This is a genomic window from Nonomuraea sp. NPDC049480 (genome assembly GCF_044465905.1).
Lineage (GTDB): Bacteria > Actinomycetota > Actinomycetes > Streptosporangiales > Streptosporangiaceae > Nonomuraea.
On sequence record NZ_JBITMD010000033.1, the window covers coordinates 1 to 55,349 of the forward strand.

Below are 55,349 nucleotides of genomic sequence, written 5' to 3' on the forward strand. Positions count from 1 at the left end.
ATCCCCCGGGCACTACTCCCTGACGCCAAATACGCCACCAACTGACCGAACGCCCGAATTGACAGCCGACCCCGCCACTTAACTACGTGGCCTTGTCGCACGGTCCGGTGGTGTTGAAGTACTTGGTCTTGGGCACCGTCACAGTGTGCCATCGAGTGGTGACAGATTCGATTGGTTCGACTCGGACCGCCAGGGTTTCACGCCGCCGGACAAGACCATCCGCATGGTGGTGCCCGCCGCCGCCGCGCCGCGCCCGAGGAGGCCGCCGACCTGCTGCGCGACTCCATGCGCTGCTTCGCCGACCGGGTGTGGAACTCACTCCGGACACCGATCGTTGAGGTCGGCGGCACACAACCGATCTTCGACAGTTCGACAGGAGAACAGACCTGTGGTCTTCAAACGGATGCTGGGTGCTTTCGGTGTCGGCGCACCCTCGGTGGACACCGTCCTGTCCACGCCGCGCACCCGGCCGGGCGGCACGCTGGAGGGCGAGGTACGGCTCAAGGGCGGCGACTTCGACGCCGAGATCGAGCACATCACCCTCGGCCTGGTGGCCCGGGTGGAGATCGAGCACGGCGACATGGAGAGCGCCGGGATGAGCGAGTTCTCCCGCGCCCAGGTCTCCGGGCCGTTCACGCTGCGCAAGGGCGAGGACCGCGTCGTCACGTTCACGATCCCGGTGCCGTGGGAGGCGCCGATCAGCGAGATCGGCGGGCAGCCGCTGACCGGCATGAAGGTGGGCGTGCGCACCGAGCTGGCCATCGCCAAGGCCGTCGACAAGGGCGACCTCGACATGATCGCCGTCGAGCCGCTGCCGTCGCAGTTGCGGATCCTGGAGGCGTTCCTGGACCTCGGCTTCGGGTTCAAGTCCGCCGACCTCGAGGTCGGGCGGTTGTACGGGGTGGACCAGGAGCTGCCGTTCTACCAGGAGATCGAGTTCCACCCGCCGGCTCAGCAGCGCGGGGTCGTGGGCGAGGTCGAGGTCACGTTCGTCGCCACCCCGTCCGGGCTGACGGTGGTCCTGGAGGCCGACAAGCGCGCCGGCCGCTACTCCGGGGACGCGATCGGTCATTTCGCGGTCAGCCACGACGACGCCCTGCGGACCGACTGGGCCGGCGAGATCGGCCGCTGGCTGTCCGGCCTGTCCCAGTACGACCTGTCCCGCTACGGCCACGGCGGCCACCACGACTACCAGGGCCACGGCGGGGGGCTGGGCGCGGTGGCCGCAGCCGGCGCCGCTGGCGTGGTGGGCGGTCTCGTGGCGGGTGAGATCGTCGAGGAGGTCGTGGAGGAGGCCTTCGAGGGCGACGAAGGCGGCGGCTGGTAACCCGGTCGGCGCGCGGCCACGGGTCCGTCCCGTGGCCGCCTTTTCACGGTTCAGCCGCGGAGTTCGACGTACATGCCCGCCGTCAGCGACACATCGGAGGCCGCCGGCTCGACCTGGACGGCGAGCTCGATCCAGTCGATGCTGCGGTGTCGGCCACGCGGAGTCGCCGCAGGCAGCACGGCCAAGGTGGCTGGTTCTTCGGGTCCGCCGGTGAGCAGCAGGTCGTGGATGGTTTGCGCCACGTGGCGCCGTCACCGTGGGCGGGCACCAGCAGTTCGGCCAACGCCCAGGTACGACCGGGCCATCCCGTGCTCATGGCCCAGGCCCACAAGCTGTCTCCCGCGGCGGGCTTCCACCAGGGCGAGACCCTGCTGCCGGCATTGGACGGCAAAACGCGCCACGAACAAATCGGCGTGTTCCGTTCCCCACTCATACGGCGGTTCGCCATACACTGCACGGTCAACTGGCCCGGGCATGCGGGGCCGCCTGCTCACGGACAATGCTGTTCCTGTTACGAAGCGCTCACGCCACCTCCACGTCCGACATCAGCAAGCTCGGGTGGTCCGCTCGATCTGCGCGAGTAGCAACTGTGCACGGCGTTCAGCCATTTCGCGTCGATCTCGCGCCCGGTGATCCGGCCTGCCAGCCGTAGCGCGGATGTGACGCTTACCTCGATGGTCACGGGATTCTCGATACCGTCGTCATCTGGGTTGTCCAACTGGAAGAACAGTCCTTCCATGAGTGGGTCGAGGGCGTGCGGGTCTGTGCCTCCTCGCTCGGCAGGCCAGTCGATGAGGAAGCAGGTGACGACGACCCCGTCGATCGCCCAGTCGAGGCGGTAGTTGTCGTAGCCGCATTTGACGCTGAGCGCTCGCGTGCCGCGCGACACTTCCTGGAGGAAGGACAGCGGTGAAGGGTAAAGGCCGAACAGTAAGGCCTGTGCCCAGCCGTTGGCCGTGCCGGCCCACATGCCGGGACCCGGCTCGGCCTCGGGTCGCGCCAGGTTGTCGATGTCGCACCGGAACGCGCTGGCCGGGTCACCGCCCAGACGGCGGCACAACTCGTTGGCACCCATTCCCTCCGCCCACACCAAGTGGAAGCCCGAGTATTCCTCGCTGTCGAGATCGAAGGAGACCAGCAGGTCGTACAGATCGGTCGGATGGGGCACGGGATCCTTTCCACAAGACGGCGGAACAGGTGCCCGACCATGCGGTCCGGCACCTGTTCCGTGGGTGGCTACTTGACGCTGACCCAGAACTTGCTGCTATTCACCACTCGATAACGAGCATAGAAGAGCCAGAGATCCCGTCCGGCCACCTGGTTATGTGCCGTCTTGACGGCACGCGCCGAGGCGTTCTCGAAGCGTAGCCGCTTGCCATTGACCAGCAGCCCGTCGCCGGCGCCCTCCTTCGTGGAAGCGAACGGGAACTCATCGCACTCCTGATCTCGCCGAGGCCAACCCGGATAGTGGGCCAGGCAGGCTTTCATGGCCCACTACCGATTTCGCCTCGCATCTTCTTCCCGTCCGCGTGCTGTCGCAACAGACGGTGGGTACGAGAGGATCGCGTCTGCTCGGAACCCGCTCAATTTCTGGCTTGACCCACAGAGGCACCTTGGCATTGCTTTCGAATATCCAGGCATGATAATCGGCAAAGCACGCCACGAACACATCGGCATGCTCCCCTCCCCACTCATACGGCGGTTCGCCATACACTGCACGGTCAACTGGCCTGGGCATGCAGGGCCGCCTGCTCACGGAACATACTGTTCCTGTTACGAAACGCTCACGCCACCTCCACGTCCGGCATCAGCACGCTTTCGCGGTCAGCTCTGCTTGAGTGAGTAATTGCTGTGCACGGCGTTCAGCCATTTCGCATCGATCTCACGCCCGGTGATCCGGCCTGCCAACCGTAGGGCGGAAGTGACGCTGACCTCGATAGTCACGGGGTTCTCGATACCGTCGTCATCTGGGTTGTCCAACTGGAAGGCAAGTCCCTCCATGAGCGCGTCGAGTGCGTGCGGATCGACTCCTCCTCGCTCGCTCGGCCAGGCGATGGCGAGGATCGTGACGATGGTGCCGTCCACCGCCCAGTGGAGAAGGTGATTCTCGTAACCGCATTTGATGCTGAGTGCTCGTGTGCCGCGCGACACTTCCTGGAGGAAGGACTTCGGCGAGGTGTACAGGTTGAACACTAGGGCCTGTGCCCAGCCGTTGGCCGTGCCAGCCCACATGCCGGGACCCGGCTCGGCCTCGGGTCGCGCCAGGTTGTCGATGTCGCACCGGAACGCGCTGGCCGGGTCGCCGCCCAAACGGCGGCACAACTCGTTGGCACCCATTCCCTCCGCCCACACCAAGTGGAAGCCCGAGTATTCCTCGCTGTCGAGATCGAAGGAGACCAGCAGGTCGTACAGATCGGTCGGATGAGGCACGGGATCCTTTCCACAAGACGGCGGAACAGGTGCCCGACCATGCGGTCCGGCACCTGTTCCGTGGGTGGCTACTTGCACGGTGCCTCATTTCTGCCACATCCGCGCGCCGAAGCTGCTCTGGAACTGACAACGCCACCTTGCTTGGCTTCTCTTGCGGGGCTGTCAGCCAGAGAGGAGGCATGCCATATGAGTAACGGTGGCGGAGCACCGAAGCCGACAATCTTCCGCCATGAGGGGCACGAAGCTGTGCCCGCGTACCGGTCGCGCAGCCAGGCGGCGGGGCGCAGCGGGCAGCGAGACGCGATGCTCCAGAAGACCTTGGCTGCGAGAGACTCCTTCGCGAGTTGTATCCCACTCCCCGCCATGGTTTCATCCGTTGCCACGGCGCGGCTGCATACAAGACTGCTTCTGCAAAAATGGCGGCTTATGGCTGTGATGAACGATGCCGAACTAGTGGTGAGCGAGCTGGTCACCAACGCGATAAAGGCGACCAATATTATTCCGCAGCAGGCTCGCTATCCCGAAATTCATGACCGCATGGAGGTGGTCTGCCTCTGCCTGTATTCGCTGGCGAGTGAGCTGCTCATTGAAGTATGGGACACGAGGAACGCCCGGCCGACACGATATGAGAGCACGCTCGACGATGAAGGTGGACGCGGATTGTTCCTGGTCGAGCACCTCAGCATTCAGTGGGGGACGCGGTATCCGCTGACCGGCGGAAAGACCGTATGGTCGAGACTGGCGGTTGGGGGCTCGGATGAGGCCTTCTGATCTGACGGACCAATGGCCATGCCCCGGGCTCGCTCCACACCCGCCACGCCGGGCTGACGCCCAAACGTCTCCCCTCAAGTGGACCGCGGACAACCCGTCTCATAGCCGAACTCTCGAATACACCTGCTCATGCCGCACAATCTTTTACGAGTTGCTGGCGTCGGGCGGCAACTATCGGATCCGCCGCACGGACCAAGCCATGTTTCCACAGAAGGCATACGCCGGTCCGTGGCGCCGCCAGGTGGCAGAACACATGTGGAAGAAGATCCTCACCGGCGAGGCCCATTTATGTTACGCATGCCGACGAACGGTGGCGCCGGCGCGACCCCGCTGACGGGTCAGCGGCCCAGCCTGGCGGCCTCGGGCAGGGCGCCGTTCCAGGCGGGGCCGTGGACGTACGCCAGGTCTGCCTCCATGCGTGCCGCCGCCTCCCGGAGCGCGGGCAGAACGTCGCGGACCAGGTCGGCGGGGGTGGCGCGGCTGACGTGTGTGGCGACGTTGACGGCGGCGACCACCCGGCCGGCGCGGTCCCGGATGGGGACCGCGAGCGATCGCACCCCCTCCTCCAGTTCCTGGTCGACTAGGGCGTAGCCGTCCGCGGCGGCCTGCCGGACCGCGGCCTTCAGGTCGGCGGTGCTGGTGATGGTGTGGCGGGACAGCGGCCTCGGGGTGATGCCGTCCAGCCGCTCCTCCGGCAGGGAGGCGAGCAGCACCCGGCCCATCGAGGTCGCGTACGCGGGGAAGCGGGTGCCGACGGTGATGTCCACGCTCATGATGCGCTCGGTCGGGACGCGGGCAAGGTAGACGATGTCGTCGCCGGACAGCACGGCGACCGAGGCCGACTCGTGGACGCGGGCCACCAGGTCCGCCAGGTGCGGCTGCACGACGGCGCGGAAGGCACGTCCGGACAGGTGGGCGTACCCGAGCTCCAGGACCTTGGGCAGCAGGACGAAGCGGAGTGTGCCGTCGGCGGCCACGTAGCCGAGCCGTTCCAGGGTCTGAATGGCGCGGCGCACGGTCGCCCGTGGCTGCCCGGTGGCCCTGGCGGCGTCGGCCATGGTGGCGCCGCCAGGGGTGCCGAGCGCGACCATCACGGCCAGGCCGCGGGCCAGGGACTGCAGGTAGCCCGCGCCCAGCTCCTTCTTGGCGGCCCGTGAGAGGTCCTCGGCGGCGGCGGCCTGGCGCGACTCGGGAGCGGCGTCGCGGCGGGCCACGGCGGCGTCGTGGCCGGGCCCGGAGGCACGGCGGGCCAGCGCCGACTCCATTTCCGCGACGGTCTCGAGCAGCCGGGGCAGGGCGTGCTCGCGCAGGCCGGCGGCGGTGTGCCTGCTGGTGTGGCTGACCACGCTGACCGCGCACACGGGCTCGCCGTCCCGGTCCCGTACGGGCACCGCGACCGCCACCAGCCCAGGCTCGATGAGCTGGTCATCCTCGGCCCACGTCGCCGGCGGGCCGAGCAGGGCGAGACCGGCCGCGCACCGGTCGGCGGGCAGCAGGTCGCCGACCCGGAAGGCCACGGACATGGTGCGCCGCCGGGTGAACTGGCCGATGAAGCGCACCGCGTCGCCGTCCCGCACCGCCAGCGACACCGACTCGTCCAGGTCCTCGGCCAGCCGCCCGGCCTGCGGGGACAGCACATCACGCAGGCCGCCGCAGGCGAGGTACGCCTCCCCCAGCTCCATCAGCCGCGGCGCGAGCCGTACGTTCCGGTCGTCCAGCCCGACGTAGCCGAGGTGCGCGAACGTGGCCAGCACGCGGTCCACCGTGGACCTGGCCAGGCCGGTCGCGCGGACCAGGTCGCCGGCGGCCATGCGCCGGCGCGGGTCGGCGGCCAGGACGCGCAGCACGCTCAGGCCGCGCTCCAGGGTTCCGGCCGATTCCATCGCCCCACCTCGAGATCCTTTGACAGGAACGCCCTCATTACAGATACTCGACCACACAATAGTGGACAAAAGTTCACTATGCGAACACTACCTCCGGTGAATGGAGCGTCGTGCGGAGAGACAAGGTGGTCGCGACCGCCGAGGAAGCGCTGGCGGGCGTGCGGGACGGCGCGTCGTTCGCGGTCGGCGGCTTCGGCCTCAGCGGCATCCCCAACGTGCTGATCCAGACCCTCTACAACACCGGGGTGACCGGTATCTCGGTCGTGTCGAACAACTGCGGCGTCGACGGCGGCGGACTCGGCGTGCTGCTCGCGGCCGGGCGCATCGCCCACGTGACGGCGTCGTACATCGGCGAGAACAAGGAGTTCGCCCGTCAATATCTCGGCGGCGAGCTGGAGGTGGAGCTGACCCCGCAGGGCAGCCTGGCCGAGCGGCTGCGCGCGGGCGGCAGCGGCATCCCCGCCTTCTACACCCCGGCCGGGGTCGGCACCCCGGTGGCCGACGGCGGCCTGCCGCTGCGCCACAACCCCGACGGCTCGGTCGCGGTCATCTCGCCGCCGAAGGAGGTGCGCGAGTTCGACGGCCGGCAGTACGTCCTGGAGTACGGCATCACGACGGACTTCGCGCTGGTACGGGCGGCGAAGGGCGACCGGCACGGCAACCTGGTCTTCAACAAGGCCTCCCGGAACTTCAACCCCCTCGCCGCGATGGCCGGCCGGATCACGATCGCCGAGGTCGAGGAGCTGACGGAGCTGGACCCCGACGAGGTCCACCTGCCCGGCGTCTTCGTCCAGCGGATCCTGCCGCTGACCCCCGAGCAGGCCTCGGACAAGGGCATAGAGAAGAGGACGGTCCGCCCATGAGCTGGACGCGTGACGAGATGGTGGCCCGGGCTGCGGCCGAGCTGCGCGACGGCGACTACGTCAACCTGGGCATCGGACTGCCCACCCGCATCCCGTCCTTCCTGGCGGACGACGTGGACGTGATCCTGCACTCGGAGAACGGCATCCTCGGCGTCGGCCCCTACCCTGCCGAGGACGAGGTCGACCCCGACCTGATCAACGCGGGCAAGGAGACGGTGACCGTGCGGGACGGGGCGGCGTTCTTCGACTCGTCGCTGTCGTTCGGCATGATCCGCGGCGGGCACATCGACGTGGCGGTGCTGGGCGCGATGCAGGTGTCGGCCGGCGGCGACCTGGCTAACTGGATGGTTCCGGGGAAGCTGGTCAAGGGCATGGGCGGGGCGATGGACCTCGTCCACGGCGCCCGGAAGGTCATCGTGATCATGGACCACACCGCCAAGGACGGGTCACCGAAGATCGTCAAGGAGTGCGCGCTGCCGCTCACCGGGAAGGCGTGCGTGCACCGGATCATCACCGACCTGGGCGTGCTCGACGTCACCGAGGACGGGCTGCGCCTGGTGGAGACCGCGCCGGGAGTGAGCGTGGCGGAGCTGCGCGAGCGTACGGAAGCCGAGGTGCTGGCATGAACACCGTGTACGTCGTGGACGCCGTCCGCACGCCTTTCGGCAGGCACGGCGGGGCCCTGGCCCGCGTCCGCCCCGACGACCTGGCCGCGCACGTCGTCGCGGCGATCGCCGAGCGCAACGACGTCGAGGCCCCCGACGAGGTCGTCTTCGGCAACGCCAACGGCGCCGGCGAGGAGAACCGCAACGTCGCCCGCATGGCCGCGCTGCTGGCCGGCCTGCCGGTGACCACGCCGGGCGCGACCGTGAACCGGCTGTGCGGCTCCGGCATGGAGGCCGTCATCCAGGCGTACCGGATGATCGCGCTGGGCGACGCGTCCACCGTGATCGCCGGCGGCGTGGAGTCGATGACCCGCGCCCCGTGGGTGCTGCCCAAGCCGGACCGGGCCTTCCCCGCGGGCGGGCAGGAGCTGGTCTCCACGACGCTCGGCTGGCGGCTGGTCAACCCGAAGATGCCGGCCGAGCACACCGTGCCGCTCGGCGAGGGCGCCGAGCTGATCGCCGACAAGCACGGCATCACGCGGGAGGAGCAGGACGCGTACGCGCTGGCCAGCCACCAGAAGGCGGCCAAGGCGTCCTTCGGCCGCGAGATCGTCCCCGTCGGGGATCTGACCAGGGACGAGGGCATCCGCGAGGACACCTCGCCGGAGGCGCTGGCCCGGCTCAAGCCCGTCTTCCGCAAGGGCGGCACGGTCACCGCGGGCAACTCCTCGCCGCTCAACGACGGCGCGGCGGCGCTGCTGCTCACCGACGAGGCCGGGCTGCGCGGCCGTGAGCCCCTGGCCCGGATCGTCGCCGGGGCCGCCAGTGCCCTCGAGCCCCGCTACTTCGGCCTCGGCCCGGTCGAGGCCGCCAACCGGGCTCTCGCCAAGGCCGGGAAGACGTTCGGCGACCTGGCCACCGTCGAGCTGAACGAGGCCTTCGCCGCCCAGGTCCTCGGCTGCCTGGCCGAGTTGCCCGATCTCGACCCCGCCCTCGTCAACCCGAACGGCGGCGCGATCGCGCTCGGCCACCCCCTCGGCGCCTCCGGCGCCCGCATCACCGGGACCGTGGCCCACCGCCTGGCGGCGGCCGGCTCCGGCACCGGCCTGGCTTGTCTCTGCATCGGCGTCGGCCAGGGCCTGGCCGTCGTACTGGAAAGGTAGCCGCTATGACCCCACCCCTCACCCAATCCGACATCGACCGCGAGATCGCCGAGCTGCACAAGGCCCACGACGGAGAGGAGGCGAACCACCCGCCGCGCGACTTCGCCCCCTACCGCAGCAGCGTGCTGCGCCACCCCAAGCAGCCGCTGATCGCGGTGAAGGACCCGGAGGCGGCCGAACTGGCCGGTCCCGTCTTCGGCGTCACCGACGTCACCGCGCACGACGCGGACCTGACCAAGCAGCACCTCGGCGATCCGCTGGGCGAGCGGATCACCGTGCAGGGGCGGGTGCTCGACCGCGCCGGGAAGCCGGTGCGCGGCCAGCTGGTGGAGGTCTGGCAGGCCAACGCCTCCGGCCGCTACCTGCACCAGCGCGACGACCATCCGGCGCCGCTCGACCCCAATTTCACCGGCGTGGGCCGCTGCCTGACCGACGACGAGGGCCGCTACGCGTTCACCACGATCAAGCCGGGCGCGTACCCGTGGCGCAACCACGTCAACGCCTGGCGGCCGGCGCACATCCACTTCTCGGTGTTCGGCACGGCGTTCACGCAGCGGCTGGTCACGCAGATGTACTTCCCGAACGACCCGCTGTTCGCGTACGACCCTGTGCTGCGGTCGGTGACCGACGAGCAGGCCAGGCAGCGGCTGGTGGCCGCGTACGAGCACGACCTGTCCGTGCCCGAGTGGTCTCTGGGCTACCGGTGGGACATCGTGCTCGACGGTCCGGCGGCGACCTGGATGGAGGAGGGCCGATGAAGCCGACGCCTTCGCAGACCGTGGGCCCGTTCTACGGCTACGCGCTGCCGTTCCCCGGCGGCGGCGACCTCGCTCCCGGCGGGATCACCGTCCAGGGGTACGTGTACGACGGGGCGGGCGACCCGGTGCCGGACGCGCTGCTGGAGTTCTGGCAGGCCGGCCCGTCCGGGGACCTGTCGGGCGCGCCGGGGACGCTGCGGCGGGACCCGGTGACCGGGGCCGTCATCGGGCGGCACGGGCTCGACTTCACCGGGTTCGGGCGGGTGCCGACCGACGCGGACGGCCGGTACGCGTTGCGCACGCTCATGCCGGGGAACGGGTACATCAGCGTGTGCGTGTTCGCCCGCGGCCTGCTCCACCACCTGTACACCCGCGTCTACTTCGGCCAGGACCCCTTCCTCGACGGGCTGCCGCCGCATCGCAGGGACACGCTGGTGGCGGTGCGGGAGCGCGAGGACTTCTACCGGTTCGACATCCATCTGCAGGGCGAGAAGGAGACGGTCTTTCTTGACTTCGGGTGATCCGTCCGGCGCGGACCTCGGGCTGCTGTCCCCCATGCGGGGCGCGGCGGAGGAGACCGGGGACGTCGCCGTCCTGCGGGCCATGCTGGACGCCGAGGTGGCGCTGACGCGGGCGCAGGCGGCGCTCGGGCTGGCGCCGCGGGAGGCGGCCGGTGCCGTGGCCGCCGCCGCGCGGGTGGAGGCGTTCGATCCGGCGGGGCTGGCCCGGCGGGCGCGTTCCGGGGGGAACCCGGTGATTCCGCTGGTGCAGGACCTCCGCAAGGCCGCGGAGCCGTATGGCGCATACGTCCATCGGGGGGCGACCAGCCAGGACATCATGGACACGGCGCTCATGCTGGTCTCGTACCGTGCTCTGGGACCGGTCCTGGAGGACGTCGAGCGGGTCGTGGCCGACCTCGCCCGGCTGGCGGCCGAGCACCGGGACACCCCGATGGCCGCGCGGACGCTCACCCAGCAGGCGGTGCCGACGACTTTCGGGCTCAAGGCGGCCGGGTGGCGCAAGCTGGCCGCCGACGCCCTGGCCCGGCTGCGCGATGCGCGGGTGGCGCTCCCGGCGCAGCTCGGCGGCGCCGCCGGCACGCTGGCGGCCTTCCGTCCCGAGCCCCTGGGCACCGGCCCAGGGCAGGCCGTGGATGCCGCTCCATCGGCGGGCGGCGGCGTCAACGCGCACGAAGGCGACCGTGCCCAGGGCCGGGGCGGGGGCGCCGGGTGGCCGGATGAGGAGCTGGGGTTGCGGCTCCTCGGGCGGTTCGCGGCCGAGGCCGGGCTGGCCGAGCCGGTCCTGCCGTGGCATGTCCTGCGGACGCCCGTCGCCGACCTGGGCGGGGCGCTGGCGTTCGCGGCCGGCGCGCTGGGCAAGATGGCCGCCGACGTGCTGGTGCTGTCGCGTACCGAGATCGGCGAGCTGTCCGAGGGCGTGGGCGGCGGCTCGTCGTCCATGCCGCACAAGCACAACCCGGTCAGGTCCGCGATGATCGCCGCCGCGGCCCGCCAGGTCCCCGCGCTGGCCGCCATCCTGTACGGCTCCCTCGCCGCCGAGGACGAGCGCCCCTCCGGCGCCTGGCACGCCGAGTGGCAGCCGCTGCGCGAGGCGCTCCGACTGGTGGCCGGGGCCGCCCGCGACGCCGCCGAGCTGGTCGCGGACCTGCGGGTGCATCCGGAGCGCATGCGCGCCAACCTGACCCTGTCCGGATCGACCGGCTCCGCCGGCGCCCTCGTCGACCGGGCTCTGGAAGAGGAGTGACGATGTTGCAGCACCGGCTGGACGGCCCGGAGAGCGGGGAACCGCTGATCCTCGGGCCGTCGCTCGGCACCTCCCTGCGGTTGTGGGAGTCGCAGCTGGCCGCGCTCGCGCGGACCTTCCGGGTGCTCAGATTCGACCTGCCCGGCCACGGCGGGTCGCCCCCGCCCGGCCACGGCGCGGCACTCACCGTCGACGACCTGGCGCGGATGGTGCTGGAGGTGGCGGACGCGCAGGGCTTCGACACCTTCCACTACGCGGGCGTCTCCATCGGCGGCGCGATCGGCGCGACGCTGGCGGTCCGCCACCCCGGGCGGCTGCGGTCGCTGGCGATGATCTGCTCCTCGGCCAGGTTCGGCGAGCCGCAGGCGTGGCGGGACCGGGCCCGGCTGGTCCGCGACGAGGGCACGGGACCGCTGCTGGAAGCCACGGCCAAACGCTGGTTCGCCGGCCCGGCCGACCAGGCGTTGCTGGACGACCTGGCCGCAGCCGACCCCGAGGCGTACGCGGCCTGCTGCGACGCCCTGTCGGCCTACGACCTGCGCGCCGCGCTGGCCGAAGTCAAAGCCCCCACCCTGGTCGTGGCCGGGCGGGACGACCCGGCGACGCCGCCCGTGCACGCCAGGCAGCTGGCCGACGGCATCCCCGGCGCCACACTCGTGGAGCTGGCCGGCGCCGCCCATCTGGCCAACGCCGACCAGCCCGAACGCGTCACTGCCGCGCTCCTCGCCCACCTGCCCGCCACACCCGGCATGCGGGTGCGGCGCGAGGTGCTCGGTGACGCGCACGTGGACCGGGCGATCGCCCGCACCACCCCGTTCACCAGGGACTTCCAGGACTTCATCACCCGCTACGCGTGGGGCGAGATCTGGACCCGGCCGGGCCTGGACCGGCGTGCCCGCAGCTGCGTCACCCTGACCGCGCTCGTGGCGCACGGCCACCTGGACGAGCTGGCCATGCACGTACGCGCCGCGCTCCGCAACGGCCTGACCCCGGACGAGATCGGCGAGGTGCTCCTGCAGACGGCCGTCTACTGCGGCGTGCCCGCGGCCAACGCCGCCTTCGCCGTCGCCCAGCGCGTCCTGGAGGAGTGACCCTTCAAGGAATCATGACCGGCGGATCCGCCGCAGCGCGAGCCCGCCCGCGGACAGGAGCGCGAGCGCGAGGACGAGCCAGCCGGGGCTCACGGCGGAAAGCCGATCGGTGATCCAGCCCTGCACGACGGTCGCGGTGTCCACGACCGGGTCGCCGGCGGGCTGTCCGGACAGGACGCGTAGCTCGTACCAGCCGTAGTACGTGACGTACAGGCCCGCCAGGACCAGCAGCGCCCCGCCGGTCCTGGACACGTACGGCAGCAGCCGCCGCAGCCTGGCCACCGCGGCGGCGTGGGCGAGCGCCACGGCCAGCGACAGCGCGGCCACGACCAGGCCCATGCCGGCCGCGTACGCCACGAACGCGGCCAGCCCGCCGAGCAGCCCGCCGCCCGACAGCGAGGCCGAGGTGACCGCGAGGAACGGCCCGGCGGTGCAGGAAAGGGAGGCCACCGCGTACGACAGCCCGTAGCCGTACAGGGACAGGGGCGAGCTCGTGGGGCGGCCGGTGGCGAGCCCGGGCAGGCGCAGCAGCAGCTCGCGGCCGGACAGCAGCCAGACGCCGAGCCCGGTCAGCGCCACCCCGATGACGATCGTCACCCAGGGCAGATAACGGCCCGCCGACACCGCCAGCGCGGTGACGGCCAGCCCGAACAGGCCGAAGACCGTGACGAACCCGGCCGTCATGGCGCCCGACAGGACCAGCGCCCGCGCGAGAGGCCCGCGGCGGCCCGCGTCGTCGGTGATCAGCAGCGTGAGGTAGGCGGGCAGCATGGCGAAGCCGCACGGGTTGAACGCGGCCACCGTCCCGGCGGTGAGCGCCAGGGCGAGGGGCAGGTCGGAAGGGCTCACGCGGGCGCTCGCCCGCCGCCGGGCGCGGGCACCGCCGCGCTACCCATCGCGCAGCGCGCGGACGAGGTCGTCCAGCTGCTTCTCGCCGAGCGGTCCCGACGCCTTCGCGGTGGTGCCGTCGGGCTTCATGAACACGAACGTGGACTGGGCGCTGACGCCCAGTTTCGTCCACACGGCGCCCTTCTCGTCCGACAGCTGGGTGAAGCCGTCCGTGCCCGTGCGCTGGACGAACTCCTTCATCGCCGCCTCGGTGTCCAGCCCGGCCACGCCGACGAAGGCGACGTCGCCGTACTCGGCGGCCGCGGCCTTGACGTGCGGCGCCTCGGACATGCACTTGGGGCACCACGGCGCCCAGAACCAGAAGACCACGGGCCGCCCGGCCAGGCTCTCGCCCTGGAACGTCTTGCCTTCGAGTGTCTTGGCGGAGAACTTCAACGCCTCGGGGACCGCCGCCTTCTCGGGGGCGGGCTCGCCGGATGCCGGAGGCGCGGTGGTGGCCGGCGCGGTCGTCGCGGGCGGGGCCGCCGAGGTCGCCTGGGCCTCGGTCGTCGCGCCGCCGGCCGGGGCGGTCCCCTGCCCGCCGCAGGCGGTGGCCAGCAGGGCCGCCGTCACCAGCGCGGCCGCCATTCGTACTGTCAGCATGCGTCCAAGCGTAGGAGGGCCCGGCGGGACGAATCCTTACGAGCCGGTGACGCAGGTGCGTCCTTTTGCGTGGTGGGCACGGCGCCGCCGCTGCTTCCATCGTGCGGTACGCGGTCGTCAAAGACACGGGGGTACTCCCATGGCCGACATCCTGCCGCTCGACGAGACCTGGTTACGGGGCGCCCCCGGCGACTGGCCGGAGCTCAGGGACCGGGTCACATTTCCCTCCCGCGCCCAGGTGCTGGAGCTGTCCGTCCAGCTGTCCCGGTCCGTGCCGGGCCACATCGTGGAGTTCGGCGTCTGGAAGGGCCACTCCACCAGAGTGATCAGGGACGAGTTGTGGAGGTCCCGGCTGTGGGACCGCCGGCAGCGAGGGAAGCGGATCTACGCCTGCGACTCGTTCCGCGGGCTGCCCGAGGGCTACGAGAACCTGGCGGCGGGCACGTTCGCGACGCCGGTGCCGCGGCTGAAGGGGGTGCGGATCGTCGAGGGGTTCTTCGAGGACTCGCTGACGCCGGAGCTCGCCTCCGAGGTGGGGCGGGTGAGCCTGGTCCACTTCGACGCCGACCTGGAGTCGGCCACGGAGTGCGCGCTGGAGTGGGTGACGCCGCTGCTCTCCGACGGGTGCCTGCTGCTGTTCGACGAGTTCTGCGGCGAGGATCCCGCCGAGTACCGCGCGTTCACGAAGTGGAGCGAGTGGTCCGGGACCCGGGCGGCGCTGGTCGCACTCTTCGGCCGGGAGCCGAGCGGCAAGGGAGGCATGACGGACCGGCGGGCGCTGTTCCAGGTGATCGGCGAGCGGCCGGTCAGGAAGGCTCCGCCGTTGCCGCCGGTCCGGCTGCGGAGGAGGCTGGCGTCGCGCTGGTGAGCCAGTCCGCGTACCGGGTGGCGAGCAGCCCGGGCAGGCCACCGGTGTGCACGAAGACGACCCGGGTGCCCTGCGGCAGCTCGCGGACCGCGGCGAACAGGCCGGCCATCGCCTTGGCCGTGTAGACGGGGTCGAGCAGCAGCGCGTCCGCCCGGGCCGCGGCCCGCAGCGCGGCCAGCGCCGCGTCCGTCGGAACGCCGTACCCCTCACCGGCCTGCGCCGGGTCCAGCCGGCACCGTCCGGTGGGCGCGGGCAGTCCGGCGTGGTCCGCGGCCCCGGCGGCGAGCTCCTCGATCGCCGCGGCCAGTCCGGGGCGGGCGCCGACGTCGATCCCGAGGACCTTGCCGTGGTCGCCGAAGCCGGCGGCGAGCCCGGCTTGCGTGCCGCCCGAGCCGGCGGCCACCACGACGAGCCCCGGGTCCAGCCGCTCGGCCAGCTCGCGGGCCACCGGCGCGTAGGCTGCGGCCCCGAGCGCGGTGGACCCGCCGATCGGGATCGCGTACGGCCTGCGCCCCTGCCCGGCCAGTTCCCGGGCGCGTGCCTCGATGGCGGCCTCGAGCTCGGCGTACGGCAGCGGCCCGCCGTCCAGCACGCGGATGCGGGCCCCCAGCACCCGGTCGAGCAGCAGGTTGCCGCTCTCGTCCCCGGGCGTGAGCACGAGGTCGCAGCCGAGGCCGGCGATGTTGGCGGCGGCCGCCGTCATCCTGGCGTGGTTGCTCTGCGCTCCCCCGCCGGTCACGAGGTGATCGCACCCCCGGGCGACCGCGTCGGCGACGATCGCGGCGAGTTTGCGGGCCTTGTTGCCGCCCCCGGCCAGTCCCGTCAGGTCCTCCCGCTTGACCCACAGCTCGCCGGGGTCCATGCCGAGGCGCCTGGCCAGGTTCGGCAGCGGGTGCAGCGGGGTGTCGGGGACGGGAAGGATCACCGGCCCATCGTGTCCGCCGCGCGCGAGGGCGGGCAAGACCCTGGAACGTCCGAGAAATAGGTCCTTGCCGAAAAGAAGAGCGCGTTTACGCTTTCGTCATCGTTCGTTCATGCTGATCCTGTCCTGAGGGCAAACGCCATGACCGACCTTGACCGACCTTGACCGACCTTGACCGACCTTGACCGACGATCGTTCCTCGGCCGCGGCCTCACCACCGCCGGCGTGCTGGCGAGCGGCCTGGCCATCGAGACCCTGGCCACCCATGAGCGACGGCGTCGCGACCCCGATCGCCCACGACGGCATGGCCGCCTTCCCCGGCACCCGCCGCCACACCGTCCGCCTGATCCGCAACCACGAGGTCCGCACCACCCCCGGCTCGCCGGTCGGCCGGGTGCACGTCGAGGGCTCGGAGCGCTACGACGAGCTCGGCGTGGCAGGCACCACGACGCTGGAGGTGGACCTGCGCGACGGCAGGGTGGTGCGGCACTTCGTCAGTCTCAACGGCACGATCGTCAACTGCGCGGGCGGCCGGATGTTGCATCAGCGCGGCTGGCTGACGTGCGAGGCGACGACCGCGGGCCCGGGCCAGGGCTGGACGCGCAAGCACGGCTACGTCTTCGAGGTGCCGCTGAACGGCCCAGAGCCGGGACGGCCCGCCCCCTCTCAGCCCCTGACGGCGATGGGCCGCTTCTCCCACGAGGCGGTCGCGGTCGACCCGCGCACCGGGTACGTCTACGAGACCGAGGACGAGTCCGGCCGGCCCGACGGCTTCTACCGCTTCCGCCCCCGCGACCCGCGCGACCTGGCCGCGGGCGGCGTCCTGGAGATGCTCAAGATCAGGGGGATCGACGGCTACGACTGCCGCGAGGGTCAGACCATGGGCGCCCGGCTGCCGGTCGAGTGGGTCACCATCGACGACCCCGACCCCGATCTGGAGGGCGGCGACCCGGCCAACGCCGACGGCTACCTGGAGGGCTACGGCCAGGTCTGGCAGTACGTCCCCGGCCGCCGCGACGGAGGAACGCTGGTGCTGGTGTACGAGTCGCCTGGACGCAGGGAGCTCGACTCGCCGGACAACCTGACCTTCACGCCGCGCGGCGGCATCGTGCTGTGCGAGGACGACGCGGGCTCCGCCGACGCCGACCCGCATCCGCCGGCTCCCGGACTGGTCAACGTGAACCGGCTGATCGGGCTGGACCCGCCGGGCCGCACGTACGCCATCCGCGGCCCTTGGCACCGCGGCCCTCTGCAGGCCGGTCACGGTATGGTCATTGCTTGCACAATGTGATCGAACTGCCATAAGCCTGCGTGTATTCTGCCCATATGGGGGGTTTCGAGCGGCTTTGTTGTTCACGCTACGTGATCGGCGAAATGGGCTGAGGCGGTGCGGGAGGAGACCGCCTCGAGCCCGGGCGCGGCGGCGACCGGATCGTCGCCCCTGGACGAACTGCTGGCCGAGGCCGTCGCCAGCGCGGGGGCGCACATAGGCGTCGTCTACCTTCTGTCCGAGGACGGCGAGATGCTGCTGATGGACGCCGAGCTCGGCCTGCCGGCGCCGATCGCGAAGGCGTGGGCCAGGGTGAGGAAGAACGATCCCGTGCCGGTCGCGGCTGCGGTGCGTGAGCGGCGCATGATCTGGCTGTCCGGCCGGGAGCACATGGCCCGCAAGTTCCCCGCGGCGGCTCTCTCATTGCCGTACCACTTCGCGGTGGCGATCTGCCCCATCCGCACCGGCGACACGATCTGGGGCGGCTTCCTGCTGATGTGGCCGTCCGGCCGCAGGCCCATGCTCTCCCCGGCCCACCGCAAGATCATGGACGCGACCTGCGCGGAGCTGGGGGAGCTGCTCCGTCATGCGGCCGAGGAGGGCCGCCCGATCGTTCCCGGGCCGCGGCCGCGCGTCCTGGATCCCCGGCCCTCGCGCGGCGCCGACGCGGACCCGCAGCGGGTCGCGCTGGAGTCCCTCAACCGGCTGCCCGACGGGTTCTGCTCGCTGGACGTCGAGGGCCGCGTCATCCTGCTCACCGCGCCGGCCGCGGACCTGCTCACCAGTTGCTCCTCCGAGCTGCTGGGCAAGCGCCTGTGGGAGGCGGTGCCGTGGCTGGACGACCCGGCGTACGAAGACCGCTACCGGGCCGCGGTCGTCGGCCGGCAGGTCACCTCGTTCACCGCCCGCGACCCGGCGGGACGGCCGCTGACCTTCCGGTTCTACCCCGGCATGACCGGCATCACCGTCCGCATCACGCCTGCCTCGGCGGCCACCGACCGCACCCCCGGAGTCCCGGAGACCGGGGCCGACCGGCCCACCAGGGTGATCGCGCTGCACGAGATGCTGCACCTGGCGACCACCCTGGCCCGGGCGGTGACCGCGCAGGAGGTGATCGACCTCGTCGCGGACCACGTCATGCCCGTCTACGACGTCCAGGCCCTGGCCATCCTCACCTCCGAGGGCGGCAGGCTGCGGGTGGCCGCCTCGCGCGGGTACAGCCGGCAGGCGGTCGGCGAGTTCGACGGGCGTCCGGCGATCCCCCCGGCGCCCGAGCGGCACCCGTTCGACGCCGGCAAGCCGGCCTTCTTCTCCACCTGGGACGAGCTCCGCCAGACCTACCCGGACGCCGTCGCCTCCGACGACATGCGGGCCTGGGCCTTCCTGCCGCTGGTCACCTCGGGGCGGCCCATCGGCACGTGCGTCCTGGCCTACGACCGTCCGCACCACTTCAGCACCGACGAGCGCGCCACGCTCACCGCGCTCGCCGGGCTGATCGCGCAGGCGTTCGAGCGGGCCCGGCTCTACGACGTCAAGCACCAGCTCGCCCAGTACCTGCAGTCGAGCCTGCTGCCGCACACGCTGCCCGAGATGCCGGGCCTGGACCGGGCCGCTCGATACGTGCCCGCCACCCCCGGCATGGACATCGGCGGCGACTTCTACGACCTGATCCGCCTGAGCGACACGATGGCCGCCGCGGTCATCGGCGACGTGCAGGGCCACGACGTCACCGCCGCGGCCCTCATGGGGCAGGTGCGCACCGCCGTCCACGCCCACGCCACGGCCGGCGCCAGCCCGGGCGAGGTGCTCACGCACACCAACCGGCTGCTCATGGAGCTGTCGCCGGACCGGTTCACCAGTTGCCTGTACGTCAGCCTCGACCTGGAGAAGCACAGCGCCTGCCTGGCCAGCGCCGGCCACCTGCCGCCGCTGCTGGGCCGGCCGGGCGTGCCGACCCGGGTCATCGACACCTCGCCGGGCCTGCTGCTCGGCATCGACCCGGAGGCCGAGTACGCCACCCTGGACCTGCCCCTGCCGCCCGGATCCGTGCTGACCCTCTACACCGACGGCCTGATCGAGCAGCACGGGCTCGACCTGGGCGACGCCATCGCGGACCTGGCCGGCCGCTTCGTCCTGTCCCCCGGCCTGCCCCTGCACGACCTGGCGGACTCCCTCATCGAGCCGGCGGCGCTCGACCAGCGCGCGGACGACATCGCGGTGCTGCTCCTGCGCGACGCGACCCGGTAGGTCACCCCGAGTACGTGAGGCGGAGCACCGCCTTGCGCTTCGACAGGGAGTCGACGCTGAAGACGATGCCGTTGAGCGCGGTGGACCCGCCCTCGCTGAAGCCCCCTCCCAGGACCAAGCCCGGCCCCTTGGCCTTCACGGTCACTTCGTTCGCGTTGAAACGCACCCACACCTTGGTCACGCCGAAACCGGGGTCGATCCGGAACGACACACGCTTGGTGATGGTGACCTTGCAATTACCGTCGTAGCAGGCACGCAGGTTGGGCTTGGCCGAGGTGGCGGCGGCCGCCGCGGTCGCCGTGGCGACCGGTGCCGCCCCGCCGACGACGAGGGACGCGGCGAGGGCGAGGGCGGTGGTGATCCTGGGGGGCATGATCCTCCTCATGCGGTAACGGAGCCGTCATCTGAGGAGTATGCAGGCGTTCGCCGGGACCGGTCCCGAGCCCGTTCGCCACGCTGGGCGCGCCTCAGCTCACCGCCTGCTTCACGAGCGCACTGATCCGCTCCTCCACCTCGGCCGTCACCTCGGTCAGAGCGAAAGCGGCCGCCCACATCGTGCCCTCGTCCAGCTTCGCCTGGTCGCTGAACCCGAGCGTCGCGTAGCGCGTCTTGAACTTCGCCGCGCTCTGGAAGTGACACACGATTTTGCCGTCCAGCGCGTACGCGGGCATCCCGTACCAGAGCTTCGGCGCGAGGGCCGGGGCGCTGGCCGTGATGACGGCATGGACACGCTCGGCCAGGATCCGGTCCGAGTCCTGCATCTCGGCGATCTTCGCGAGCACGTCCCGCTCAGCCTCCGCCGCCTTGTCCGCCGGACTGCGGCGCGCCGCCGTCCTCAGCTCTTTGGCGTGGTCCTTCATCGCGGCCCGCTCCTCGGCCGTGAATCCCTCATACGTGCTGGTTGCGGCGCTGCCCATCGTGTTCTCCTTCGTCGTCTTGGTGTGAGACAAGACTGTCCGACCGGGTCAATACATTCGCTATGCGACGACGATGCGAGTGGCCGCCGGGGCTTGTCAGTGCCGGGTGCGGAGGCGGCCGGCGAGGATCGCGGCGGGGGCGATCATCAGGAGCAGGGCGAGCGCGGCGAAGCCGTGGGCGAGGGTGGCGGCCGAGGCGACGGCGGCGACCAGGAGCGGGCCGCCCGCGTCGCCCAGCTCGCGCCCGAGCTCGGCCGTCCCCATGGTCTGCCCGAGCCGCTCCTGCGGCGTCGAGGCGGCCAGGGCGGCGAAGCCCAGGGGCGTGATCAGCCCGGTGCCCACGCCGATCAGCACGGCCGACGCCAGCACACCCGGCAGCCCCGGCACCATGGCGAAAGCCACCCCCACGGCGGTGATCGCGAGACCGGCGGCGAGGCCCGCACGAGTGGTGATGCGGCCGGCGTCCAGGGCCCGGCCGGCGGCCGGCTGGACGACGGCGGCGCAGGCGGCCAGGACCGACACCGCGGCGCCCGTGGCGACCGTGCCCAGTCCCGCCGCGGCGCCCGAGACCGGCAGGAAGCCGACGCCGACGGACAGCGCGGCGGTGGCGGCGGCCAGCGCGGCCGTGGGCTGCCAGAACGCACGGTCGGCCAGGCGGCGGGCGAGGTCCAGCACGGTCTGCCGGGCCTTGGGCAGCGGCGGCACGTGCGGGACCGCCAGGGCGGCCCACACCGCCACGGCCGCCGCCAGCACCGCCATCACCCCGAACAGCAGCCGCAGCCCGCCCGCCCACATCAGCACGCCGCCGAGAAGCGGGCCCAGCGTGTAGCCGATGCTCTTGTAGAAGCCGTAGCCGCCGAACGCGCGGCCGTGCTTGGCGGCCGGGTTGAGCCTGGCGACCAGGGCGGAGGCCGACGGGGAGAAGGCCGAGGCGGCCGCTCCCTGGCCGAGGCGGGCGGCCCACAGCCAGCCGGGGCTGTCGGCGAGCGCGTACAGGGCCGAGGCGCAGGCGAAGGCGACCAGCCCGCCCAGCAGCACGGGGCGGGCGCCGATCCGGTCGGCCAGGGTGCCGAAGAGCGGCTTGAGCAGGACCTCGGCGCCGTCGTACAGCGCCAGGAGCCCGCCCAGGACCAGCAGCGACGTCACCGCGTCCGGCGAGAGACCGCCGAGGCTGGCCGCGACGCCGTGGGCGCCGAACGCCGTGGTGAAGCCGGCCGCGTACAGCGGCCACATCCGCCCCCGAGGCGCCGCCTGCGCGGCCGGTGTCCGGGAGGTCGTCATCAGGGACCGCCCTGCGACTGGTGGAGGGCGGCGAAGACGCGTTCGGCGTAGTCCTCGCAGGCCGCGGTGCACGCCGCCAGGCGCTCGGCCGCCTGGGCGGCCTCCGGGGTGCCGAAGACGTCGCGGGCCGTCAGCGCGCGATGCCAGCGCCGCAGCCGTTCCAGCGACTGCTCTTCCTCTTCGAGCTCCGCCAGCGTGAACTTGGCCTGCCGGATCTCCTTGGCCAGCTCCTCCTCATACTTGCCGCAGTCGGCGAGGAACTCGGCCCAGTCCTCGCGGCGGGCGGCCGCGAACATGGCTTGGAGGCGTTCGGAGTCGGCGGGGGTGCGACCGGCCGCGTCCAGCACCACCACCTCTCCCCCGGCCACGCCTGCCAGCTCCACGGCACGCGCCAGCCCGTCGGCGAAGACCGGCACGTCGGGAACCGTCCAGGCGCCCTGCCCCAGGGACACGGCCCCGAGCCGGCGCAGCTCCCGCCACACCGCGACGCGGTGCCGGGAGGGACCGGCGGGCAGCCGCACGAGCAGGACCACCCATCGCACGAGTTCGACCGTCACACCGACAAATGTAGCAAGTGTTACATCTGCCTCGATAGGTGCGGGCCACCGTCATGTCGTGAAGTCCGGCCCAGCGTCGTGCGGCCCGTTCGGTCACCTGTCAGGTCATGCGGCGCCTCATGCGCCGGCGATGTCGTTGGCGGCGACGTAGCCGAACGTCATGGCGGGACCGAGGGTCGAGCCGGCGCCGGCGTAGCTGTGGCCCATGACGGCGGCGCTGGCGTTGCCGGCGGCGTACAGGCCGGGGATGGCCGAGCCGTCCTCGCGCAGCACACGCGCCCGCGCGTCCGTGAGCATCCCGCCCTTCGTCCCGAGATCCCCCGGTACGATCTTGAACGCGTAGAACGGCGGCAGCCACAAGGGCGCCAGGCAGGGGTTCGGCTTGACGAACGGGTCGGCGTAGTAGCGGTCGTACGCGCTGTCGCCCCGGTGGAAGTCGAGGTCCTTCCCGGTCACCGCGAACTGGTTGAACCGCGTGACCGTGCCGCGCAGCGCCGCCGCCGGCACGCCGATGCGCTGCGCCAGCTGCTCGACGGTCCACGCCTGGTGCACGGCGCCGCTGTCGTACCAGGAGGCGGGCAGCGGCAGGAGGGGGGCGACGTCCTTGAACAGATACCGGTTGCGGTAGTTCTGGTCGACGATCAGCCAGGCGGGGATGTGCGGCGCGGCCGGGGTGTTGCGGTCGTACATGACGTGGACGACGTCGCTGTACGGCGCGCCCTCGTTGACGAAGCGGACGCCGTTGCCGTTGACCATGATGCAGCCGGGCAGCGTGCGTTCGGCCAGGCAGAAGTACGCCTCGCCGGGCAGCGGGATCGCGGGCCCCCACCAGGCGTCGTCCATCAGCTCCAGCGCCGCCCCGGCGCGCTCGCCGGCCTCGATGCCGTCGCCGGTGTTCTCCTTGGCGCCGACGGTCCAGCTCGTCCCGACGGGCTGGCGCTGGAACTCGGCCCGCATGGCCGCGCTGTGCTCGAACCCGCCCGAGCCGACGATGACGCCGCGGGTCGCCTTGACCAGCGTCTCCTTGCCGTTCTTGGACACCACCACGCCGGTCGCGCGGCCGCCCTCCAGGTGCAGGTCGACGAGCGGGGTGTTCAGCCACACCGGCACGCCGGCCGTGAGCAGCCCGGCCCGCAGTCCCCCGGCCAGGGCCTGGCCCATGGTCAGCGGCTTCTCGCCGCGTAACGCGGCCTCGGTGCCCCGCAGCAGGCAGGCGGCGGTCACCTCGATCCCCTTCGGGTGGACCGCGCTGAGCGTCAGCCACTTGTAGTCGGCGCTGAAGACGACCATGCCGGCCGGGGCGGGGATGTACGCCGGGTTGAGCCGGCCCAGCTCCGCGCCGAGGACGCGGCCGTCGAGCTGGTCCGGCTCGATGGAGCGGCCGTTCGGCAGCCCGCCGGGGAACTCCGGATAGTAGTCGGAGTAGCCCTCCATGAACCGGAACCGCAGCGGGCTGTTGCGCATCACGAACGAGAGCATGGCCGGACCGGCGGCCAGGAACGCCTGCTGACGTTCGACGGGCACGGTGCCGCCGACGACGCGGGCGAGGTACGCGGCGGCCTTGGCGGGCGTGTCCGGGACGCCGGCGGCCAGGATGACCTCGTTGTTCGGGATCCAGATCCCGGCGCCGGAGCGGGCGGCCGACCCGCCGAACGTCGGCGCCTTCTCCACCACGACCGTACGCAGTCCGCGCTTGGCCGCCGTCAGCGCCGCCGTCATGCCGGCGGCGCCGGCGCCGACCACGACGACGTCGTACTCGACCTGGGCGCGGGCCGGGGCGCCCAGCGCCGCGCCGGTCACCCCGGTCACCAGGGCCCCGCCGGCGATGGCGGCCCCGCGCAGCAGCGCCCGCCGGCTGGGCCCTTCGGGGGTCGGGTTTGCACGGTTCTGCGTCGCATCGGCCATGGCGAGCCAATCCCTTCGGTCGTGGGGCGTTCACGTGGCGTACGGGCGCGCCGGAGCGGCCTCTGGGGCGCTGGGGCGCCGGCCGTGATCGCCAATCGAAGGATCACACCGCATCATGATCGAAGCAAGCGCTTGGGCATGACGTGTTTCGCTGAAACCGGGCGGCTACCAGCCCAGCTCGTCGCAGCCCCGATGATCGGCCGGCTCGACCTGCAGCGTGGCGTGCGCGATGTCGTGGCGCTGCCGCAGCACGTCCCTGGCCCGGTCCAGGACGGCGTGGGTGTCGCCCTGGTCGCCGGCGACCAGGTGGGCGGTGGCGACGTTCATGCCGGAGGTGAGCGTCCACAGGTGCAGGTCGTGCACGTCGCGTACGCCTTCGATGGCCGCCAGGTCGGCCGCCACGGCGGCCGGGTCCATCTCGGCGGGCACGTGCTGGCCCAGGACGGCGAAGACCTGCCGCCCGAGCGATACCGCGCGCACGGCCACGAAGGCGCCGATGGCCAGGGCGACGAGCGTGTCCCAGAACGTCTGACCGGTCGCGGCCACCAGCCAGCCGGCCACGATGACGCCGACCGATCCCGCGGTGTCGGCGACGACCTCCAGATAGGCGCCCTTGACGTTCAGGCTGTCGGCCGCCCCTTTGCGCAGCAGCAGCAGGGCGACGACGTTGACGACCAGGCCGAGCGCGCCGACCACCATCATCGGCCCCGAGGAGACCTCGGCGGGGCCGCCGAGGCGGCCGATCGCCTCGGCCACCACGTAAACGGCGACGCCCAGCATGAGCACCACGGCCAGCAGCGACGCGAACACCTCGGCCCGGTAGGAGCCGTAGCTGCGGCGGCCGGTGGCGTCGGGGCGGGTGGCGATCCGGGTGGCGATCAGCGCCGCGCCCAGGGTGACGACGTCGGCGGCCATGTGCCCGGCGTCCGACAGCAGCGACAGCGAGCCCGACAGCAGGCCGAAGACCAGCTCGACCACGAAGAACGAGCCGATCAGCGCGAAGGCGATCGCCAGGGGCCGGCGGTGGCGTCCGGCGGCGTGGCCGTGCCCGTGTCCCGCGCCCATCAGCGCTCCACTCCGCGCTCGGGGCGGATGAGCCCGGGGTAGATGGGCTCGGTGTGCTCGGTGTGCGCGAGGGCCAGGTCCAGCAGCATCCGCACGTGCGGATCCGCCAGCCGGTAGAACGCCATGCGGCCGGACCGGCGGGCCGCCACCACCCGGTGCGCGCGCAGCAGCCGCAACGCGTGCGAGGCGGCCGACTCGCTCTGGCCGGTCACCGCCGCCAGGTCGCACACGCACAGCTCGCCGTCCAGCAGCGCGACCAGCAGGCGCAGCCGGTTGGGGTCGGACAGCAGGCCGAAGATCTCCGCCGTGCCGGTCAGGTCCCGGGCGGCGGGCATCCGCTCGCGGACCGCCTCGACCCGGTCGGCGTCCACCATTTTGACCGCACAGCCGTCCACGCTTGCCACACGCATATCTGAAGAACTGTTCACATGAGCAGCTTAACAGCGGCACCGGGCGCGCCGTCAACGGCGGCGCGCCCGATGCGGGCGGCCCGGCGGGTCAGGCGGGCGGGCGGACCGACAGGGCGTGGCGGAAGACGTTGCGCGGGTCCCAGCGGGCCTTCACCCGCTGCAGGCGGGCGTAGTTGACCCCGTAGTAGAGCGTGGACCATGGCACGCCGGAGGTGTTCCACGCGGGGTCGGCGTGATCGGTGTCCGGGTAGTTGATGTAGGCGCCGCCGCAGTCGCCCCCGGGCACGGGCACGCCCCCCGTGGCCTCGAACGTCCGCTGATGGAGCCGGCGCACCCACTCCAGGTGCGCGTTCTCGTCCTGTCCCTCGTCCCAGCCGACCAGGTGGATCACCTTGAGGATGGACTGGCGCTCCACAGTGGCGGTCGCCGCCGGCGGCACCGTGTTGACCCGGCCGCCGTACGACAGGAGCCAGAGGATGCCGTTCGACGACATCTCTCCGAGGGCCTCGAAGGCCACGTCCGCCTGCGCGTCGGTGAACGGTTTGCGCAGGTAGGCGGACTTGCCCTTGTAGCGGCCCGACTCCGACTCCGCGCCGAGCGACAGTGTGCGCACCGCCTGGAACCACGGATCCCGCTGGATCGGCGACACCCCCACCTCGGGAGTGACGCCCTCGCCCACCGCGGCGAAAAGGCCGCGCAGGATCTTCTCGGCGCCGGGGACGCCGGCGTCGATCTGCGCGGGCAGGATGATGCCTCCGGGCTGGGGGCCCTCCTTCCTGCCGGTGATCAGCAGGGAGCCCCACAGCGAGACCTGCGGGCTCCCTGGGACGCTGTTGCGCACGTGCCACTCGGCGTAGTTGCGCAGCAGGCGGCGGAACGACTCCTTCGTCATGCCGTCCCACGAGCAGTAGGCCGCGCCCGACAGCACGTGGGCGGGCGGCCTGGGCAGCAGCGTGGCCGGGTCGCCGCCCCTGGCGTCCGGGTCGCGCATCCAGTAGCGGGTCACGATGCCGAAGTTGCCGCCGCCCCCACCCGTGTGCGCCCACCACAGGTCGTGGTTCGGGTCGGCCGGGTTCCTGGTCGCCACCACCGCGCGGGCCCGGCCGGCACGGTCGACCACCACGACCTCGACGGCGTGCAGGTAGTCCACCGTGAGACCGTCGCGGCGCGACAGCGGACCGTACCCGCCGCCCGCGATGTGCCCGCCCGCGGCCACGCCCCCGCATTGACCGCCGGGAATGGTGACGCCCCACCCCAGGTAGAGCTTGCGGTACGCCTGCATCAGCGTGGCGCCGGCCTCGATGGCGAACGCGCCGCGCTCGGCGTCGAAGTACACCTCGGACATCTCACACATGTCGATCACGACCTGCGCGCCGTCGCCGACGAAGTTCTCGTAGCAGTGGCCGCCGCTGCGGACGGTGACGCGGCGGCCGGCGCGGACCGCCTCGTTGACCGCCGCGACGACCTGCTCGGTGGAGCCGACCACGTGGAAGTAGCCGGGCCGCGGGCGGAAGCGGTGGTTCGTCCTGCGGACCGTGAGGTCGTCGTAGCGGGGGTCGCCGGGGCGTACCACGACGGGGCCGAAGGGCGGGTCGCCGGAGGTCTCCGCCAGTGCCGCCGACGGTGTGAGCCCTGCCGTCACGGCCGCGCCACCGAGCGCCGCCGTGCTGCCGAGAAACCCACGGCGCGTGACCTTGCTCATCATTCGCTCCCCCTGCCGCTTGTCCGCAATCTGCGTCTTCGACGCTAGGAGCGCGGGCGTGGCCGGAGAATGCATCCAGATGTACGCGGGGGTGGAGGTAACTACACTCCCGCCGATCGTGCGGCCGCGGGATCCGTGGCATCCGCACGCAGGCCTACGTCCACCGCGCCGGCGCCGGCGCGCGCAGGTGATCCGGCTACTTGGGCCCGTAGGTGTGGACCACGATGCCGGACTTGAACCGGGTCGTGCCGAGCAGGTCCAGGTGGGTGGTGTCGAGGCCGTCGAGGAGCCGGTCGCCGCCCCCGGCGACGGCGGGGAAGATCCAGAAGTGGAACTCGTCGACCAGCCGGTTGCCGATCAGCGTGTGGTCGAGCCGGCCGGTCCCGAACTTCAAGATGTTCTTCCCGGGCTGCCGCTTCAGCTCGGCCACCGCGGTGGCGACGTCGCCCTCGATCAGGGTGCCGTTCCATGCGCCGGCCTCCTTGAGCGTGGTGGACGCGACGTGCTTGGGCATGGCGTTGATCCGGTCGGCGTAGTCGCCCGGCTGCGAGGGCCAGACCTCGGCGAACCCCTCGTACGTCTCGCGGCCCAGCAGCAGCGCGTCGGCGGCGAACAACAGCCCGGCCGCGTACGCGTTGTGCTCCTCGTCCCAGTACGGCGGGCCCCAGACGTGCGGGTCGCTGATGACGCCGTCGAGGGTGACGAACGTGGACTCTATGAGCTTCCTCATGGCGGCTCTCCTCTGATTCGCGTGGCTTTCTTGGACACAAGCCTGCCGTGAGGCCCTTACCGATTCCTTCTCACACACTTAAGGCCGCGCCGTCACCACGCTCCAGGAGCTCGCGGGCCAGCGCCTCGCCCCACCACCGCTCGACCCGGTCGGGCGGCCAGCCGCGTTCCGCGGTGAGCGTGGCGTAGACGTCGATGTTGCAGATGGCCGCGTAGACGTCGACGGCGGCCCGCACGTCGAGCCCGCTCCGCAGGACGCCGGGCGGCCAGCGGGAGAACACCCACACCCGGGTCTCGTCGCCGCGGCGGCGGCCGTCGCGGTAGGCCTCCGCCAGCTCGGGCTCGGTGCGGCCGGCCTCGCGGATCAGCGCGATCACGTCGCCCGCGCGCTCGAACAACCTCCGGTCATAGCCGGCCATCGCGGCGAGTTGCCGCTCCGGGCCCGTCTCCGGGGCCTCCAGTTCCGCCAGCATCTGCGGCGCGTCGGCCGACAGGTCCGCGGCGTCGGCAAGGGCCCGGGTCAGACCGGTTTTGTTGCCGTACGCGGCGTACACGGTCGGCACGGAGACCCCTGCCTCGCGCGCGACATCCCGCACGGTCGTCGCCGCCCACCCCTGAGAGACGAACAGCCGCCGGGCGGCGCGGGCGATCTCCGCCCGGGTCTCCTGCGCCTGCGTCGCCCGGCGCAACGAGTCGTACCGGCGCGAGCCGGGCTCAGCGCTCATGCTGCCTCCAATGACTTTATGAGGGTTATAATGAATATATGTCACGTCAAATCATTAGCTTTTCGCGGATCGCCGGCATCGGCGCCGCCGGCTTCGCCGCGGCGATCGTCCTCGGCAACGTGATCCTGGCGCCCGCCGGCCTGCCGGTCACGGGGTCCGAGATCGGCGAGGTCCAGGCGTTCTTCAGCGCCAAGGGCGACCTCGTCGGCGTCGCCTCCCTGCTCGGCCCCGCCACCTGGGTGCTTGCCACGTTGTTCGGAGCGGGCGCGGTAGCCGCGCTGTGGCGGTCCGAGCGCGAGCGGGGCGAGGCCTGGTCGCTGGCCGGATTCGCCGGCCTGCTGCTGCAGAACACCACGTTCACGGGCGTCATGGCGACCCGCCTCGCGCTCACGTCCACCGCCGGGCACGACGGCAGCGCGACCACGGGATTGTGGGCGCTGCACGACGCGCTGTTCGGCCTCAACGGCACCTTTCTGGCGCTCGCCCTCGTGGGGTTGTCCGTCAGCGGCCTGCGCTCCGGCCTCATCCGGCGCTGGCACGCGACCTTGGGGCTGGCGGCGGCCGCGCTGCAGTTCACGAGCGCCACTCTGACCTCCGTCATCATGGATGAAGCCGGCCCTCTGGGCCTCATCGGGCTGGCCGGGTGGCTGATGTGGGTGGTCTGGCTCGGGGCGTGGGGCCTTGCCCTGATCCGTCTCGCCCCGGCCCCGCGGGTCCAGCCGGCGGGCTGACCTCACAACGCGAAGGCCGCGCGTACGGCCTGCGCGATCTGCCGCTGCACCGGATCGGCGGCCGGGCCGAACAGGTGCTCGTCCACCTCGGCCACCGCCTGCTTGGCCCGCTCCAGGAGGCGGGCGCCCTCGGGCGTGACCTCGATCGTGGAGGCGGACCCGGCCCGGGCGGTGTGATCGTGTACCAGTCCCGCGCCGACCAGCGCCTTCACCGCCGTGTGCACGCTCTGCACCGTGGTCCCCGACATCCGCGCCAGGTCGCTGAACGACACCCCGGGCACCACGGCGATGTGGCCGAGCAGCCCGAGCCTGCTGACCGTGAGCTCCAGCGGCGCGAGAGCGGCGTTGAGCTCGGTCTCGATCCGGCGCGCCAGCGTCAGCAGGATGATGGAAGGGCTCGTCACGGGCGGGCCGGGACGATCGTTCTCGATGCTCACCACTCCAGTCTCCCCTACCGCGCCGGTCACCGGCCGGTCAGCGCGGGTCGCGGCGCAGGGGGTGGCCGGGCGGGACCTGGACGAGGACGATGCGATGGCCGTCGGGATCGGCGATCCACGACTCGATGAGTCCCCAGGGCTCCTCGCGGGCCTCGCGCAGTACGGTGACGCCGGCCCGGCGCAGGCGTTCCTCCTCGGCCGCCACGTCGCGTACCTGCAGCCAGAGCGCCACCCCCTGGCCGGCCCCGTCGTCGGACTTCCCGGAGAGCTCCAGGAAGCCCTGGCCCAGGAAGAACACCGTGCCGGGATGGTCGGCGGGCCCGAACTCGCGGTAGACGGCCAGGCCGAGCGTCTCGGCGTAGAAGCGGCGGCTGCGCGCGAGATCCCTCGGGCGCAGCAGCACGCGGCTGCTCAGCACCTCCATGCCGCACCTGTTCCCCGGCAGGCAAGGCGCATCCCGCGGCTTGAAGGGATCTTCACGGTCTCTTGCCCAGCACGCCCATCGGGGACGGGAGGAGGTCGCCGGCCTGGAACCGGCGCAGGGTCATCGCACATCCCAGGGGTCGTTGGAGGGATCTCTACTACAGCGTGTAATGCTCCATCGTGTAGTAGACGCCCTTGGCGGAAACGCCGTGGACGGGTTCCCGTCCGGATCCGGGGGTGCCGCGGCGGCGGGCGGCCATCGTGGCGGGGCCGCGCACGGCGTCCGGGGAGTCCCGGGACGCCCGGACGCGCCCAACCTGGCAGAATGCCCGTCACGAACACAGAGAGCGAAAGGACGGGACCAGACGTGGCGGCCGAGCCCTCAGAACGCCAGCGCGACAAGGCATCCGCCAGCGCCCGCTCGCTGCTGCTGACGGTGCTGGGCGAGTTCGTGCTGCCGCGGCGGGGCGAGGTCTGGACCGGCACCCTGGTCGCGGCGCTCGGCGCGCTGGGCGTGGAGGAGAAATCCGCCCGCCAGGCCCTGGCCCGCACCGCGGCCGAAGGGCTGCTCACCTCCACCCGGCACGGCCGCCGGGTGCGCTGGAGCCTCACCGACGCCGCCGACCGGCTGCTGCGCGAGGGCACGGAGCGCATCTACGGCTTCATGCGCAAACCACACGACTGGGACGGCCGCTGGCTCGTCCTGACCGCCGGCGTGCCGGAGACCCAGCGGCAGCTGCGGCACCGGCTTCGCACCAAGCTCACCTGGCTCGGGCTCGGCTCCCCCGCCCCCGGCCTGTGGGTGATCCCGGACGCGGCGAAGGCCGGTGCGGTCCGGGACGTGGTGCGCGAGCTCGATCTCGGCGACCGCGCGTACGCCTGGACCGGGACGTCGGCGGACATCGGCGACACCACCTCGCTGATCAGCGCCGCATGGGACCTCGACGACGTGGAGAAGCGCTATCTCGCCTTCATCGAGCGCTTCGAAAGGGTGACGGTGTCCGCCAACCGGGAAGCGTTCGTCAACCAGGTGCTGCTCATCCAGGAATGGCGGCGCTTCCCGTTCCTGGACCCCGACCTGCCCGCCGAGCTGCTGGATCACGACTGGCCTGGCCCGCGGGCCGCGACGGTCTTCCACGACCTGCGCAACCGGTGGCACCGGCGCGCGCAGGCCGAGTGGGACCAGATGGACGAGGACGCCGCCGCCCGTACCTAGCGGGTGACCAGGCTGATCATTCGGAGCAGAGCAGGCGGGCCACGCGCACATCCGTGATCAGGATGTTCACCCAGCCACCCTCGAGGGCGGCCTTGATCGCGGACACCTTGCGCATGCCGCCGGCGACCCCCACCCGGCGCTCGACCGCGCGGAACGTCTGCGCGTCGATGCCGATGACCCGCTGGTCGAAGCCGGAGTCGACCGGCTTGCCCGTGGCGTCGAAGAAGTGCAGGCACACATCGCCCACGGCGCCCAGCCCCCGCAGCTCCTCCTCATCGGCACCGCTGACCGCGTTGCCGCTGCTGAGCAGCAGGGGCGAGGGTTCGAGGCTGCCGATGCCGACGAGCACGACCGTGAGCTCCCGCCACTGCGCCTGGACCTCCTGGATGCTCGGGTCCTGCAGCAGCGCGTCGCGGATCGCGGTGGTCGCGACCACGCCGGGCAACGGCACGAAGACCGGGCGGGCGTAGGTGAGGTTGGCCAGGCGGGCGACGAGCCGGGTGGCGTGCACCTGCGCCTCGGGGCTGCCGACCCCGCCGACGAGCTGGATCACGCGGTCGGCGACCTGGATGTTCTTCTGCGGCATGCGTTCCACCATGGCGAGGAGGGTCTCGCTCCACGAGGAGATGCCGATCACGTCGCCGCCGGTGAAGGTGACGCCCAGGTAGGCGGCGGCCGCCGAGGCCAGCGGCGGGATCACGTCGTCCTGGAACTCCTCGACGTCCACGACGACGGCGTCGCGCAGCCCGTAGCGGCGCTGCAGCTCCTCCTCCAGCTCGGTGTGCACCCCCTCGGGCAGAGTGACCACCGTGCGGACCAGGCCCCGTTCGACCGCCTCCTTGAGCAGGCGGGACACGCGCGGCTGGGAGATGTTGAGCGTGGCGGCGATCTCAGGCTGGCGCATGCCCTGCTCGTGGTACATGCGCGCGACCCGCGCAAGGAGCCGCAGGTGATCCTTGGTCGTGTCGCGCCTGCGTTCCGCGTTCTGGACCACCGCGCACCGCCTTTCCTCGACGCCGACTTTCCATTCACGCCTTGATTGTCGATTCAGCCTAGTGTCCAGACTGAGGCGTCAGGGCCGGGACTTGCGCACGGCCGCGTGCCAGCCGGCCTTCCTGGCCGCGCGGCAGGGCTCGTCGAGGGCCGGCTCGAACACGTCGGCGGGCCGCGGCCGGCTCTCCAACCGCTCGACCGTCCACATTCCGGCCGCCAGCCCGGCGGCGTCGGCCACGCCGAGGCACGACAGGTCGTGCTCGCCGGAGCGGGCGACGGTGCGGCCGCTGAGGTCGGCCTGCAGCCGCATCAGCCGGGTGCTGCGGGTGAGCCCGCCGTCGGCCATGAGCACCCGCACCCGTCCGGCGGCCTGCTCGATCGCCGCCACCACGTCTTCCACCTGGAAGGCCACGGCCTCCAGGGCGGCGGCGACGAGCTGAGCGCGCCTGGTGCCCAGCGACAGGCCGGTCACCACGGGAGCGGCGTCCGGCTCCCACCACGGGGCGCCGAGCCCGCCGAACGCGGGCACGAAATGCACGCCGTCCGGCTCGGCGCCCTCCGCCTCCGCCAGCAGCGCGCCGGTACGGACGCCGAACAGCTCGCTCAGCCAGCTGATCGTCCGCCCGGTCGCCCGGATGTTGCCCTCGACGCCGACCACCGGCCCGTCACCCAGGTCCCAGGCGACGCTGCGGCACAACCCCGGCGCCTCCCCGCCGTCGCCGACGGCCATCACCGACGAGCCGGTGCCGTACGTGGCCTTGACCACCCCGGGCCGCCACCCGGCATGGGCGAACATGGCGGCGTGCGAGTCCCCCATGACCGCCAGCACCGGCACCCCGTCCGGCAGCGGCGCGAGGCCGCGGACGGCGGGAAAGGGACCGGTGGAGGCGACCACCCGCGGCAGCACCTCGCGCGGCACCCCGAACAGCTCCAGCAGCCGCGGATCCCAGTCCCCGGTCCGGAGGCCGAGCAACTGCGTACGCGAGGCGTTGCCGATCTCGATCACGTGCTCCCCGCCCAGGCGGCTGAGCAGCCAGGAGTCCACGGTCCCCAGGCAAAGCTCGCCCGCGCGGCGCCGGTCCGGGTCGTACGCGTCCAGCAGCCAGCGTGCCTTGAGCGCCGAGAACATCGGGTCCAGAGGCATCCCGCTCACCGACCGCACCAGCTCGGCGGCCCCGGTGGCGGCCAGCTCGCGGCAGCGGGCGGCGGTGCGCTGGTCCTGCCAGCTGACCAGCGGCCCGGCCGGCCTGCCGGTGCGGCGCTCCCACAGCACCAGCGACTCGCGCTGGTTGCTGAACCCCACCCCGGCGACCCGATGGGCCTGCGCGGGATCGACGCAGTCCGCGACCGCCTGCCGCACGCTCTCCCACAGCTCGCCGGCGGACTGCTCCACCCAGCCTGGCCGGGGCTGCGCCTCGGTGACCGGGACGACGGCACGCGAGACGACCTGGCCCGCCTCGTCCACGAGGAGCGCCTTGGTGGAGCTGGTGCCCTGGTCGATGGACAGGATGAGCGGGCTAGCCATGGCCCAGCAGATCCCTGACGGCGGCGACGATGCCGTCGGCGGACAGGCCGAAGTGGTCGAGCAGGAACGCGGTGTCGCCGGTGGGCGCGAACACACGCGGCACGCCGAGGATCCGCATCGGCACGGGGTGGCGGGTGACGACGGTGGCCGCGACGGCCGCGCCGAGCCCGCCGCTGATCGTGGCCTCTTCGGCGGTGACGATGCCGCGGGTCTCCCGCGCGGCCGCGACCACGGCGTCCTCGTCCAGCGGGTCGAGGAAGGGCATGTTGAGCACCCGCGCCGAGACGCCCTCCGCGCGCAGCAGGGCCGCCGCCCGCAGGGCGCGGGAGGTCAGCGAGCCGATCGCGATCACCGTGACATCGTCGCCGTCGTGCAGGAGCACCGCGCGGCTCGGCTCGAACGGCGCGTCCTCAGGCGTGACGACGGGGACCTTGAAACGCGGGATGCGGATGTAGCCGGGCCTGCCGGAGGCCGCCGCCCAGCGCACGGCCGACCGCGTCTGGACGGGATCGGCGGGGACGATCACGTCGAGGCCGGCGATCGCCCGCATCCACGACAGGTCCTCGATCGAGTGGTGCGTGGGTCCCAGCTCGCCGTACGCCATGCCGGGGCTCTGGCCGCACAGCACCACGTGCGCCTGGCTGTAGGCGACGTCCGCCTTGATCTGCTCCAGGGCCCGGCCGGTGAGGAAGGGCGCCGCCGCGCACACGAACGGGATCTTGCCCGCGTTCGCCAGGCCCGCGGCGACCCCGACGAGGTTCTGCTCCGCGATACCGACGTTGATCAGCCGGTGCGGGTAGCGCTCCCGGAACCCGACGAGGTTGCTGGAGCCCACGGAGTCGTTGCACACGGCCACGATCCGCTCGTCCCGCGCGGCCAGGGCGAGGAGCTCGTCGGCGAAGTCCTGCCGGCAGTCGAAGACCGCCCGCTGCTCGGTCAGCGTCATCCCGCCAGCTCCGCGAGCGCCGCCGCCACCTGATCGGGGCTGGGCACCTTGTGATGCCACTCCACCCGGTCCTCCATGAACGACACACCCTTTCCCTTGATCGTGTTGGCGATGACGGCGACGGGCCGGCCGCTGGACGAGCCGTCCAGCGCCTGGAGGAGGGCCAGATGATCGTGACCGTCGATCTCCCGTACCTCCCAGCCGAAGCTGCGCCACTTGTCGCCCAGCGCGCCGAGGGCGTTGGTGTCCTCCGTCCTGGCGCCCTGCTGCAGCCGGTTGCGGTCGACGACCGCGGTCAGCGACGCCAGGCCGTGGTGGGCCGCGGCCATGGCCGCCTCCCAGTTGCTGCCCTCCTGCAGCTCGCCGTCCCCCAGGACGACGACGGTACGCCGGCTCGCGCCGTCTATCGCGGCGGCCAGCGCGCAGCCCGTGGCCACCGGCAGCCCGTGCCCGAGCGCGCCGGTGTTGGTCTCGACGCCGGGCACCTTGATCCGGCTGGGGTGGCCGTTCAACGCGGACAGCGGCGCCATGAACGTCTCCAGCTCCTTCTCGAAGAAGAAGCCGCACTGGGCGAGGGTGGAGTAGAGGGCGGCGGCGCAGTGCCCCTTGCTCAGGACGAACCGGTCGCGTCCGGCCCAGTGCGGGCGTTCGGGATCGACGGTCAGGACGCCGTAGAAGCACGCGACCAGGATGTCGGTGACCGACAGGTCGCCGCCGACGTGTCCCATGCGGGCGCGGTCGATCATGCGGATGATGTTCCGGCGCACCTCGGTGGCCAGCCGCGCCAGCTCGGCCGCGGCGGCGGGCCGGTCAGCCCGGCGAATGCGGGCGGCCGCCTCGCGGTAGGCGGCCGCCCGCGCCGGATCGGCGGGGAGAAGCGCCATCACCGCTCCGCCACGTCTTGAATATCTATTCTGGGCTGACTAGGCATACTTCGAAACTACGGCCCGGCTCGCGCTCATGTCAATGCGGCATCTGTACGCAGCGCCTTGACCGCCCTGTGCCGGGGACGTTACATTCTGCTTGAATATAAAGGCAGAATTGAATATCTATTCGGCAGGAGACGATGCCGCATGGCCGCAGAACCGCTCTTCGGCGCCGGGCTCTGGCACTTCGGCCAGTTCCGCGACCGCTACGCCACCGACGGGTACGGCCCGCCCGTCTCCACGCTGGAGGCGATCGACCGCGCCGGCCAGGTCGGCAGCCTGTCCGTCGTCGACATCAACTACCCGTTCAACCCTCCTGACGTGGAGGTGGAGGAACGACTGAAGGCCAACGGGCTGCGGGCCATCGCGCTGACGCCGGAGATCTACACCAGGAAGTTCAGCCGGGGCGCCTTCACCAACCCCGATCCCGAGATCAGGCGCGCGGCGATCGAGCTGGTCAGCGAAGCCGCCGACCTGGCGCGCCGGCTCGGCTGCGACTACGTCAAGCTGTGGCCCGGCCAGGACGGCTGGGACTACCCGTTCCAGGCCGACTACAAGGCACTGTGGCAGATGTCCATCGACGCGGTGCGGGAGCTCGCCCAGCGGCACCCGGACCTGCGCTTCGCCATCGAGTACAAACCGCGCGAGCCGCGCAACCGCATGACCTTCTCCTCGGCCGCCCGCACGCTGCTGGCCATCGAGAAGATGGACGTACCCAACGTCGGCGTCCTGCTCGACTTCGGCCACTCCCTCTACGGCCTCGAATCCCCCGCCGACGCCGCGCAGCTGATCCTGGAGCATGGCCGGCTGTACGCCATCGACGTCAACGACAACTTCCGCGGCTGGGACGACGACATGGTCGTCGGCTCGATCCACCTGGTCGAGACGTTCGAGTTCTTCCACACCCTGCGCCAGGCGAACTGGCAGGGCGTCTGGCAGCTCGACCAGTTCCCCTTCCGCGAGGACGCGGTCGAGGCGGCCCGCGCCGGCGTCGAGGTCATGCGGACGATCTGGCGCGCGCTGCAGGTCCTCGACGTGGACGCGCTGGCGGAGGCCCAGGCCAGACAGGACGCCCTGGCCGCGCAGCGCATCGCCCGCAGGGCGCTGCTCAGCGCCCAGATAGAGAGCTGACAGACGACATCACGCCCGCCGCCGCCTGGGACGAGGCCGGTCTGCACGGCCCCGCCGACAGCCGCCCCGGCATTCCGGTCGTCTGAGGACGCGGGGGGCCGGATCAGCGGGACGCCGATCGGGTGCGGAGGGTTACAGTCCCTTCCGTGTCCACCAACAGAAAGCCCCGCGTCACCATCGACCACGTGGCGCGCGCGGTGGGGGTCTCCCGCCAGACCGTGTCACGGGCGATCAACAACAAGGCCGAGATCGATCCGGAGACCCGGCAGCGGATCCTCGACACGGCCCACGCGATGGGGTACCGCCCCAGCCGGTTCGCCCGAGGTCTGGTGCGCCAGCACCTGACCACGGTCGGCCTGGTGATCGCAGACGTGCTCAACCCGTTCTTCCCCGAGGTGACCGCGGGCGTGCTGGAAGCCGCCGAGCACCGGGGATGGCAGGTCGTGGTCTACAGCACGGGCAGCGAGCACCGCAAGGAACTCGAGGTCGTGGACATGCTGATCGACCAGGTCGACGTGGGGGTGGCGTTCCTGCTGCACCAGGACGCGATCGGCAAGGCCGCCGCGGCCAATCTGCCGTTCGTCCTGCTCGACAAGGGCGATCGGGCGCCGTCGGTGCCCGGCGTCCGCATCGACTTCGCCTCCGGGGTACGGCAGGGGCTGGCGTACCTGATCGACCGCGGTCACCGCCGGATCGCGATGATCGACGACCTCGCCTACGTCGAGGCGCAGGCGCCCGACCCGCGGCGCGAGCTGTATCTCGAGGTCATGGCGGACCGTGGCCTGCCGGTCGACGGCGGCTGGATCCAGCCCGCGCACAACTCGGTCGAGGGCGGGGCGGCGGCGATGGAGCGGCTGCTGGCGGCGCACCCGGACGTGACGGCGGTGTTCGCGTACAACGACGTGATCGCCATCGGGGCGCAGCGCCGCGCCGTCCAGCTCGGCCTGCGGGTCCCCGGCGACTGCGCCTTCCTCGGCTTCGACGGGCTGAGCATCGGCGAGCTGGTGGATCCGCCGCTGACCACGCTGCACATCGACAAGCGGCGCCTGGGCGAGATCGCGATCGAGCAGGCGGCGCTGCTGCTGGGCGGGCCGGAGGAGCGCGCCGTCGAGGACGCCGTGATCCGGCCGGAACTCGTCGTACGGGGCTCCACATGACCCTGCCTGATTCTCGCCTCACTCGGCCGCCTCACTCTTGACATTGCGGCAGCGTTGGAGGAACGTCTCCGTGAGCGCTCACGTGAGCGATCACGGAGATCCGCCCGGCAGGGACGCCGGCGTCGCAGCCCTCTCCTCCCCCGGAAGGCACAACCTCATGAGGCACAAGGCTTCGCTGACGGCTCTCGCCGCCGCCGTCGCCCTCAGCGGGTGCACCGTCGGCCAGCAACAGGCCACGACCCAGCCCGGCGGCACCGCCAAGAAGGAGATCAGCTTCCTGGTCTTCGAGACGCCCAACCTCACGCCGCAGGTCTGGGACGCGGCGATCAAGCGGGTGACCGACCAGTACCCCGACATCACGGTCAAGAAGCTCGTCTCGCCGACCGAGGACCGGGTCTCCTACGCCAAGCAACTGCTCGCCTCCGGCCAGTTCCCCGACGTGATGGTCGCCGTCTCCCCCGCCGGATTCGCCGAGAGCGGCGCCATGGCCGCCTTCACCCCGGAGGAGCTGAAGGACTTCGTCGCGCCCGCCAACGGCGCCGTCAAGGGCAAGATCTACCAGCTGCCGACCAACACCCAGACGATCCCCGTCGTCTACTACAACAAGGACCTCTTCGCCAAGGCCGGGATCACCGCGCCGCCGAAGACGTACGCCGAGCTGCTCGACGCCGCCGCCAAGCTCAAGGCCAAGGGCACCACCCCGTTCGTCGTCGGCGGCGGCAAGGATCCGTTCGCCTCCACGCTGCTGTGGACGGCCACCCTCGCCACGGACCTGTACGCCAGGACGCCCGACTGGATGGCCAAACGGCGCGCGGGCTCCGCGAAGTTCAGCGACCCCGACTTCGTCAAGGCCACGGCCAAGTTCGCGGACCTCGCCGCGAAGGGCTACATCGGCAAGAAGGACATCTCGCGCGACTACGCGGCCACCGAGCAGGCCTTCCTCGACGGGAAGGGCGCGATGTACCCGATGGGCAACTGGTTCGCCGCCGCCGCTGACGACCCGAAACGCAAGCCCGGCTGGGAGATCGGCGCCTTCAACTGGCCCACGGACGACGGCTCCGCGGTCGTGCCCGCCTTCACCGGCGGCGGCCTGTCGGTCAGCGCCACGGCCGAACACCTGGCGGAGGCCAAGAAGTTCGCACTGGCCTTCACTCTCGACAAGACGAACCTCGACAACTCCGTACACAACGACGGCCTCTACCCGGCGATCAAGGGATACACGCCGCCGTCGGACACCGGCGCGGTGTTCAAGCTCGGCTGGGACCTCTATCAGCAGGGCCTGAACGACGGCAAGATCGTCCAGGCGTTCGGCTGGGAGGCCGGCGACGACGGCCTGCTCCCCGGGGTGGTCGACAAGTGGCGGGCCGCCGCGCAGGACCTCATCACCGGCGGCAAGACCGTCGAACAGGTGACCGCGGCGCTCGACGACGAGTGGGCGAAGGCCTCCTGATCGATGGCGGTCGACACCCAGACGCGACCGGCCCGGACCACACCGCGGCCGGCGGGCGGGCGCTTCGGGGCGGTGGCGGAGCGGATCAGGACGTTCGCCTTCTTCGGCGCGCCGGGCCTGTTCATCTACGCCTGTTTCGTGCTCGCCCCCATCCTGATCAGCTTCGGGTACAGCCTCACCAACCACAACCCGTTCAACCCGCCGACGCGTTTCGTCGGCCTGCGCAATTATCTGGTGCTCTTCACCGACGCCGAGTTCCTCACCTCGCTGCGGGTCACCACGATCCTCACCGTGATCGTCGTCGTCGTGCCGAACGTGGCGGGGCTCGGCATCGCGCTCCTGCTGGACCGCAAGAGCTGGTTCTACAACGCGATGCGCACGGTCTTCTTCACTCCGATGGTGCTCAGCTCGGTCGTGGTGAGCATCGTGTGGACCCGCATGCTGGACGATCAGGGGCTGGTCAACCAGGCGCTGCGCGCGCTCGGGGTCGCCGACCCGCCGGGCTGGCTGTCGGACCCGCGCATCGCGCTCTACTCGATCGCGATGATCCTGTCCTGGCAGATGCTGGGCTTCTGCGTCGTCGTCTACCTCGCCGGGCTGCAGGGGGTGCCGCACGAGCTCGTCGAGGCCGCGGCGATCGACGGGGCCGGCCCCGTACGCCGGTTCCGCTCGGTGACCTGGCCGCTGCTGGCGCCGGCGCTGACCATCAACACGGTGGTCCTGCTGATCTCGGCGTTCAAGACCTTCGACCACGTTCAGGTGATCACCCATGGCGGCCCGGGGACGGGGACGACCGCGACCATCGCCTACAACGTGCTGCAGACCGGCCTGGTGGCCAACCGGCAGGGGTACGCGTCGGCGATGGCGATCGTCATGCTCGTCATCATCGCCGCCGCCTGCGCCGTGACGCTCAAGATCCTCAACCGGCGGGAGGTCAGCCTGTGAACGACTCGCGGGCGCCCTGGGTGCGGCCCCTGACCGCCCTGGTCATCAGCGCGTTCTTCGTGATCCCGCTGTACATGATCCTGGTGAACGTGATCAAACAGGGCGAGAAGATCACTCAGGACCCGGCCGGGTTGCCGGTCCCGCCGACGCTGGAGCACATCACCGGCCTGCTGACCCGCCCGGACAACCTGTTCTGGGCCAGCCTCGCCAACAGCGTGGTCGTCACCACGCTGTCGATCATCGTGCTGACCGTGCTGTCGGCGATGCTCGCGCACTACCTCGCCCGGTCCCGGAGCAGATGGGCGCGGGTGGCCATGCTCCTGCTGCTGTCCGGCCTGATGATCCCGCCGCAGGTGATCCTCATGCCGATCACCCAGGTGCTCCAGTTCCTCGGGCTGATGACGACGGTGCAGGGACTGGTGCTGTTCAACGTCGGCTACTACATCCCGTTCGGGGTGTTCGTGTTCTCGGGCTTCCTGCGCGGCATCCCGATCGAGCTGGAAGAGGCGGCGGCGATCGACGGCGCGTCCCGGACGCGGATCTTCTGGCGGGTGGTCTTCCCGCTGCTGCGGCCGGCGACCGCGAGCGTGCTGATCTTCCTCGGCGTGTGGATCTGGAACGACTTCATCGACCCGCTGGTCATCCTCGGCCCCTCCCAGGGCACCACGATCACCACGGGCATCTACCGGTCGATCGGCCAGTACCAGGCCGACTTCGGGACCGTGTTCGCGCTGATGTTCCTGGCCACGCTCCCGGTGCTGGTCTTCTACCTCTTCCTGCAGAAGCAGTTCGTCAAAGGCCTCACCGGGGGCGCGACCAAGGGCTGACGGTGAACGGCGGTCCAGCCACCACGGGCGGCTCAACTCGTACGGGTGACCCGTTATGAGGCTGATGAACACTCATCCTGAGACGACGTCTCCGAGAAAGGCGCACGACAGAACGTGGTGGAAGCGTGTGAGCCGGACGACATCACGAAGGAGGGCCTGTGGAAGGGTTGCGGATAGCCGCGCTGGTGGCGGCCACGATCTCAACAGGACTGGCGGCAGGCGTGTTCGGCCTGTACGCACACACGATCATGCCGGGCCTCGGCAGGACCGACGACCGCACGTTCGTCGCCGCGTTCCAGTCGATCGACAGGGCGATCATGAACCCGTGGTTCCTGGGCGGCAGCTTCTTCGGCGCGCTGTTGTTCACGATCCTCGCCATGATCGCGCACGTGGGCAGGCCCGCCATGCCGTGGATCGTGGCGGCGCTCGTGCTGTACGCGATCACGTTCGTCATCACCATCGCGATCAACGTGCCGCTGAACGATGCGATCAAGGCGGCCGGCGACCCCGACGGCATCGACCTGGCCGCCGTCCGCGAGCGGTTCGACGAGGCGCGGTGGAGGAGCTGGAACATCGTCCGCGTGATCGCCTCCACCACCGCCTTCGGCCTGCTCACCTGGGCTCTCACCCTGACCGGGCGATCGAGCTAGACGACATCCCACCGTCCGGCCCCCGGCCCCCTGATTGACCGCCATGAACGGCCGCATCCGCCGCTCGTACGCGTCCACCCGGCCCGCCGGCCAGCCGTCCATGTGGACCCGGCCGAGCAGGCCGGAAGAGAGGTCCGGCGCGTCCGCCAGACGCTCGAGCAGCCGCGCTACCGCTACCCTCCCCTCGTAGGCCCGGAGGCGGGATAGGTGACCGTCTCGCAGTGGCACGGTGTCACGCTCTGGAGAGAACGCGGACCAGTCGGCGTTCTTCAGGGTGTCGAGGGGCCTCACCGGGTCCCATCCGCTCGTCAGGAATGGGGCCTCACCGGGTCCCATCCGCTCGTCAGGAATGCCGGTGAACGGCGGGGACGGCGGCTCCAGGCCACGCTTGGCCTCATCCTTCGAGAGTCGGCCGAACCGCCCGGCCAGCACGATCTGGCCGCCACTGATGATCATGCCAAGCGGGCTCGCCGCGGTCGGCGAGCGTGGTGGCGAGCCATATGGAGGCGCGGTCCGCCACGATGTGGGCGAGCTCATCGGGAGTATCACGAGCAACGAGGTGACCTGCAGCAGGCACCCGGGAGACGGTGACCGCAGGGTTGGCGACGCACAGTCTCTCCACCTCAGCGTCGATGAGCGGGGAGCGCGGCCCACCACGGACCAGCAGCATCGGCAGCTCGATCTTCGTGGCTGTCGCCAGAAGCTCGGGGCCGCGTTCGAGGATGTCCTCGACGAGCTCGGCGTTGCCGCTGAAGAGGCCGCGCTCATCGAGCCAGGCACGAACCCGGGCGGGATCGGGGTCGGGTACGACGTCAACGAGAACCAGCCCGGCGACATGCCGTGCCGCGCGCGGGTCGGCGAGGGACGCGATGGCGGCCAGTCCTCCGAGGGAGGCGCCGACCACGATGACGGGTGCCGGCTCATGGCAGATCATCGCGGTCACGTCCTCCGCGATTGCCCGCAGCTTCGTCGCCTGACCTGAGCTGTCGCCGTGACCGCGCAGGTCGAAGGCCACGGTCCGCAGCCCGCGCGAGGCGAGCGCCGCTGCGACCGGCGTCCACACAGCGCGGCGTTCGCCGCCGGCATGAAGCAGGAGGACGGTCGGACCGGTGCCGGTGACCGTACCTCGCAGCGTTGCGCTTCCTCTGGTGAGGGTGACTTCGGTCATCGCTGGTTGGAAACGCGGCTCGTTCGACAGATCGACCATGGGCATCTCCAGGCTCCTCTACCTTGAGATGTCAAGGTACGGCACTTCCCTTGGCTGGTCAAGGTAAAGTGAAGGTCGTGGGGACCCGTCGAACGCGAAGACCGCCCGAGGAGGCTCGCCGTCTGATCCTCGACGCCGCCGCAGCGCTGCTCTCCGAGGGAGGCGTCGCAGCGGTCCAGGTCCGTGCCGTCGCCGCCCGAGTCGGCATGACCGACGCCGGTGTGACGCACCACTTCCAGAGCCGCGACAACCTGCTCCACGAACTGCTTCGACATGGTGGACGCCGGCTGAGAGCCGCGGTGCAGAATGTTCTCTCGTCGTGGCTGGAGCAGGGTTCCGACCTCCTGAAGCTCGTCGAATCGCTGGCAGGCCTGTACCGGCAGGGCTACGGCGAGCTGGCGGTGGCGCTGCATGCCGCGGGCTGGCGAGAGCACGGCAGCGGGATGCTGGACCCGGTCGTCGACGCCCTCCACAAGCTCCGGCCATCCGGGGCCTCGATCGAGGACACCCGGCTCGCAGTCGCGGCCCTCCACCAGGCGATGGCACTGGAGCCGCTCTACGGGAGTGCCTTCCGCCGCAGCGCCGGCCTCACCGGCGGCGCAGCGAGTGACCCGGCCGCTCAACTGCTCTGGTGGACGCGCCAACTCCAGCTCGCACTCGAACTCGAACTACCCTCGCCCCGGCATGCCCAGTGACTGACCAGCGACCGCGCTCGGCGGACGCCGCCACGCCGGACGCCGGGCAGACCGCAGTTCCCTATTGAATAGGCGTGTTGTTCCTGTTGAGTAGAGGGGCTGATGTGGCGAGCTGGCGCAAGTTCTGGGTGCCTTGAGACGCGGCGCGGGGCGGCCCCCGACGTCGAGGTGCGCCTGCGCGAGACGATCGTCAAGTTGAAGAAGACGATCGCGAACAAGAACAAGTGACTCGCCCAGATCCGGGAAGACGTTCCCGCGCCGGTCCGGGCCGTCCACCAGCTCATCCTGGAGAACCAGGAACCGCGAGCCCAGCTGGACCTACCCGAACCGAACATCGCTCCGCTCCACCGTCAGCGCTGAGAGGGTGTCAGTAATGATCGCGGCCGGCTGTGGGCGTACTTCTTGAAGTGCAGAGGTACGGACGAGTAAACGGGCTCTGCAGTTGAGCCCGTACACCGACACCAGCTGTCGATGATCACGATTCGGCACCGAGATGGGCCGTGATGCATGCCGCCGGTACTGGACGGCGGCGAACATGTCGGTGTGAGTCGACGTCCCATCCGCTGGTGGAATCCGGCCGCTCTGCTGGCCATCGTCGCGCTGGTCGCGACGGTGGTGTTGGTGGGGCGCGCGCTGGACCGGACCGACAAGGTCAATCTGGCTGATCTGGCTGCGGTCGCGATCGCCGCAGCGGTGGCCGCGTCCGCCGTCGTGACGTGGGCCAGGCGCCGCAACACCGCCGCCGGCCATCCCGCCGATGTGACACAAGCCGCCGATGTGCTGGCCGATCTGGTGCGCCGGCAATGGCAGGACGAGGCCCGCAACCGGCTGCTCGACGATCCCGAACCCATCCCGGTCCGCTGGAACCTCACCGCCAACGAGGCGGTGATGAGCACCCCTCGGCTGATCAGCGCCGCGACCGCATTCACCTTCACCGGCCGCAGCGACGACATCGCCGCCCTCGCGCGCGACTTTCGCGCCCTGACCCGGCGGCGGCTGGTCATCACCGGCGGCGCGGGCATGGGCAAGACCACCTTGGCGATCCAGCTGCTGCTGCAGCTGCTGTCCACCCGCGCGGCTGACCAGACCAGCGCCTCCGGAGGCGAGATCGTGCCGGTACCGGTGCTGCTGCCGGTCTCCGGCTGGGACACCGACGCCCATCCCCGCCTGCACGACTGGCTCGCCGCCCACCTGGCCACCGACTACCCGGCGCTGGCCGCCCCGCAGCTCGGCGCCGGCGCCGCCGCCGCACTGGCCGAACGCGGCCACATCCTGCCCGTCCTGGACGGCCTGGACGAAATCTCCGCCCCCGCGCGCGCCCAGGTGATCGCCGCGCTCAACGCCTCGCTGACCGCCCGCGACCAGCTCATCCTCACCAGCCGCCGCGCCGAGTTCACCACCGCCGTCCACGACGCCGGCCGGCCGCTGACCGCAGCGGCGGTCATCGTCTCCAAACCCCTCACCCCGCAGGCCGCTGCGGACTACCTGACCGCCTGCCTCCCCTCATCCCCGAGCGAGACCTGGACCCACACTCTGGCCGCACTGCGATCCCGCACCGTCCCCGGCTTGACCCGGCTCGCCGCAACCCCGCTGGGCCTGTGGCTGATCCGCACCGTCTATGTCGCTTCCGGGGCCGACCCCGCCCCGCTGACCGGCCCTCTCGGTGCCGACGCCGACGCGTTGCGCACTCACCTGCTGGACCACGTCATCACCGCTGTCATAGCCGCCCGCCCGCCCAGCACCGACCCCGCCGACCACTTCCGGCCCCGCCACCGGCTCGACCCAGACGCCACCCGCCGCTACCTGACCTATCTGGCTCGTGCCTTCCCCCCGGCCACCACCCGCGACATCACCTGGTGGCACATCGCCCGCACCACCCCCCACATCCGGCCAGCAATCGGGGTGACGGTCGGGCTCGCGTTCGGGCTCACGGCCGTGCTCACGCCCATGGTCTGGGTCGGAGAAGTCATCAGCGGGACCTGGCCCGGGCTCCTGATCGGATTGGCGTTCGGGCTCGTGCGCGCCCCAGCTTGGGTTAACGAAACACCGGGCTTCGCCAACCTGCGCCTGCGCGGACGAACATTCCGTTCCTTCCGGTTCGACACAGCCGCCCTCGCGTTCAGACTCGTGGCCGGGCTCGTGGCCGGGCTCGCGTTCGTACCTGTGCTCGTGCTCATGACCGGGCTCAACCCCACGGATAGGATGACGCTCGAGCTCTGGCTCTACATCTGGCTCGGGATCATCCTGGCGCCCAGGCTCATCACCCGGGCGGAACAACCCACCCTCGAATCAACCAGCACACCCCGCTCCAGCCGGAGGGCCGACAGAACGCTCACCCTTCTGCGCACGATCGTGCCCGGGCTCGCGGCCGGGCTCGCGTTCGGGCTCACCGTCGGGCTCGCGGTCGGGCACAGGGTCGGATCCGGCTTCACGGGCTCGCTCCAACTCGGGCTCTACATCTGGCTCGGGATCATCCTGGCGCCCAGGCTCATCACCTGGGCGGAACAACCCACCCTCGAATCAACCAGCACACCCCGCTCCAGCTGGCAAGCCGACAGAACGCTCACCCTTCTGCGCACGATCGTGCCCGGGCTCGCGTTCGGGCTCACGTTCGGGCTCGTGGCCGGGCTCGCGTTCGGGCTCAAGACCGGGCTCGCGTTCGGGACCGGGCTCGCGTTCGGGCTCGCGGTTGGCCCGATGGCCGGGCTCGTGATGGGCAACCGTCATGCGTGGCTGGTCTGCACCATCGCGGTGGCCCGGCTGGCCCTTAAACGTCAGCTTCCCTGGCGGGTTATGGACTTCCTTGACGACGCCCACCGCCTGGGGCTGCTGCGTGCCGTCGGCCCGGTCTATCAGTTCCGCCACGCGGCCCTGCACGACCACCTTGCCAGCCTCAAGTAGTTCAACACGCAGACTTGACGGGGAAGGGCACCGCAGGTATTCACCGAAGGCGAGCGGTCGATCGCCATCGGCGGCGACCTCAACCGATGACGGGGCGCGAAATGTGCAGATGCGGGCGGAAGCCTCGGGCCAGGGGCCGGCCTGCCACGCCGTCCGGCCTCGACCTTCGTCGGCCGCGATGCGACCCTGACCGCCATGCGCCAGGCACTGCAGGACGGAATAGGGCCCGGTGTGATCAGTCAGGCCGTGCTCGGGCTGGGCGGCGTCGGCAAGAGCGAACCGGCCCTGCAATACGCCTACCGCCACCGCGGCCAGTACCGGGTGGTGTGGTGGATCTACGCCGACAGCCCGGATCTGATCCGCGCAGGGCTGGCCGCTTTCGCCGGTGCGCTGACCTGCGGCATCGACTCGGTGGCCGCCGAGCAGACCACTGTGGAGGAAGCCGCCGCCCGGGCTCTGAGCTGGCTGGCCGTCTATCCGGGCCGGCTGGTCATCTTCGACAACGTCGAGGAGGCCGGCGCTTCGTTGTTCGGTTGGATCGCTTGCCGCCGCCACTTGATCATTGCTCAGGAACTCAGCCGTCACATGCCGTCATCGACACGGATCAACGCGTCGCTACCGCTAATTCTTGAGCGGTTCCTCCTCGACCCCTAAATCGAACTGCTCGACGCCATGCTCACCACAGGCACGTTACCCAGGGTCTCGATCCGGGGACGAGCCGCGGCGTGACGGGCGCACCCGGACGCGGCACGCGGCCTGGAAAGCGCCTGACGCCCAACCGGTGGAGCAAAATTGCGCGACGATCTACTCAAAACGTGGCCGGCGTGGCGCGTCATTTACCGAGACCTCCGGTGAATACGCGGAACAATTGCACTTCGACGAAGGCTTCCGCCGCGGTCGGCCGGAACGGCGAAAGCCCGCCCGCTCGCTAGTGCGCCGCTTCGTACTTCTCCACGACGGACGCGGCGATGCGACCCCGCTCGCTGACCGGCAGCCCATGAGCCTTCGCCCACTGCCGGATCTGAGAGGACTTCTCACGGCTCACCCGCGCGCCGGCACCGGCCGCGCGTCGCCCGCGGCCGCCACGTGCCGCACGAACCGGGCGCGCCTTCACGATGAAGGGGGCGAGCGCCTTCCTCAGCGCCTCCGCCTTGGTTTCGTGGAGATCGATCTCATAGGTGCTGCCGTCGAGACCGAATGCGACGGTCTCGTGAGCCTCGCCTCCATCGATGTCGTCGATGAGTCGTTCAACGATCTGCTTGGCCATGCCGGACTCCAATTAGGTCAGGTTATGGCGGTACTGTATCGCTATTCCCGGTGTCGTCAAGCTGGATCAGAATTTACCGTGGTTTTCTACGCTCGTGACCGACGGGCTGCGATACGTTCGCGATGGTCAAGAGGACCCTTGGTAACCGGGCCTATTCAGGACGATGATATCGACTTCAGTCGTATATAACGGCTGATTCGAAAGGCGATGGAGCGCTCTCGGATCAAATCCGCTGCGATTCAGATCCCGGGTGCCGCCGCATGCACGGCTTTTGGCGGTCCGCATGTCATTGCCCCAGCTTTTCTTCTCGTGAAGCGCGGAGTCGGGCGCGCCTGCCGGCAGGCGGTCACCGAAGCTGCGAACCGGTACGATCCCGCGAGCCGACGCCTCCGTACGCAAAGGATTCCCGATGACGAAGATGCACGCCGACGAGGTGCACACGGACGCCGCGCTCGTGCGCCGGCTGCTGGCCGCGCAGTTCCCGCAGTGGGCTGACCTTCCCATCGAGCGCTTCCCCTCGCCCGGCACCGTCAACGCGGTCTACCGGCTCGGCGACGACTTCTCCGTACGGCTGCCTCTGGTCGAAGGGGGCGTCGAGGACGTGACCAAGGAACAGGAGTGGCTGCCCAGGCTGGCCCCGCTTCTGCCGGTCGCCGTTCCCGAGGCGCTCGGCACGGGCGTTCCCGGCGAGGGCTTCCCCTGGCCGTGGACGGTGTGCCGGTGGCTGCCCGGCGCCAACCCCCAGGCCGGTCGGCTCTCCGACGCCGAGTCCATGGCCGCGGACCTGGCCGCGTTCGTGACCGCGTTCCGCCGCGTCGAGCTCCCCGGCGGGCCGCGGGCCTACCGCGGCGGACCGCTCACCGCGGTGGACAGAGCGACCCGGCGCGCCATCGGCGAGCTGGACGGGCTGATCGACACGGCGGCGGCCACCGCGGCCTGGGACGCGGCCGTGCGGACGCCCGAGTGGGCGGGCCCGCCCGTGTGGGTGCATTCCGACCTGATGCCCGGCAACCTGCTGGTCGAGAACGGGCGGCTCACCGGCGTGATCGACTTCGCCACCGCAGGCGTGGGCGACCCCGCCTGCGACCTGATCGCCGCGTGGAACCTGCTCCCCGAGCACGCCAGGGGCGTCTTCCGTGCCGCGCTGGACGCGGACGACGACACCTGGGCCCGGGGCCGAGGCTGGGCGCTGTCCATGGCCCTCATCCAGCTCCCCTACTACCAGCACACGAACCCGGCGATCGCGGCCAACGCCCGGCACGTGATCCACGAGGTGCTCACCGACATGACCGCCGAAACGCCCCTCGGGTGACGTGCCGTTCGGGCAGATATTCGCCACTATCGCCCCGTGTGCTTTCTGGCCCGAACCGCCCTGCGAGCCACCCACCGGAATTGCCGGCGGAACCGCGGTGCTGATGGTCTCCGCCACCGGCGACGCGCGCGCCAACGCCGAAGTCGACGCCGAAGTCGACGCCGAAGTCGACGCGGAAGTCGATGCGGAAGTCGATGCCGCCTTGGCGTCGGGAAGACTCCGGCCGAGGACCGAACATGCCATCGCGGTTGAGCGACCGCCATTTGCCATAATCCTCAAATATGCAAAAGGGCAGGGATATGCATTTGCAATATTGGGGCCACTGCACCGCCGTGTCCTGACCGGCGAACGCGAGGACACCCGGCTCATCCAGACCCGCGACCGGGGATACCTCATCCACCTCCCCCTGACCGCCTGGACCTGACCCGCTTTCGTGACCTCGTCCGGCGCGCCGGTCTAGCGGCCGGGAAGCACGGCCTCCCCGTCGAGGCGGAGCTCCTCGGCCCCGCCCTGCGACTGTGGCGCGGCCCCGTCCTGGCCGATCTCAAGCCGCCGCAGCCGCGCATCCCGTACACGAAGGCCCTGGGCGAAACTCATGCTCGCCCCGCACCGTGCCGGCCACCAGGCGGAAGCCCTCGACGCCTACCGGCGCATCACCACATTCCTGCGGAGTGGGCTCGGCATCGACCCCGCGAAGGAGCTCCGCGCGCTGCATCACGCCGTTCTCAATGACGACGCCGGCCTCCTTCTCCCCTCCGCCGGGGCCGGCGGACCCGTGCGGCTCTCCGCCGGCGGGCCGGACCGGTGCAGGCCGTCTGGCCGCTCGCCTCGCCGGCCGAGATCAAGGGCGACGGCGAACGCGCCGCCGAGCCGCGCCGCGAGGGTGTGCGGCCGGCGCAGGAGTCGAGGCTCTGGCCCGGCGTCGCGGACCGGCTGACCGGCCTGGGCCGCATCGCCCTGCTCACCAAGGACTACGAGCGGGCCAGGGAGTTCCACGAGCGGGGCCGCGATCTCGCGGCCTAGCTCGGCTACATGTCGAACGCGGCGACGTCGACCGCATCACCACGATGGTCCGGGCGGCCCTCGTCGAGGGGAAATTCGCCGCCGAGTACGAGCACGGCACCGGCCTCGGCCTTTCCGCGATCGGCTGTTTCGCCGAAGCACCACCTGACGGCCGAACCCTACGTCCTGAGTCCGGGAGGAGCGGGCCGAGGACGTGGGCCCGGGCTTGGACCGCCGCTTGGTGACCGGCCTCAGGTCAGGGTTTCCTGCCGACTCCGCAGAATCCGTCCACTTCCGGCGCATCGTCGATGTCGGGCCGCCAGCGCGTGGTCGAGACGATGCCGGGAGGGAGGATCTCCAGGCCGTCGAAGAAACGCCCGATCTGCTCCGGTGTGCGGATGGTCAGCTTGGGCGTGCCGTGCTCGTTCCAGTGCCGCACCTCCTCCTGCTTCGCCGCCGGGTTGATGACCGCGGTGATGTGGACGATCGCCAGATGGCTGCCGGCGGGAACGGCCTCGAGCAGGCGGTTGACGATCGCGTACGCCTCCTTGTCATCGTTGAGGAAGTGCACGATCCCCAGGAGCATGATCGCGATCGGCTGACTGAAGTCGAGCGTCCGCTCGGCCGCGGTCAGGATCGTGTCCGGGTCGTGGAGGTCGGCGTCGACGTAGTCGGTCTTCCCCTCCGGGGTGCCCCTGAGCAGCGCTTTGGCGTGCGCGAGGACGACAGGATCGTTGTCGGCGTAGACCACCCGCGTCTCCGGGGCCAGCTCCTGGGCGACCTCGTGCGTGTTGCCGGCCGTGGGCAGGCCGGTGCCGATGTCCAGGAACTGCCGGATCCCCGCCTCGGCCACCAGATGACGCACGGAGCGACGCAGGAAGGCCCGGTCGGCTCGGGCGGTCAGGACGATGTCCGGGTTGATGCGGCTGATCTGGTCGCCGACTTCGCGGTCCACCGCGTAGTGGTCCTTGCCGCCCAGCCAGTAGTTCCAGATCCGCGCGGAGTGCGACACGGTCATGTCGATCGCGGGAGGCCACTGGCCGGCCGCGGTCGAATTGTCGGTCATGGGGGCTTCTCCTGGCTCGTACGCTGCACCGAGGGGCCTTCAGCATAAGGTCGCCCGCGGCGCCGCATCGACGGGGCGATCATGGAAGTTTGCCGGAAAATTCATCATTAGCGCACTTTTGTCGAATTCCAATTCCCGCATGGCCGGACAAATCGCCCATATGAAGTGCGCGGGAAAGGATGCACTCAACGTCATCGGCACGTCATCCCAGACGCGGCAAATCATGATAAATTCCCGGCAATACGGGGGTCTGGAGCCTGGCGTTCGTCGAGGTGACAGGAATGCCTGGTGCGGACGCGCCGGGCAAGGTTCTCTTGCGGATTGCGAATGTCCCATCGCCCCACATCGGAAGGGTTGCGTCATGCGCGTGCGCCGGACACGGCACGCAGGACACGGAACAGGCAAGACCGCGGCCGTTCTCGGGCTGCTCCTCCTGCTCGGTGCCTGCACCGGCACGCAGCGGGCGGCCCCGCCCGATCCGGCGGCCGGCAACGCGAGTGATCCCACCGATCTCCGCGGCGACTGCCCTGCCACGATCGTGGTCCAGACCCAGTGGACTCCGCACATCACCGTCGAGGGCGGGATGTACCACCTCCTGGGCCCCAACCCGGTCATCGACGCCGGCAAGAAGAGTGTGACCGCTCCTCTGGTGGTCCGGGGCAAGGACACGGGCGTCAAGCTGGAGCTGCGGGCGGGCGGCCCGGCGATCGGCTTCACCCAGCCGTCCGCGCAGATGTACCTCGACACCGGCATCGATCTCGGCGTTCTCGGCGGACTGGACGAGGGGGTCCAGGTGTCGGCCACCCAGCCGACCCTCGCCGTCATGGCCCTGGTGGAGATCCACCCGCAGATCATCCTGTGGGATCCGGCCACCTATCCCGGCTTCACCACGATCAAGGACATCGGCCGGACGAACACCAAGGTGTTCTATTTCGGCGGGAACACCTACATGGAGTACCTGGTGGGGGCCGGCCTGCTCAGGCGCGGCCAGGTGGACGGCTCCTACGACGGATCCCCGTCGCATTTCGTCGCCGCCGGCGGCAAGGCGGCGGTGGCCGGGTACGCCAACGCCGAGCCGTACATCTACGAGAAAGACGTGAAGCAGTGGCGCAAGCCGGTGAAGTACCAGCTCGTGTACGACGCCGGCTATCCGAACTACGGCCCTCCCCTGGTGATCCGCCCTGCCGACAAGGACAAGCTCGCGCCCTGCCTGCGCAAGCTCGTTCCGATCCTGCAGCAGGCGCAGGTCGACGTGCTGGCCGAGCCGGGCCCGGCGATCGATCTCACCTTGCGGCTCAACCAGGCCTACAAGGTCGCCACGCAGTACACCAAGGAGAGCTCCGAGTTCTCGGTCCGTCAGATGAAGGAGCTGAAACTCAGCAGCAACGGACCCGACACCACCGTCGGCAACTTCGACGTCCCCCGGGTCCAGCGCCTGATCGACATCACCAAGCCGATCTTCGCCGCGCAGAAGAAGCCGGTCAAGGACGGTCTGCGGCCCTCCGGCGTGGTCACCAACGAGTTCATCGACCCGAAGATCGGTTATGGGGCCGGCTGAACAGGCCGGCTTCACCGTGTCGTTCGCCGGTGCGGGCAAGCGCTACGTCGACGGCACCCAGGCGTTGTGCGCCGTCGACCTGGACGTCGCCCCCGGGCAGTTCGTCACGGTGGTCGGCCCCTCCGGATGCGGCAAGAGCACGCTGCTGCGCCTCGCGGCCGGGCTGACCGAGGCCACGCAGGGCTCGGTGCACCGGGGGACCGCGTCCGTGGGCTACGTCTTTCAAGATCCCACGCTGCTGCCGTGGCGCACCGTGCGCTCCAACGTCGAGCTGTTCGGCGAGCTGCGCGGGCTGTCCAAGCAGGAGCGGCGGCGGCGCGCGGACGAGGCGATCGGCCTGGTGGGCCTCGCGGACTTCGCGCACGCGCGGCCGCGTACCCTGTCGGGCGGGATGCGGATGAGGGTGTCGCTGGCCCGCGCGCTCACCCTGGAGCCCGACCTGCTGCTGCTCGACGAGCCGTTCGGTACGCTGGATGAGATCACCCGCGAACGGCTGAACGACGAGTTGCTGCGGCTGTTCGCCGTACGCCGCTTCGCCGCGTTGTTCGTGACCCACTCGGTGACCGAGGCCGTCTTCCTCGCGACCCGGATCATCGTGCTGTCGGACCGGCCGGGGCGGATTCTCGGCGCGTTCGACGTGCCGTTCCCCTACCCGCGCCCGCCCGAGCTGCGCTTCGACGCGGAGTTCACGCGAGTCGCGGGCCAGGTGTCAGCGTGCCTGAGGGGGACGACCACGTGAGCACCCGCCGCCGGTGGCTGCCGCCGCTCGTCGTCTTCGCCCTCGTGATCGCTCTGTGGTATGCCGTCACGTACGTGCTGCTGACCCCGGACCGGCGGTTCCTGCTGCCCCCGCCGGACGCCGTGGTGCGGGTAGGGCTCCTCGATCCGGACAACCGGGGCGAACTGCTCGCCGGTCTGCTGCTGTCCGGCCAGGTCGCGCTGCTCGGCCTCGCGGCCGCGGCCGTGATCGGCATCGCCTTCGCGATCGCCATGGCCCAGGCGAGCTGGCTGGAGCGGTCTCTCCATCCATACCTCGTGATCCTGCAGACCATCCCCATTCTCGCGATGGTGCCGCTGTTCGGGTTCTGGTTCGGGTTCGGCTTCTTCACCCGGGTCCTGGTATGCATGCTGATCGCGTTGTTCCCGATCGTGACCAACACGCTGTTCGGCCTGCGGTCGGTGGACGAGGCCCACCACGACCTGTTCACGCTGCAGCGGTCGGGGCGGCCGGCCCGGCTGTGGAAGCTTCAGCTCCCGGCGGCGCTGCCCCATGTCTTCACCGGCCTGCGCGTCTCCGCCGGCCTGTCGGTCATCGGCGCGGTGGTCGGCGACTTCTTCTTCCGGCAGGGCGAACCCGGCATCGGCACGCTCATCGACCTGTACCGGTCGCGGCTGCAGTCCGAGCAGCTGTTCGCGGCGGTCGGGCTGTCGTCTTTGCTCGGGCTCGCCGTCTTCCTGGGCTTCGGCGCGCTGGCCCGGAGGGTCACGAGCTGGCACACGGCGGCCCGGGACTCCGCCGGCTAGCCGCTCAGAGCTGTTCGAGCATGGCGGTCAGCAGGGCCGGGGTGGCCTCCTTCGGCTCGGCCTGAATGGTCAAGGTGTTCATGACCGTGCTGTAGTTGTCGAGATCGGTGGGCTTGTCCAGGTAGACCGCGCTGGTGAGCTGCTCCAGGTAGACCACGTCGGGGAGGTCCGGCGCCTCGAAACGCAGGATCGTGAAAGACCCGCCCGTCGCCGCGTGCCCGCCGATGTGGAAGGGGACGATCTGCAGCGTGACGTTCGGCAGGTCGCACGCGCTGATCAGGTGTTCCAGCTGGGCACGCTGGACCTCGCGGCCGCCTATCGGCCGGGTCAGCACCGCCTCGTCCATGATCGCCCACAGCGTGGGCGCGTCGGATCCGGTGAGCAGTTGCCGGCGCTGCATCCGCATCGCCACGCGACGTTCGAGATCGCCGGGGTCCTGGCCGTGCCGGATGCCGATGACGGCCCTGGCGTAAGGCTCGCACTGCAGCAGGCCGTGCACGAACTGCACCTCGTAGCTGCGGATCGTTCGCGCGGCCTGCTCCAGGCCGAGGTACGGCTCGAGCCAGCCGGGAAGCACGTCGCTGTATTGGTGCCACCACCCCGGTGTGCCGGCCCGGCGAGCCAGCTCCAGCACCTTCTCGCGCTCGTCAGGGGCCGTGATGCCGTACAGGGTGAGCAGGTCGGCCACATCGCGCTGCTTGAAGGGGCTGCGGCCC

Annotated in this window: 58 protein-coding genes and 2 pseudogenes (1 of these 60 running past the window's edge); 31 read left to right on the plus strand and 29 right to left on the minus strand. The window is 71.0% G+C overall.

Annotated features, from left to right (window positions below):
* Positions 1-388 precede the first annotated feature (388 nt).
* Complete coding sequence (locus ACIBX3_RS52450; protein WP_397128287.1) at positions 389-1,327, plus strand: sporulation protein; 939 nt, start codon at positions 389-391, stop codon at positions 1,325-1,327.
* 50 nt (positions 1,328-1,377) lie between these two features.
* Here the strand turns inward: ACIBX3_RS52450 and ACIBX3_RS52455 are convergent, their stop codons facing one another.
* From ACIBX3_RS52455 to ACIBX3_RS52470, 4 genes are all read right to left on the minus strand, one after another.
* Entirely contained in the window at positions 1,378-1,569 is a 192-nt protein-coding gene (locus ACIBX3_RS52455; protein ID WP_397128288.1) for a hypothetical protein, read from the minus strand.
* A gap of 269 nt (positions 1,570-1,838) precedes the next feature.
* A complete protein-coding gene (locus ACIBX3_RS52460; RefSeq protein WP_397128289.1) occupies positions 1,839-2,495 on the minus strand; it encodes a DUF6461 domain-containing protein in 657 nt (218 codons plus the stop codon).
* Positions 2,496-2,563: 68 nt separating this feature from the next.
* Positions 2,564-2,815 (minus strand): NucA/NucB deoxyribonuclease domain-containing protein, encoded by a 252-nt coding sequence (locus tag ACIBX3_RS52465; protein ID WP_397128290.1) that lies wholly within the window; start codon positions 2,813-2,815, stop codon positions 2,564-2,566.
* Between the two features lie 336 nt (positions 2,816-3,151).
* The gene (locus ACIBX3_RS52470; RefSeq protein WP_397128291.1) at positions 3,152-3,757 is read right to left on the minus strand and encodes a DUF6461 domain-containing protein; all 606 of its coding nucleotides are present in this window, start codon (positions 3,755-3,757) and stop codon (positions 3,152-3,154) included.
* 186 nt (positions 3,758-3,943) lie between these two features.
* Between ACIBX3_RS52470 and ACIBX3_RS52475 the strand changes: the two genes are divergently transcribed.
* Positions 3,944-4,528 (plus strand): ATP-binding protein, encoded by a 585-nt coding sequence (locus tag ACIBX3_RS52475; protein ID WP_397128292.1) that lies wholly within the window; start codon positions 3,944-3,946, stop codon positions 4,526-4,528.
* A gap of 338 nt (positions 4,529-4,866) precedes the next feature.
* On the opposite strand, the gene ACIBX3_RS52480 is transcribed toward ACIBX3_RS52475, so the two are convergent.
* A complete protein-coding gene (locus tag ACIBX3_RS52480) occupies positions 4,867-6,411 on the minus strand; it encodes an IclR family transcriptional regulator C-terminal domain-containing protein (protein ID WP_397128293.1) in 1,545 nt (514 codons plus the stop codon).
* Between the two features lie 110 nt (positions 6,412-6,521).
* Here ACIBX3_RS52480 and ACIBX3_RS52485 point away from each other — a divergent pair, with 110 nt between their 5' ends.
* The 7 genes from ACIBX3_RS52485 to pcaC are packed head-to-tail and all read left to right on the plus strand — an operon-like array spanning position 6,522 to position 12,655.
* Positions 6,522-7,274 carry a CoA transferase subunit A gene (locus ACIBX3_RS52485; RefSeq protein ID WP_397128294.1) on the plus strand — a complete coding sequence of 251 codons (753 nt, stop codon included), beginning with the start codon at positions 6,522-6,524 and terminating at the stop codon, positions 7,272-7,274.
* Entirely contained in the window at positions 7,271-7,900 is a 630-nt protein-coding gene (locus ACIBX3_RS52490; RefSeq protein ID WP_397128295.1) for a CoA transferase subunit B, read from the plus strand. Before ACIBX3_RS52485 ends, ACIBX3_RS52490 begins: the two co-directional genes overlap by 4 nt.
* Positions 7,897-9,042 carry a thiolase family protein gene (locus tag ACIBX3_RS52495; protein WP_397128296.1) on the plus strand — a complete coding sequence of 382 codons (1,146 nt, stop codon included), beginning with the start codon at positions 7,897-7,899 and terminating at the stop codon, positions 9,040-9,042. The genes ACIBX3_RS52490 and ACIBX3_RS52495 overlap by 4 nt, the downstream gene beginning before the upstream one ends.
* A gap of 5 nt (positions 9,043-9,047) precedes the next feature.
* Complete coding sequence (pcaH, locus tag ACIBX3_RS52500) at positions 9,048-9,800, plus strand: protocatechuate 3,4-dioxygenase subunit beta (RefSeq protein WP_397128297.1); 753 nt, start codon at positions 9,048-9,050, stop codon at positions 9,798-9,800.
* Positions 9,797-10,321 (plus strand): protocatechuate 3,4-dioxygenase subunit alpha, encoded by a 525-nt coding sequence (pcaG, locus tag ACIBX3_RS52505; protein WP_397128298.1) that lies wholly within the window; start codon positions 9,797-9,799, stop codon positions 10,319-10,321. The genes pcaH and pcaG overlap by 4 nt, the downstream gene beginning before the upstream one ends.
* Entirely contained in the window at positions 10,308-11,564 is a 1,257-nt protein-coding gene (locus tag ACIBX3_RS52510; RefSeq protein ID WP_397128299.1) for a lyase family protein, read from the plus strand. Before pcaG ends, ACIBX3_RS52510 begins: the two co-directional genes overlap by 14 nt.
* 2 nt (positions 11,565-11,566) lie before the next feature.
* Positions 11,567-12,655, plus strand: coding sequence for a 4-carboxymuconolactone decarboxylase (gene pcaC / locus ACIBX3_RS52515; RefSeq protein WP_397128300.1), 1,089 nt, complete (start codon positions 11,567-11,569; stop codon positions 12,653-12,655).
* 12 nt (positions 12,656-12,667) lie between these two features.
* On the opposite strand, the gene ACIBX3_RS52520 is transcribed toward pcaC, so the two are convergent.
* The gene (locus ACIBX3_RS52520; protein WP_397128301.1) at positions 12,668-13,504 is read right to left on the minus strand and encodes a cytochrome c biogenesis CcdA family protein; all 837 of its coding nucleotides are present in this window, start codon (positions 13,502-13,504) and stop codon (positions 12,668-12,670) included.
* A 39-nt stretch (positions 13,505-13,543) separates the two neighbouring features.
* Positions 13,544-14,146, minus strand: a complete 603-nt coding sequence (locus tag ACIBX3_RS52525; RefSeq protein WP_397128302.1) for a TlpA family protein disulfide reductase — start codon at positions 14,144-14,146, stop codon at positions 13,544-13,546.
* A 139-nt stretch (positions 14,147-14,285) separates the two neighbouring features.
* Here ACIBX3_RS52525 and ACIBX3_RS52530 point away from each other — a divergent pair, with 139 nt between their 5' ends.
* The gene (locus ACIBX3_RS52530) at positions 14,286-15,014 is read left to right on the plus strand and encodes a TylF/MycF/NovP-related O-methyltransferase (RefSeq protein ID WP_397128303.1); all 729 of its coding nucleotides are present in this window, start codon (positions 14,286-14,288) and stop codon (positions 15,012-15,014) included.
* On the opposite strand, the gene ACIBX3_RS52535 is transcribed toward ACIBX3_RS52530, so the two are convergent.
* Complete coding sequence (locus tag ACIBX3_RS52535; protein ID WP_397128304.1) at positions 14,953-15,939, minus strand: 1-aminocyclopropane-1-carboxylate deaminase/D-cysteine desulfhydrase; 987 nt, start codon at positions 15,937-15,939, stop codon at positions 14,953-14,955. The two genes, ACIBX3_RS52530 and ACIBX3_RS52535, sit on opposite strands and share 62 nt — an antisense overlap.
* Before the next feature lie 262 nt (positions 15,940-16,201).
* Between ACIBX3_RS52535 and ACIBX3_RS52540 the strand changes: the two genes are divergently transcribed.
* Positions 16,202-17,227 (plus strand): alkaline phosphatase PhoX, encoded by a 1,026-nt coding sequence (locus tag ACIBX3_RS52540; RefSeq protein WP_397128305.1) that lies wholly within the window; start codon positions 16,202-16,204, stop codon positions 17,225-17,227.
* A gap of 96 nt (positions 17,228-17,323) precedes the next feature.
* Positions 17,324-19,453: a SpoIIE family protein phosphatase gene (locus tag ACIBX3_RS52545; RefSeq protein WP_397128306.1), complete on the plus strand. Its 2,130-nt coding sequence runs from the start codon at positions 17,324-17,326 to the stop codon at positions 19,451-19,453.
* Between the two features lies 1 nt (position 19,454).
* Here ACIBX3_RS52545 and ACIBX3_RS52550 read toward each other — a convergent pair whose 3' ends face one another.
* The 10 genes from ACIBX3_RS52550 to ACIBX3_RS52595 all read right to left on the minus strand — a co-directional run bounded on the left by ACIBX3_RS52550 (position 19,455) and on the right by ACIBX3_RS52595 (position 28,744).
* Positions 19,455-19,826, minus strand: a complete 372-nt coding sequence (locus tag ACIBX3_RS52550; RefSeq protein ID WP_397128307.1) for a hypothetical protein — start codon at positions 19,824-19,826, stop codon at positions 19,455-19,457.
* 94 nt (positions 19,827-19,920) lie between these two features.
* Positions 19,921-20,370 (minus strand): iron chaperone, encoded by a 450-nt coding sequence (locus ACIBX3_RS52555; RefSeq protein ID WP_397128308.1) that lies wholly within the window; start codon positions 20,368-20,370, stop codon positions 19,921-19,923.
* 96 nt (positions 20,371-20,466) lie between these two features.
* On the minus strand, positions 20,467-21,651 hold the full coding sequence (locus ACIBX3_RS52560) for an MFS transporter (RefSeq protein ID WP_397128309.1): 1,185 nt from the start codon (positions 21,649-21,651) through the stop codon (positions 20,467-20,469).
* Positions 21,651-22,208, minus strand: a complete 558-nt coding sequence (locus ACIBX3_RS52565) for a Chromate resistance protein ChrB (protein ID WP_397128310.1) — start codon at positions 22,206-22,208, stop codon at positions 21,651-21,653. The genes ACIBX3_RS52560 and ACIBX3_RS52565 overlap by 1 nt, the downstream gene beginning before the upstream one ends.
* Before the next feature lie 117 nt (positions 22,209-22,325).
* The gene (kstD, locus tag ACIBX3_RS52570; RefSeq protein WP_397128311.1) at positions 22,326-24,113 is read right to left on the minus strand and encodes a 3-oxosteroid 1-dehydrogenase; all 1,788 of its coding nucleotides are present in this window, start codon (positions 24,111-24,113) and stop codon (positions 22,326-22,328) included.
* A 165-nt stretch (positions 24,114-24,278) separates the two neighbouring features.
* Positions 24,279-25,178, minus strand: coding sequence for a cation diffusion facilitator family transporter (locus ACIBX3_RS52575; protein WP_397128312.1), 900 nt, complete (start codon positions 25,176-25,178; stop codon positions 24,279-24,281).
* Positions 25,178-25,588, minus strand: a complete 411-nt coding sequence (locus tag ACIBX3_RS52580; RefSeq protein WP_397128313.1) for an ArsR/SmtB family transcription factor — start codon at positions 25,586-25,588, stop codon at positions 25,178-25,180. The genes ACIBX3_RS52575 and ACIBX3_RS52580 overlap by 1 nt, the downstream gene beginning before the upstream one ends.
* An 88-nt stretch (positions 25,589-25,676) precedes the next feature.
* Positions 25,677-27,290 carry an FAD-binding oxidoreductase gene (locus tag ACIBX3_RS52585; RefSeq protein ID WP_397128314.1) on the minus strand — a complete coding sequence of 538 codons (1,614 nt, stop codon included), beginning with the start codon at positions 27,288-27,290 and terminating at the stop codon, positions 25,677-25,679.
* A gap of 196 nt (positions 27,291-27,486) precedes the next feature.
* On the minus strand, positions 27,487-28,020 hold the full coding sequence (locus ACIBX3_RS52590) for a dihydrofolate reductase family protein (protein ID WP_397128315.1): 534 nt from the start codon (positions 28,018-28,020) through the stop codon (positions 27,487-27,489).
* A gap of 70 nt (positions 28,021-28,090) precedes the next feature.
* Complete coding sequence (locus ACIBX3_RS52595; RefSeq protein WP_397128316.1) at positions 28,091-28,744, minus strand: TetR/AcrR family transcriptional regulator; 654 nt, start codon at positions 28,742-28,744, stop codon at positions 28,091-28,093.
* Positions 28,745-28,782: 38 nt separating this feature from the next.
* On the opposite strand from ACIBX3_RS52595, the gene ACIBX3_RS52600 reads away from it, so the two are divergent.
* A complete protein-coding gene (locus tag ACIBX3_RS52600) occupies positions 28,783-29,475 on the plus strand; it encodes a hypothetical protein (RefSeq protein ID WP_397128317.1) in 693 nt (230 codons plus the stop codon).
* A gap of 2 nt (positions 29,476-29,477) precedes the next feature.
* On the opposite strand, the gene ACIBX3_RS52605 is transcribed toward ACIBX3_RS52600, so the two are convergent.
* Both ACIBX3_RS52605 and ACIBX3_RS52610 read right to left on the minus strand, forming a co-directional pair.
* Positions 29,478-29,912, minus strand: a complete 435-nt coding sequence (locus ACIBX3_RS52605) for a MarR family winged helix-turn-helix transcriptional regulator (protein WP_397128318.1) — start codon at positions 29,910-29,912, stop codon at positions 29,478-29,480.
* A gap of 37 nt (positions 29,913-29,949) precedes the next feature.
* Positions 29,950-30,336 (minus strand): VOC family protein, encoded by a 387-nt coding sequence (locus ACIBX3_RS52610; RefSeq protein WP_397128319.1) that lies wholly within the window; start codon positions 30,334-30,336, stop codon positions 29,950-29,952.
* Positions 30,337-30,702: 366 nt separating this feature from the next.
* Here ACIBX3_RS52610 and ACIBX3_RS52615 point away from each other — a divergent pair, with 366 nt between their 5' ends.
* On the plus strand, positions 30,703-31,551 hold the full coding sequence (locus ACIBX3_RS52615; protein ID WP_397128320.1) for a PaaX family transcriptional regulator C-terminal domain-containing protein: 849 nt from the start codon (positions 30,703-30,705) through the stop codon (positions 31,549-31,551).
* Positions 31,552-31,567: 16 nt separating this feature from the next.
* Here the strand turns inward: ACIBX3_RS52615 and ACIBX3_RS52620 are convergent, their stop codons facing one another.
* From ACIBX3_RS52620 to ACIBX3_RS52635, 4 genes are all read right to left on the minus strand, one after another.
* A complete protein-coding gene (locus tag ACIBX3_RS52620; protein WP_397128321.1) occupies positions 31,568-32,545 on the minus strand; it encodes a sugar-binding transcriptional regulator in 978 nt (325 codons plus the stop codon).
* A 78-nt stretch (positions 32,546-32,623) separates the two neighbouring features.
* Positions 32,624-34,069 carry a glycerol kinase gene (locus ACIBX3_RS52625; protein ID WP_397128322.1) on the minus strand — a complete coding sequence of 482 codons (1,446 nt, stop codon included), beginning with the start codon at positions 34,067-34,069 and terminating at the stop codon, positions 32,624-32,626.
* Complete coding sequence (locus ACIBX3_RS52630) at positions 34,062-35,015, minus strand: transketolase family protein (RefSeq protein WP_397128323.1); 954 nt, start codon at positions 35,013-35,015, stop codon at positions 34,062-34,064. The genes ACIBX3_RS52625 and ACIBX3_RS52630 overlap by 8 nt, the downstream gene beginning before the upstream one ends.
* On the minus strand, positions 35,012-35,899 hold the full coding sequence (locus ACIBX3_RS52635) for a transketolase (protein ID WP_397128324.1): 888 nt from the start codon (positions 35,897-35,899) through the stop codon (positions 35,012-35,014). The genes ACIBX3_RS52630 and ACIBX3_RS52635 overlap by 4 nt, the downstream gene beginning before the upstream one ends.
* A 189-nt stretch (positions 35,900-36,088) precedes the next feature.
* Between ACIBX3_RS52635 and ACIBX3_RS52640 the strand changes: the two genes are divergently transcribed.
* The 6 genes from ACIBX3_RS52640 (at position 36,089) to ACIBX3_RS52665 (ending at position 42,101) form a co-directional block, all read left to right on the plus strand.
* Positions 36,089-37,072, plus strand: coding sequence for a TIM barrel protein (locus ACIBX3_RS52640; protein WP_397128325.1), 984 nt, complete (start codon positions 36,089-36,091; stop codon positions 37,070-37,072).
* 146 nt (positions 37,073-37,218) lie between these two features.
* Positions 37,219-38,229, plus strand: a complete 1,011-nt coding sequence (locus ACIBX3_RS52645; protein WP_397128326.1) for a LacI family DNA-binding transcriptional regulator — start codon at positions 37,219-37,221, stop codon at positions 38,227-38,229.
* A gap of 157 nt (positions 38,230-38,386) precedes the next feature.
* Positions 38,387-39,679, plus strand: a complete 1,293-nt coding sequence (locus ACIBX3_RS52650; protein ID WP_397128327.1) for an ABC transporter substrate-binding protein — start codon at positions 38,387-38,389, stop codon at positions 39,677-39,679.
* 3 nt (positions 39,680-39,682) lie between these two features.
* A complete protein-coding gene (locus ACIBX3_RS52655) occupies positions 39,683-40,624 on the plus strand; it encodes a carbohydrate ABC transporter permease (protein ID WP_397128328.1) in 942 nt (313 codons plus the stop codon).
* On the plus strand, positions 40,621-41,451 hold the full coding sequence (locus ACIBX3_RS52660; RefSeq protein ID WP_397128329.1) for a carbohydrate ABC transporter permease: 831 nt from the start codon (positions 40,621-40,623) through the stop codon (positions 41,449-41,451). Before ACIBX3_RS52655 ends, ACIBX3_RS52660 begins: the two co-directional genes overlap by 4 nt.
* Before the next feature lie 158 nt (positions 41,452-41,609).
* A complete protein-coding gene (locus tag ACIBX3_RS52665; protein WP_397128330.1) occupies positions 41,610-42,101 on the plus strand; it encodes a DUF1772 domain-containing protein in 492 nt (163 codons plus the stop codon).
* A 394-nt stretch (positions 42,102-42,495) separates the two neighbouring features.
* On the opposite strand, the gene ACIBX3_RS52670 is transcribed toward ACIBX3_RS52665, so the two are convergent.
* Complete coding sequence (locus tag ACIBX3_RS52670; RefSeq protein WP_397128332.1) at positions 42,496-43,314, minus strand: alpha/beta fold hydrolase; 819 nt, start codon at positions 43,312-43,314, stop codon at positions 42,496-42,498.
* A gap of 71 nt (positions 43,315-43,385) precedes the next feature.
* Here ACIBX3_RS52670 and ACIBX3_RS52675 point away from each other — a divergent pair, with 71 nt between their 5' ends.
* From ACIBX3_RS52675 to ACIBX3_RS52685, 3 genes are all read left to right on the plus strand, one after another.
* Entirely contained in the window at positions 43,386-44,003 is a 618-nt protein-coding gene (locus tag ACIBX3_RS52675; protein WP_397128334.1) for a TetR family transcriptional regulator, read from the plus strand.
* Positions 44,004-44,546: 543 nt separating this feature from the next.
* Positions 44,547-46,904 (plus strand): NACHT domain-containing protein, encoded by a 2,358-nt coding sequence (locus ACIBX3_RS52680; protein WP_397128336.1) that lies wholly within the window; start codon positions 44,547-44,549, stop codon positions 46,902-46,904.
* Positions 46,905-47,099: 195 nt separating this feature from the next.
* On the plus strand, positions 47,100-47,558 hold the full coding sequence (locus tag ACIBX3_RS52685; RefSeq protein WP_397128337.1) for a hypothetical protein: 459 nt from the start codon (positions 47,100-47,102) through the stop codon (positions 47,556-47,558).
* A gap of 274 nt (positions 47,559-47,832) precedes the next feature.
* Here the strand turns inward: ACIBX3_RS52685 and ACIBX3_RS52690 are convergent, their stop codons facing one another.
* Complete coding sequence (locus ACIBX3_RS52690; protein ID WP_397128338.1) at positions 47,833-48,171, minus strand: Lsr2 family protein; 339 nt, start codon at positions 48,169-48,171, stop codon at positions 47,833-47,835.
* A gap of 409 nt (positions 48,172-48,580) precedes the next feature.
* On the opposite strand from ACIBX3_RS52690, the gene ACIBX3_RS52695 reads away from it, so the two are divergent.
* The 3 genes and pseudogenes from ACIBX3_RS52695 to ACIBX3_RS52705 form a co-directional block, all read left to right on the plus strand.
* Positions 48,581-49,483, plus strand: coding sequence for an aminoglycoside phosphotransferase family protein (locus ACIBX3_RS52695; RefSeq protein ID WP_397128339.1), 903 nt, complete (start codon positions 48,581-48,583; stop codon positions 49,481-49,483).
* Between the two features lies 1 nt (position 49,484).
* Complete coding sequence (locus ACIBX3_RS52700) at positions 49,485-49,907, plus strand: hypothetical protein (protein WP_397128340.1); 423 nt, start codon at positions 49,485-49,487, stop codon at positions 49,905-49,907.
* Positions 49,904-49,975 (plus strand): annotated as a pseudogene (locus tag ACIBX3_RS52705) (hypothetical protein); the annotation flags it as partial. The gene ACIBX3_RS52700 and the pseudogene ACIBX3_RS52705, both read left to right, overlap by 4 nt.
* Here the strand turns inward: ACIBX3_RS52705 and ACIBX3_RS52710 are convergent.
* Entirely contained in the window at positions 49,940-50,080 is a 141-nt protein-coding gene (locus ACIBX3_RS52710; RefSeq protein WP_397128341.1) for a hypothetical protein, read from the minus strand. The pseudogene ACIBX3_RS52705 and the gene ACIBX3_RS52710 overlap by 36 nt on opposite strands.
* Between ACIBX3_RS52710 and ACIBX3_RS52715 the strand changes: the two are divergent.
* Positions 50,079-50,150 (plus strand): annotated as a pseudogene (locus tag ACIBX3_RS52715) (hypothetical protein); the annotation flags it as partial. The gene ACIBX3_RS52710 and the pseudogene ACIBX3_RS52715 sit on opposite strands and share 2 nt — an antisense overlap.
* Positions 50,151-50,287: 137 nt before the next feature.
* The gene (locus ACIBX3_RS52720; protein ID WP_397128411.1) at positions 50,288-50,506 is read left to right on the plus strand and encodes a hypothetical protein; all 219 of its coding nucleotides are present in this window, start codon (positions 50,288-50,290) and stop codon (positions 50,504-50,506) included.
* Between the two features lie 235 nt (positions 50,507-50,741).
* Here ACIBX3_RS52720 and ACIBX3_RS52725 read toward each other — a convergent pair whose 3' ends face one another.
* Positions 50,742-51,551 (minus strand): SAM-dependent methyltransferase, encoded by an 810-nt coding sequence (locus ACIBX3_RS52725; protein WP_397128342.1) that lies wholly within the window; start codon positions 51,549-51,551, stop codon positions 50,742-50,744.
* Between the two features lie 361 nt (positions 51,552-51,912).
* Here ACIBX3_RS52725 and ACIBX3_RS52730 point away from each other — a divergent pair, with 361 nt between their 5' ends.
* From ACIBX3_RS52730 to ACIBX3_RS52740, 3 genes are read left to right on the plus strand one after another with little or no spacing between them, the layout of a single operon-like run.
* On the plus strand, positions 51,913-53,109 hold the full coding sequence (locus tag ACIBX3_RS52730) for a hypothetical protein (protein ID WP_397128343.1): 1,197 nt from the start codon (positions 51,913-51,915) through the stop codon (positions 53,107-53,109).
* On the plus strand, positions 53,096-53,848 hold the full coding sequence (locus ACIBX3_RS52735; RefSeq protein WP_397128344.1) for an ABC transporter ATP-binding protein: 753 nt from the start codon (positions 53,096-53,098) through the stop codon (positions 53,846-53,848). The genes ACIBX3_RS52730 and ACIBX3_RS52735 overlap by 14 nt, the downstream gene beginning before the upstream one ends.
* Complete coding sequence (locus tag ACIBX3_RS52740; RefSeq protein ID WP_397128345.1) at positions 53,824-54,633, plus strand: ABC transporter permease; 810 nt, start codon at positions 53,824-53,826, stop codon at positions 54,631-54,633. The genes ACIBX3_RS52735 and ACIBX3_RS52740 overlap by 25 nt, the downstream gene beginning before the upstream one ends.
* A gap of 4 nt (positions 54,634-54,637) precedes the next feature.
* Here ACIBX3_RS52740 and ACIBX3_RS52745 read toward each other — a convergent pair whose 3' ends face one another.
* Positions 54,638-55,349, minus strand: partial view of a helix-turn-helix domain-containing protein gene (locus ACIBX3_RS52745; RefSeq protein WP_397128346.1) — the 3' portion only. The gene runs 107 nt beyond the window's last position; the window shows 712 of its 819 coding nt (coding positions 108-819); its start codon lies beyond the right edge, outside the window — the gene reads right to left on this strand; the stop codon is at positions 54,638-54,640.

Bases quoted from the DNA above. Each gene is read 5' to 3' on its own strand.
- ACIBX3_RS52465 (WP_397128290.1), bottom strand. From the start codon at position 2,815: ATGAAAGCCTGCCTGGCCCACTATCCGGGTTGGCCTCGGCGAGATCAG.
- ACIBX3_RS52475 (WP_397128292.1), top strand. From the start codon at position 3,944: ATGAGTAACGGTGGCGGAGCACCGAAGCCGACAATCTTCCGCCATGAG.
- ACIBX3_RS52480 (WP_397128293.1), bottom strand. From the start codon at position 6,411: ATGGAATCGGCCGGAACCCTGGAGCGCGGCCTGAGCGTGCTGCGCGTC.
- ACIBX3_RS52490 (WP_397128295.1), top strand. From the start codon at position 7,271: ATGAGCTGGACGCGTGACGAGATGGTGGCCCGGGCTGCGGCCGAGCTG.
- ACIBX3_RS52495 (WP_397128296.1), top strand. From the start codon at position 7,897: ATGAACACCGTGTACGTCGTGGACGCCGTCCGCACGCCTTTCGGCAGG.
- pcaH (WP_397128297.1), top strand. From the start codon at position 9,048: ATGACCCCACCCCTCACCCAATCCGACATCGACCGCGAGATCGCCGAG.
- pcaG (WP_397128298.1), top strand. From the start codon at position 9,797: ATGAAGCCGACGCCTTCGCAGACCGTGGGCCCGTTCTACGGCTACGCG.
- pcaC (WP_397128300.1), top strand. From the start codon at position 11,567: ATGTTGCAGCACCGGCTGGACGGCCCGGAGAGCGGGGAACCGCTGATC.
- ACIBX3_RS52525 (WP_397128302.1), bottom strand. From the start codon at position 14,146: ATGCTGACAGTACGAATGGCGGCCGCGCTGGTGACGGCGGCCCTGCTG.
- ACIBX3_RS52530 (WP_397128303.1), top strand. From the start codon at position 14,286: ATGGCCGACATCCTGCCGCTCGACGAGACCTGGTTACGGGGCGCCCCC.
- ACIBX3_RS52540 (WP_397128305.1), top strand. From the start codon at position 16,202: ATGAGCGACGGCGTCGCGACCCCGATCGCCCACGACGGCATGGCCGCC.
- ACIBX3_RS52550 (WP_397128307.1), bottom strand. From the start codon at position 19,826: ATGCCCCCCAGGATCACCACCGCCCTCGCCCTCGCCGCGTCCCTCGTC.
- ACIBX3_RS52555 (WP_397128308.1), bottom strand. From the start codon at position 20,370: ATGGGCAGCGCCGCAACCAGCACGTATGAGGGATTCACGGCCGAGGAG.
- ACIBX3_RS52560 (WP_397128309.1), bottom strand. From the start codon at position 21,651: ATGACGACCTCCCGGACACCGGCCGCGCAGGCGGCGCCTCGGGGGCGG.
- kstD (WP_397128311.1), bottom strand. From the start codon at position 24,113: ATGGCCGATGCGACGCAGAACCGTGCAAACCCGACCCCCGAAGGGCCC.
- ACIBX3_RS52575 (WP_397128312.1), bottom strand. From the start codon at position 25,178: ATGGGCGCGGGACACGGGCACGGCCACGCCGCCGGACGCCACCGCCGG.
- ACIBX3_RS52580 (WP_397128313.1), bottom strand. From the start codon at position 25,588: ATGCGTGTGGCAAGCGTGGACGGCTGTGCGGTCAAAATGGTGGACGCC.
- ACIBX3_RS52585 (WP_397128314.1), bottom strand. From the start codon at position 27,290: ATGAGCAAGGTCACGCGCCGTGGGTTTCTCGGCAGCACGGCGGCGCTC.
- ACIBX3_RS52590 (WP_397128315.1), bottom strand. From the start codon at position 28,020: ATGAGGAAGCTCATAGAGTCCACGTTCGTCACCCTCGACGGCGTCATC.
- ACIBX3_RS52595 (WP_397128316.1), bottom strand. From the start codon at position 28,744: ATGAGCGCTGAGCCCGGCTCGCGCCGGTACGACTCGTTGCGCCGGGCG.
- ACIBX3_RS52600 (WP_397128317.1), top strand. From the start codon at position 28,783: ATGTCACGTCAAATCATTAGCTTTTCGCGGATCGCCGGCATCGGCGCC.
- ACIBX3_RS52610 (WP_397128319.1), bottom strand. From the start codon at position 30,336: ATGGAGGTGCTGAGCAGCCGCGTGCTGCTGCGCCCGAGGGATCTCGCG.
- ACIBX3_RS52625 (WP_397128322.1), bottom strand. From the start codon at position 34,069: ATGGCTAGCCCGCTCATCCTGTCCATCGACCAGGGCACCAGCTCCACC.
- ACIBX3_RS52630 (WP_397128323.1), bottom strand. From the start codon at position 35,015: ATGACGCTGACCGAGCAGCGGGCGGTCTTCGACTGCCGGCAGGACTTC.
- ACIBX3_RS52635 (WP_397128324.1), bottom strand. From the start codon at position 35,899: ATGGCGCTTCTCCCCGCCGATCCGGCGCGGGCGGCCGCCTACCGCGAG.
- ACIBX3_RS52640 (WP_397128325.1), top strand. From the start codon at position 36,089: ATGGCCGCAGAACCGCTCTTCGGCGCCGGGCTCTGGCACTTCGGCCAG.
- ACIBX3_RS52650 (WP_397128327.1), top strand. From the start codon at position 38,387: ATGAGGCACAAGGCTTCGCTGACGGCTCTCGCCGCCGCCGTCGCCCTC.
- ACIBX3_RS52655 (WP_397128328.1), top strand. From the start codon at position 39,683: ATGGCGGTCGACACCCAGACGCGACCGGCCCGGACCACACCGCGGCCG.
- ACIBX3_RS52670 (WP_397128332.1), bottom strand. From the start codon at position 43,314: ATGCCCATGGTCGATCTGTCGAACGAGCCGCGTTTCCAACCAGCGATG.
- ACIBX3_RS52685 (WP_397128337.1), top strand. From the start codon at position 47,100: ATGCGCCAGGCACTGCAGGACGGAATAGGGCCCGGTGTGATCAGTCAG.
- ACIBX3_RS52690 (WP_397128338.1), bottom strand. From the start codon at position 48,171: ATGGCCAAGCAGATCGTTGAACGACTCATCGACGACATCGATGGAGGC.
- ACIBX3_RS52695 (WP_397128339.1), top strand. From the start codon at position 48,581: ATGACGAAGATGCACGCCGACGAGGTGCACACGGACGCCGCGCTCGTG.
- ACIBX3_RS52710 (WP_397128341.1), bottom strand. From the start codon at position 50,080: ATGAGTTTCGCCCAGGGCCTTCGTGTACGGGATGCGCGGCTGCGGCGG.
- ACIBX3_RS52725 (WP_397128342.1), bottom strand. From the start codon at position 51,551: ATGACCGACAATTCGACCGCGGCCGGCCAGTGGCCTCCCGCGATCGAC.
- ACIBX3_RS52730 (WP_397128343.1), top strand. From the start codon at position 51,913: ATGCGCGTGCGCCGGACACGGCACGCAGGACACGGAACAGGCAAGACC.
- ACIBX3_RS52735 (WP_397128344.1), top strand. From the start codon at position 53,096: ATGGGGCCGGCTGAACAGGCCGGCTTCACCGTGTCGTTCGCCGGTGCG.